The sequence below is a fragment of the Peptococcaceae bacterium genome, assembly GCA_024655825.1.
Taxonomy (GTDB): domain Bacteria; phylum Bacillota; class Peptococcia; order DRI-13; family PHAD01; genus JANLFJ01.
In genome coordinates, this window is sequence record JANLFJ010000018.1 from 1 (window position 1) to 56,303 (window position 56,303).

The following is a 56,303-nucleotide window of genomic DNA, read 5'->3' on the forward strand; positions in this document are numbered from 1 at the left end:
GATGCCAACACCATAGCGATATGTTTTGTTTGGGGTAACTGTTGTATCTACGGCCTTATGTGGCATATCATCTGCCAAATGCGAAGTAACGATATCATCAATCTGCTTCACCGTTTTGGTGTTTCCTGGGCCAGCCAGGTCCTCTACAAGCCCTTCTGCATAGAGTTGGGCAGCTGCCTGGGCGGCATCCGCTTTTGCCTGAGCTCCTTCAGGAGTTTCGAATACCAATGACTGCTCAATAGTAGCACTAACATTAGCTGCATTTCCTATAAGGGAAACAATATCAACCTGTTTTTCCAGAATCTCAGCCCCGCCGCCAGCTGGGATATATTCAGCCAGAGCACCGGCATTGCCATAACAATACAGAATTTCTCCCAAGTCCGGATCCGTAGCAAAAAGGCCAAGCTCCCGCCAATAAAAGCTGGTCGCCAGCCCCTGATTAGATAAAACCCCTCCAACTACGGCTTTGCCACCTGGTAAGGTTTTAAATTTATTTAGATTGATGCTTTTTACTTCATGAACCAGGGCAGTTAAGTCTGCAATTGCTTGCCCGCCAAGCTCCCCATCACCTACTCCTATGCGGGTAAAATTAAGCTGTATCCCTGTCTGGGCTTTAGCTTGTAATGCCCTGCCCCGATTAGTGAAAAATAAACCACCACCAAAACTCATCTTCTACACCACCTGTTCTATTATGAGATAATCGCCGATTTGAATAGCAAAGCCAGAATAAAACGGAAACTCTGCCGACATTAAAATTACTACCGCTTCCAACCGCGCTACACCTTGTTTTACTTTTTCCACAGCATTGGCGAATCGCTCGGCTTCCTCACCCATTACCGCAAGATTACTTGTTATTACTCTAAAATGTGGATATGTACTGCCATATTCGTACCATGCCTCCATGTAGCCATCTCCGAAATAATCCCGAACCACCTGGTTGACTGCGTATGGTGTACCTAAATACATATGGACCTTATCGCTGTTCTTTATTAGTGCCCGTTTTACCTCAACAGATGCCGATGCATCATACCAATCAATATGCAACTCATAGGCAAGTTCATCCAGTATTTCTTCCGACAGATTATCCACCCTGGCCAGCAGCACGCATTTATCAATCTCATTAGCTACTTGCTGTAATTGTGGGGTTAGAACTGCACATAAGGCCTGGGTAGTTTTATCATTCTGCATAGCCAAGGTTTGCAGTTTTAAAAGATCAATGTCTTTTAAATCCATTTTCATCACCTCATAGCAGTCCACCATAGATTACAGTCACAGTACCGGTAGTGGCAACCTTGTCCTTATCCACTGTAGTATAGACTGGAGATGTTATATCGATCCGACAAGCTTTTGCTGTCAATACCAAATTACGCAAATAGTCAGGATTAATCGCCCGGCCCATCTTCCCATTCTGCCAGGCTTTATACTGTTCTACCGCCCCACCCGTGCCTTCAATAGCATTTTTTATTTGTGTTTCAAGCGTCGAATCATCTTTACTAATGTAGTAGGTGAAAGCGATATCATAAGAGACTTGGGCTGGAGCTTCTACTGTGACATTGTCGGTCATAGGTCTAGTCTTTTCACCATTACAAACAGCTAAAACTTTGTCCAAGATAGCCTGGGACGGCAACTCTCCATCTTTCATTAACACCGATATTTTTACTTTTCCAGCCGGTATCTCGGTATAAAAAGGAGTAGGATCTACTGCCGGGTATGCTGCTTGGAATGCAGCTAGGTTAAATTCTTTAATCGTCTCGGGGAAGGTAACAGCCACATCCTGAATATTTGCATCGGCGCTTTTGGCCCTGGCTATATATCCATCCCTGGGACCGGCCGTAGAAAACTTACTCGGTGCTTCCCGTATTCTCTCACGGTATCCGGACCAAACATTCACGCCGTCATCGTCCGCTTCGATATCAGCTCCTCCGGATGATGTATCAATGTTTACCACACCAGCCACAAAAGGGATTTGATCAACAAGCTGATTTATCTGTCCTGGAACAAACCCATTATGAGCTGCCCCCGCCACAGTAGCTTCGGCTATCACATCTCCGGTTGTAGCTCCGGCAGGAATGACTAAGACCTGTTTGGTGGCAAAGTATAAATTGTTGTCGGGTGTAGCCCTGGTGCCAGCAGGAATAGTGATATGGCTTCCTTGGGCGCTGGACAGATTGAAACGTAGAGTAACCGTGGATTTTTGCGCTGGCAAACGAGGGATATCGGTACGCTCTCCCAGGGCATCTAATACTTTTCCTCGGGCATATCGTAGAAGGTTCTGCCTTCCGGTGTCGTTCAGGCTGTTATACAGAGATACTATCACTTGAGCTAGTTGCTGCAGGAATATTCTCCGTTCATCCCCAGGGTAAAAGGGCTCGCCCAGGGCTTTTTCAAAATCGTTGATTAGACTATTAAGTATCTCTTCAGCATTTCCATTAATAAAAGTGATATCACTCATATTTCAACCACCACCCTGGCTGTTATATTCCCTTCCTGATCAATCCCTACTAGCATTACATTTTTAACCTTAGCCCTTGGCTCAAAAGTGCTCACTACCCTATATACTTCTGCCGTATATAATACAAAAACCTCTTCAAGAGGCTTGTCTAAGATGTCAGGATTGATACCCATTAATCGATTATAGGCTACTTCGTACTGAAAAGTTTTGATTAGATTAGCAACATTCTGCAATATTCTGTTGTTACCCTTGGCATCCCAGGCTAAAGGTGCATTCGAATCAATAATATATTCCATGCCCCCTACCTCCTCATGTTGGTATTAGTTCTTTTGTTTGCTTCCTTTTCATCTGGGGACAACAGTATAGCAGATATCTCATCCTGAACATTAACCTTGCTTTTAATCCCCGGCGACTTTGAACCGCTGCTACCGCCAGCTTCCTTTTTACCAGGCCTGACGTATTCCTCAAACTCAAGAGCAAGGGTAAGGCCTTGGATATGCCCGGAGTTGTCTATTCTGACATTGGAAGGGGTTATGGTTTTAAGCAACCATTTATTTTCTCCTATCGGTTTACCGCCCAAAACAAAGATATCAGGTACGCCTTGAGCCAGAATCTGCTGCCAATTTTCCCATTCTTGCCGGGGATTTATCCCGTTTCTTTCTTCAAGAGATAGGGAAAAGGACATTGTATCCAGCCCCTGCCCTTTGATGTAAGTTGACGGTTTTTTTCCGTCAACCTCCTGGGCATCAGTCTGGAGTAAGGCAGAATGACTAAAATCATTGAAGGTGTAAATTTTAGAAACATCTACCTGGAATATCTTGTTTCTGAATATAGCTATCATATAACTCACCCACTCAATCTGGCCAATATAGCCCCTTCTGTTTTACTCCACATGCCGACAACAACGACATCCCCCACAGCCAGCAATTCGCTTATATGCTCGCTGATGGGTAGCAGCATAGTAACCAAGTTGTCATTATCCGGAATAGTAACCCGGGCTTTTCCTTCTTTTAGCTCTGAAACTATTCCTCGTAATATCATTAGTACCCCTCCAGTGGGCGTCTAAGTTTTAGTGTAGTTTTCTCTGCCATAAGATCATGCAGGATTTCCTCGCAGAAGTATTTGCCATCAGCCATACCCATGTCTTTTATTTCAACCATATTCCCAGCTGCAATTCCCGGTTCAAATTTAATCCTGCATCGGCCACCGGCATAGCTTTTATTTAGGTTTCTCAAGATACCGGCAGAGAATCGTTTTGCTTCCCCGATTGAATCAATATATAGTTCACCATTTATTTTTTTTACCGGACCAAATACAGGATCCTGAGTATCAGCCTTAATAGTTCCGTAACTTATCTGACAGGCAGAAAATACCCTGGTGGAATGATTCCAAAAGCAGTAATCATCATCAAAGTCCGAGCGATATAGTGTTTTGACAGGCGCTTCCTTTTCCATGGCACGTTCATCAAACACTACCAAGCTCTTATTAGTAACCTTAAGGGAATAACCTTCCAGTCTGCACCTTTCTGACAGAAACTCAATATCAGTTTGGTTTATCTGTTCTACACGCCTATATAAGTGGTTTTCAATTCCATAAGTCTTAATGGTTAGTCCATACCGTCCAGCCACTTCCTGGATAAGTTCCATTAAACATATACCCTCCCAGGACCGGGAATAAGTTGTCTTGGCCTGTTGAGGTACAGACAAGGCCTGCAGTATAAAATAGCCAGAAATAATCTCCCAAGAGTCAATGTACATTTCACCCGAGGAAAAACCCATCTTACTTAGTTCAATTCTCTGATTTTTCTCTGGCTTCCACTTACTCCACAGGCCCTGCGTATCGTTAAACCGTATAAATAGACTATCCGCCCGGCCACCGGCAGCATCGACAATAATTGCTTTATTTATTTCTACATCTTTGGTAATGTCTGTGCCTTCATAAAGTAACCGCATTGATTTCACCTCTTCCAAGGTGGTAAAGTATCAGGTGCTGCATCATCGACGATTGGTATTTTCAGTTCTATACCGGCCGGGAAAACGATAATGTCGGCATATTGCGGATTAGCCTGGATAAGCAGGGAGGCCTTCATCTCATCATTATAAGCATCCAAAGCCAGGATGTCCCAAGTGTCGCCGGCCATGGTTTTATAAACAAAATAATCAGTAGCCATAAGACACCCTCTCCTTCCCGGCAAAATATCTTTCCATGATGGCTATGATTCTTTCTTCCATCTCTTCTCCGGCTTGGGCTGCTGCTTGCTTAATTACTCCCGGATCTCCGCCTGGTGCATGGATGGTAATCGGCATATCTATCTTAATTTGAGGCCCCACGCCTACTCCTAACATCTGAGCAGTTTTGGACAACAACCCGATACTCCGCTGATCGCCAGGTTTAATAGGTATGGCCATTTCCGGGCCAGCTTCGCCGAAAATAGAAGGCTTTATTGCAAGGCCACCCTGGGCAAATCCTTCTAACGCAGGGGTATTTTGATTTCCGCCACTTATTAATCCTTTTACCTTCGAAGTAACTTTTCCTATACCATCCAAAACGGGGCCCAGGAACCCTACCAGCTTTTCGATGATGGGAACAACAATTTCGATTGCTTTACTCAGTACAGTACCGATAATATAAGCAACATCACCAATAATAGGTGCTACTTTTTGTATCAATGGAATAAGTGTTTGAACTAAACTTACAACAGGTTTTGCCTTCTCTATTATGATAGCTAAGGCATTGCTTACTTTTTCCCCTGCTTGTGAGCCATCTATCCGTGAAATTACATTGTTGACTAAAGACAGACCCTTAGCGACAACCGGAATAACTCCCTGCATTATCTGCGATGATAATTGTTTATAGTTCTCTCTCAATAGCTTTTGTTGGTTAGCAAAACTGTCTTGAGTCCGCTGGAAGTCGCCCTGGGCATCCTTAGTAACTTCCATCAAGTATGCATAGCGCAGCATAGTTTGCGACGCCTGGTCCATGGAATTATATGCTATGGTGATCCCTTTCGAAAGAGCAAAAGCTTCAAGGTTTGCCACGCTCATATTTATCCCAAGCTGCTTAAGTGGCTCTGTCTCGCCAGATATGCCGGATCTAATCTTTTCAAAAGCTTCTTCCGGATCCAGGTTATAAAATGAAGCCATGTCTCCGGCCAGGCCCACCATGTCGGTAGATAGTTTCAGGACGCTCTCATCTGCAAGTCCGGACGATTTCAACATAGCTCCCAGGGTACCAGTATATCTTTTTGCTTCGAGTTCAGACAAACCATAAGCCTTCAAGGCTTCCTTTGACCATTTATTAATCTGACCCGCATCCTTGCCGAAAGTAACATCTACCACGTTTTGGACTTCCTGGAGATCTGAGGCTAGTTGTAGAACTTGCTTTCCGGCATTAAATAAAGCCCCGGCTACTTTAGATACAACCTGGGCTCCTAATACACCTTTGAAAACCCCACCGGCAATGCTGCCGGTTTTTTTCATTGTGTCTTTCAATTTATTAGTCTGGCCAGTAGCTTTAAGGAGAGCGCTTTGAAGGGATGGATCGACCTTGCCAGCCAAGGTAATTAAAGCTTTTATTTCCTTTTGTGATGCCATACCTCTTCATCGCCTCCTTCTGCATTTTATCGGCCATATCAAGTAAGTCCAGATATAAGTCTATAAACTCATGAACAGTCATCCTCATGTAAAAATGGATTGGAGTCCGAGTAAATATACAGGCATCTAAAGCTGCTTTTCTGAATTGCTTGCCTCGCCAGCCGGCGAATCCTCGGCGTCCAATCCTAATAAAAAATTTTTTGCCAACTCTCGAGCTTTAAGTGCATCTCGGCCAGTTAACCTTAGATAGTCCGAAACATCAGTTCCTTTATTTGCTTTGGCGGCCGAATACGCAAAGAAATAGCTATGCCATGTCATATTGAGCTCCTCAGTTGTTATGGTGACACAGCCCTGTTCTGTCATGTATTTTTCAGCATTAACCATATCCTGTAAAGTCATGGCATCAAAGTCATAAGCAATAGCAGAGACTTCCTCTCCATTGATCATGATAGGCTTTTTTAGTTCTAACACTTTCTTAGCCATAGCTGAATGATTCCTCCCTATAGAGAGAAACGCAGCTCTATTACAGAGCTGCGTTTACTCTTCTCATGTAGTCCACACCGTCTACCCGGAATATGTTTGCCAATTTATCAATCAACAGAATCTCAACGCCATCCACGACCACACGATACCGCCAAATCTCATATGTCACGCTGCCTTCGATGGACCCGTTGTTTTCAATGGTTCCACCTTCGGATGATTTCATCACACCTGTGGCAAATACCTTAGACCCCTGAGGCAGCATCTGCCCGTTGGAATCCATATAGTCTTTTACAAAACGGATCTCGATATTTTGGTTACCTGGTTTTTGCAATCGAAGGACAGACCTGCTTACAGACTTATAAGATATAGACAGTTCAAGGGAACCAAACTGTCCCGTTGTCGGCATGGCAATAGTTCCCATGATACCAGCACCGTTCATTTCAACAGTTTGCTGTTCGATGTTCGGCAGCTGAATATTTATCACGTCATCAACTTCGATATCGTTAACTAATACGCGATGGTTAATAATATTGCCGGAACGCATCATGCCGCCTCACCACCTTCCAGTAAAACTGAAAGCCCGTCGGTAGTATAAGCTACCCAGGCCGTTATTGATTTGCCTTGTGGAGCAGTTGTGATCGGGATATCGAACCGGAAATTTCCTTCAATCATGTCATTGGTAGGATTAACAGCCGGGTCAAAGTGGATAGTTGCTCCCAATACCCTTCCTCTAGCCCGCAGCATATCAAGCCACTCCTGGAAGCTGTTTAAAATGGTATCAATCTTTTGCCTGTTCCATGTGGCGTCAACTTCCGGCCCGTAGGTTTTCTGAAAAGTATTTAGGATATGATACAGCATCCGCATCGAAGAATCAAAAATACTCCTGGGATCGTTATCTGCACCATACTTATACGCACCGGTATGCCCGCCCCATAGTTTCCATTGGCCGCCCCAGAAGATAGCTGTTTTTATCCCTTCAGCATTAAGCTGATTAGCCTGCTCCTGATCATAAGAAACAGGCACAATGCCGGAAGCCCCTTTTACAGCCAAACCGGTAATATCCACTCTTTTGTTACTGGGGGTTTCGGATGGAATATTGTCCTGCAGGTAGTCGGTTCTTTGGGCAGTTACAACGGCAAGGGTAGACAGATGGAATACTCTATCCCCGTTTACTGCCAAAGGCCAGCAAGGAGACTCACATTCGGCGTTGTATCCATTGGCGTTTTTCCAGGTGATAGCCTTGGCTCTGGTGTTGGTTTCGGCATCAGCCGGAATGTCTGTAAATACAAAGGCATACCAGTGACCGTTAATTTTTTGGCTGGCTGCCACTAATGCATCCCTTACCGCCTTTTTATCACTCCAACCGGGAGCAGCCAGAATAGTGGGGATCTGGTTAAGGTTTTGATACACAAGGCCAACTGCCTGGATCCCGGTTCTGGTCTCATCCGTGATACCGCCAATAACTTCAGTTGTGGTTACGCTTTCCGGAGTAACTCTGTCATAAGTAACAGATACACTGGCACCCAACCCGCCGGTGAGATCCCTGATTATAACCTTAGAGCCGTCGGGTGAATAGAAAGCAGTGTAATCGGTTCCAAAAACCTTTCCGGTTATCGTTATCGAGTCCAGGATAACTTTTTCATCTTTAATTACACCCTGAGAGTTAACAATTAAGACATTAACTGTAGTGGGTTCTCCACCTTTCATGGTTGCCGGGTCAAGAACATTGACCAAAACAATTGGCCCAATCGGCCCAATAGCAGATTTGAAATGAGCATATATGGCCTCGCAAAGCTCATAATCTGCCCAGTTGTCGGAGTAGCCTATCTTGCGCACGGCATCTTCAAAACTGGAGACCAGGATCGGCTGGTTGACTAACCCTGTATAGTCCCTAATTTGATGCACCGGGGCCCGGCCAAAATATACCGGTAGAGTTGCAACACCGGAAGGCGGCAGCTGCCCGGTTGTTTGGCCTAACTCCCCATAGGCACCGTGTTTGTAAGGCATACTTCTTCACCTCTCTTATAATAGGTCTGAATGCTTAGGATAAGCAGGAACCCGCACATCAAAAGTAATCCATCCGAAATAGTACGGGTCCAGATCCGGAGTCTGTTCTTCCGGATTATAAAATCCCTGCGTTAACGGCAAATCTACCGTAATACCGGTTATGCTTCTGTTCTTTAGCACCGCAGCCCTTGTTTTGTCCATAAAATTAAGCAGGTCTCTCCAGCCTTCATTGTCTGGAGTAAATTTTTCAACATCATGAACACCAGGGCTATAAACGCAGTGTATCAGTCTGATAGATAGAGAAAGATTTTCTCCATCATCTGTAGCCTCTTCAAATGTCACAACAACACCTGGAATGGCTGATTTTATTCCAAGCGGCAAAGCTTTTTTGAACGGCATATAGGCACTGTAGGCAGTAGGATTAACTAATTCGAAACTGATAATATTGTCATCAGATGGCACTTTAAGTTTAATATTCTGGCAAACATTCTCCTGCAGCCAATCTCTGAGTTTATCTAAAATCTCAACTGTGGTCACGATATCACCTGCCTTTGACCTTTCTGCCGATATTAAATATCTCCCTGGTGATCTCATGTTCCAGGCGTTCCCTTAAAACCTTGTTACCCGCCTCGAGGATCTGTTCTGCTATTTTTTCGTTGGTGATCATCTGCGGAACAGATAGTGTTCGTATAATCTGAATCGGCAGCCGGCTATTCCCTACCCGCTTAAAAACGTTGTGTCGCATTTTATCGGCCGACCTTGCACCTGTGGGTGCTATAAACGCTTTTGGGTCCGTTCTCACAGGTTTTTTCCCGCCAGTTTTTTTGATCTGAACTTTCACTTGTCGCTTACTTCTTTTTATGTTTTTGATAGGTACCGCAGGAGAATGCGGGAATCTCCCAAGGGAGAGCAGGTGGCCTTTAGAAGTGATACTTGCAGACAAGTCGGAATTTGAAGGGCGTTTGATGTTTGCGAAGGATTTTTTGACATCGCCGGATTTGATGCTGTAAACCTTTGACACCAACTGACCGGTCTTGGCAATTATATGATCTATAGCTCTATTTAAGGCGTTTTTAGTAGCAGTACCAACCTCTTTTTCAAAACCTTTCAGTTCAATTGTCAAACGGTCAATTTGTTTGGTATCAAGGTATATCTCCGACTTTGCCACCTCACTCACTCCTATTCTGCTGCAGGATTATCTCGTAGATCCCGCCGTCTTCCCGGCAGCTGAAAACATACATTAACCGGCCGTCAAAGACTTGGGGAGCGCCCTCTCGGGGACGCTCCCCGTAGTCTACTTTTTTAACGAAGTAAAGGATCTCCCCAATACTGATTACGTCAAACTCCTTTCTACTACGCTGCATGAGGCGGTCGTTGTCAATGATAATATTTAACGGCCGGCCGTCAATGATGTGTTGTTCAGCTAATTCATCAGTATTAAAGAACACGCCAAGATCTTTGTTTAAATCATCTTTGATGCCCATGATTTATTTCCTTCCTTTACGACCTAGTGGAGGGTTGCGTAAAGGAGTTTCAGTTTCCTGCTCAGGCTCCTGTTCTGCTTCCTTCTCAGGGTTCTGTTCTGGCTCCTGCTCAAACTCTTTTTCCAGACAATAATATTCAGCTACGCCGTTTTTTACCAACATTGCCTCTATATCACCCAGCGAAACAATAGCTCCGTCCGGAATCAGTCCGCCGAGATGGTTATAAGGTTTAAGCAACCTAATCATACTATCACCTACCCAATCTTAACCCGAGCAGTAGTCCCGGCAAGCGCTTTCGGTTCGGTTGCCCAGCCAGCTGGTACATTACCTGCTTGCACATTGGTGATGACCCGAGCATTAGGATCCCAATAAAGGGCATCGCCAACCGCAAAAGCAGTATTGTTAATGGCCGGTAACTCAAAAACGCCTGCTACATGGACTGATCCGGTTGCGCCTGCTGCAATTGCTTCGCCGGCCACCCCGATTCTGGTGGTTAAATTAACCACGTCACCATATGCAAGGGCAGCTCCACCGTTTAAGTAATCGATTGTATCACCTTTTTGAATATAAGGCATATTTTATTCCTCCTCGCATTTTAAAATAAAGGAGCCTAAAATTAGGTTCCTGCGTTCATATACAGTCCACGATAGTCAAGCACGGTTACGCCGTAGTCAATGTAAATACGCCACTTGATTCCCAGGAAATCAAACCCGACTTGACTTTCCAGTTTCGGCATGTCGTCACCATTTAAATAAGTAACCTCAATGGTATCGACATCGGCTGGGTCAGCAGCCAAGAACCATGGGAACGGATTGCCAGGAGCAACAAGTGCATCAAGTTCAGCGTCAGCCACTAGTTCAAGAGTTCCGACAAACGGATTGACGACGTTTTGTTGTGTTGGGATCAATGTCGCAGACAAAAACTGCTGCCCTTCAGTTTCCCAGGCTGCAGGCACAATCAGAAACTTCGGACCAATGTTCAGGATTTCATTGCCGCGCAGATTCCTTTGTGTACGCATAGCCGCACGTCCAGCGCCTACAGAGGCAACAGTAATATTTGCGCCCTGTGCGGCTAAGTTGTTATGCGCTGCAACAAACAGCTGAAGGCCGTCAAAGATAACCGGGTTGGTCCCGAGCATCCGGTACACCAGCCGGTTAATGCCCCGACGGGCAGCCCGCACATAGGCCTCCGGTACCCGAGTCAGAACGCCGATATCATCGTTGATGAGGGCCTGGCGGGTCATACCGAATTCACGGCCAAAGGTAGCAATCGCTTTGTTGACACCCAGGTCCTGCATTTCATCGAACTTGAACTCCCCGCTCTGGGTCATCTGCACAAGATCGCCAGCTTCAGAAATCTGATAATGAGTTACCGCCTTGAAGTCGGGGTTGCTGCCCCTGCTGGTCCATCTCTGATAAGTGGTCTGGGCGGTCCGGTAAGCAGTGGCCATAGTCTTATTTACGGCGTTAGACAAAATGCTGGCAAACTGACTGTCCGGTGCCAAGGCCTCCCGGAAAAGCGTATCATTGTCCAAACGATGGGCATTCGCCCGGCCAGTCCGAACCAAACATTCAATTGCAAGATCACGCAGTGTCATACCCCGAAGATCCCGGGCCCCATCAACAGGCTTTTCAATGGTTCTACCGGCCCGAATTAAGATGGCATCGGACGCAGCCTCCCTAAACTTATCTGCTTCATCTCTTTCAACCTGCACTCCGCCGCTTGCAGTTATCGGCTTCATTTTTTCTTTTGCTTTTCCAAGCAACGCAACACGAACCTGATCAACTGTGGAACCTTTTTCGATGTATTCCTTAGGATCCACATCGAAATCCCTGCACATAGCTGTTATTTCGCTGACGCGCTGCCTCTCAGCCTTAACAGCTTCTTCCCTTGCAGCCGACTCATTGACGGCCTCGGGAGTTTTTATTTCTTTCTTCTCGTTTTCATACATAGCCTTTTCCTCCTTCTCTGGAATAGTTTTATCAGCACGGCCGTCGACCGGAGCTGCCACTTCATCTGCATTTCTTCCCACACCTACCGATGGGTCTGCCGGTGTGGGTTCAATGCTAATTTCAATTGGTTCCCATTTGATTGCAATATACGCTGGGCCGGTGAATCTGCCATTTGCCGATTTTTTCCCGGCTGCAACCTCTTCCCAATTGCTGACGGAATATCCCACAGATACTCCTTTAATTATGCCTTTATTTACTTTCTGGAATATTCTGTCACTGTCCTCATCATCGTCAAAAGTTATTTGAGCTCTCCCTTTGCGCTCTTTGGTATCTACCCATGCCTTTTCAATTTTGGCTATTGGCATCTTCCCCAAATTCGGGTCCCGGCCATGAGCAAAAAGTACTGTGCCTACTTCAAGCAATCTTGAAAGGTCAACCGCCTCTTCATCATGAGACAATATTTCAGGACCAAACCATCTGTCATACGGCAATTCGGAAGAAAAAGAAAGCTCCACTGTTCTGGAGTTTTCGTTAATTGCTTTTATCTGAGCTTCAAATGTTCTATGTTCCCAAATTCCCGTTTTGGGTTTCTTGTGTTCCAGCATTTGTTTTGCCACCTCCTGATAAATTAATACCCAGTTCCTGGGCAAGTTTTATTTCTGCCGCTCTTTGTTTCAGGACATCTCTCCAGTCCTCGCCTCGCTCAGCGCAAATCCTTGAAAGCGTATCCTGACCAGTTTCAATAGCCTTGGCGTTTGCTGTTACTTCTTTAAGGGGATCTATCCAGCTCCAGCCCGGAGCAATCCATACATGTTTAAGGTATTTCCTGCGATTCTGCCAAAAATCTGGTATATTAAGCTGTCCAGAAAGATCAGCAGAAATCAAAAATTCGGTATATACCTCCCTGCAGAAATGTTCAATCAAAAATTGCTGCCACATCATGTATGTGCGCTGGTCCTCCAGCATTCCCTGACGAGCACTGCTATAATTCACCTGCGACATGTCCCTGGATACTGCTTCATAGGAAAGGCCCTGACCACTGCCAGCCAACCTTTGCTGCATGGATATAAAATCCTTTGCGCTGGTTGCCTGTCCTGATGGTGTAACCGCTGCTATGCTTTCACCAGGCTGGAGCTCCTGGATCATCCCAGGCGATATAGTCCGCTGCTGATAGCCACTTTGATTATCTGTTTTACCTCTGCTTATTCCTCTACCCAATGCTCCACTAGGAATTTGTTTTGTAATAAATACAGATAGGCATGCAAGGATCCTTTCTTTTACCGCAACTGCTTCAACAAATTCATTTACATCCCGGACCCGGGGCAAGGTTTTGGCCAAAGGAGGCATTTCCCGGATCTGTGTCGGCCTTGTTTTCTTCCACAGAAAAATTACTCGCTGCGCTTCTATCCTTTCAGACTTTCCTGTCCAGAATCCGTCCGGCGTATATTTCTTAAGCCAATACGCTACGGGTTTATTGTACTCATCCATTTCAATGCCGCCGATTACTCGATTGCGACCTAAGCCGGGTAAAAAATTTATTGATGTATCAAGATCGTCTACCTCTCTGGCCTGCAAACAAAACGGCACGGGACCGGTATTGGTATACACCTTTACAAAAATAATCCCACCGTCTACCTGCAATCGCCTTATTGCCATAGCCTGCATTTCCTGAAATGATTGCTGCCCGGTTATGTCACAATTACGCGGTCTGCACCATTCATCCCACAAGTCCTCAATCTTCTGATTGAGTTCTTCATCCTCAGTGCCGTCAGATTTCAACACCTTGGCCTGTACTCGTATGCCCGTTCCAACCACATTTCGTTCAAGCGGTCCGACTATAGCTTCTGCTATATCGCTGTTACGTTCAAGATCCCGGGCCCGGGCGCGGATAATATCTCTCTGTTGGCGATCTGTTTGTTCAGCTGTACCATTTACAGGCACCCATCCAGCATTTAACCGGTCGGTATTCCCTGCATCATAAAAGCCCCTTAGAGCCTGGCGCCATGCTACACGCCTATAGGCCCATGAGGGGCTAAAAAAACCAATAGTTTTGTCAAGCCAATTCAAATAAATCACCTCCGGTCAAATACTGCTACAGAAATACTGCTACCGCTTTCTTCATACAATTGCCGCTGTAGCAGACGCCGTTCTTGGTATAGGATGTAAAGGTCCGGGCGTCTCAATCGTTTGCTGCCTATTTGATATTCTTGGGCCCCATTTTCAATAGCCTTAATAGCTGCATTTATTTGCTCCAGTTGTTCTTGTACCGTCATCTGATCCACCCGCCTTTCTGTTTAATCCAGGATTCCCCGGCCTTGATAAAGTTATCTTGAACAGGTTTTGGTTCCGGTCTTGGTCCCTCTCTAGAAGCCTCCTCTGGTCGCAAATACCGAACATGCAATAAATCAGCAGCCAAAGCACAATAAACCTCTGCATCAAGATAGTGGTTAGCCGCATGGCTGCTCTTGGGTTTCCAAGTCTCAACTTCTCGGCCAGCTCTTTTCTCGATAATCTTTTCCTCGGCGCAAATCTGCTCAGCGTATTCCCGGTCACAACCTTTGTATACCATCCATGAACCAGGTCCGTTTGGCCGGTTCAACCTGCCAGCAATCATGTCTTTGTACTGGTTGCCATCAACCAGATACAGCCTCATTCCATAGGCTTTACTATCGGTTTTATCTATAGTGCTGATCTTGTACCTGCTGAGTAACGGGATTGAACTCCCTTTAACCGGTACAGCCCATTCCTGATTAGTCACAATGAAGTCATAAACCTCATCAGTCCTGTCTCCGGAGTCTATGGCAGCCAGATTAACTAAAAACTCCTGACCACTACGGTTCTTCCATGACAGATTCATAATGTACTCGATCTCATCCCAGGTATCAGCTACGCCGTGAGCAATATTCCAGGAGGTCATTGAAGTGCCCCAAGCGCGAATTGTGTAGTAAAAATGGTCCTTCTGAACGTCCACACCTGCTGTAATCAACAAGGTACCGTCAGGGACCACTCCTTCTTCGTATTCACTTTGTCGCTCAAGAACAATATCTGAATTCATCTTAACCTCAGTATTTTCCCATGGCTCAGCCAGCCATGAATTAACGAAGTTCATAAGCAACTCCGGAAAGTCTTTTGACCTAATAAATTCATAGGCTACATCTCCAAATCTAACCCAGGGTGAATATATCGCATTAAGATAAAAAGCTGTTTTCCTAGATCCTCTTTTTATTTCTGACTCCCATCGGCCTGCTCGGAGCATTCCCGGCTTATGGCCATCAGTGATAATTCCGTGGCACGTTTCGCATTCATAATATGCTGTTGCTTGGACTTCCTCCGGAGTCTTAGCTGTTTTGGGCCATTTTATCTGCTTGAATCTAAAGGTCTGGTATTGGCCACAATGAGGACAAGGAACATAAAACTTTCTTTGATCGTCAGCCGCTTCCCATTCCTGCCAGATTGGTCCTGACTTTCTAGTTGGAGTTGAAGTCTGAAATACCTTCTTGTTATGTGCAAAGGTCTTAGTCCGCTCTTTGGCCAGACTCCGGGGATCTGCCTCTTTACCTGCACTCGGAGGGTACTTGTCTACTTCGTCCATAAGCAGATATCTTATCGGCCTTGAGGCAAGAGAAGCAGGAGAATTAGCACCTGACAAAACCACATACATTCCATCAAACTGAAGCTCTAGTATCTTGCTTTCTCGTTCCTGATATCTCTCACGCAGAACAGGAGATAAATTAATCATCGGCTGCACTCTGTTCTTGCTAGTAAACTCTGCTAGCTCTAGCGTTGGGTACACTATCAGAGAGGGGCTAGGATCCTGGGCGATGATATAGCCAACTATGTTGTTTAAGCATTCTGTTCCACCAACCTGGGTAGGCTTGACAAAGATAATCTCTTCGATGTCCGGATCTGTAAAGGCGTCCATGATCCCTTGGAGATATGGAGTGCGATCCGTTCTCCACGGACCAGGTTCAGCCGAAGTTTTGGCATCAAGAACCCGGTATTTATTAGCCCACTCAGATACGGTTAAACGCTCTGGCGGCTTAAATATTTTTAAAGCTTTAAACAGCCACTCTGGCCACTCATGCCTTGGCTTTCTTTTTTGGTGTGTAGACTCCATCAATACTGATTTGTTCGAGAGCATCTATTGTCAGCTCCGTTATCATTTTCTCAATCCTCCTAGCCGTTAATGAATCGACGAAAGGGGATAACTCAGTGGCAATCCGCCGGCTATAACCCAGCATCGATCTTTTTAAAACAACAAAAAATTGCTGAAGTACAGCAGTGATTTCTTCTTTGCGTACGTATTCACCCTGAATAATGGCGTTCTTAAACTCGGCCTCGTTTGCCTTTTGTTCTTTGAGTCTAGCTTCATGCTCCATGATTATTTGATTTAGAGATTTTTCTTTTGCTTCAGCTTCGGTCTTAACTCCCCCGGGAGTGAGTACCCCTTTCCATATCAGAACGTCACGAACGCACCACCAGCCCCTGGCCTCTTTAGGGCATCCCTGGGACTCCCAAAGCGAAAATGCCTGTTGTGTTATTCCCAGTACTTCTGTAAGGGCGGCCGTGGTTAAACAGAGTTTCCCGTTCAGATATTTTGCAAATTGCTTTTTGGGCGACATAAAATCACATCCTCACAATAAAACAAGCAAAAATTTTAATTTATACTGAGATGATTTCCGGGCCTCGCTAGACCCGCATCTCCCCCACCCCTCAAGAAGGACCCATGAAATTACGTAATTTACATAATTTCTATTGACATTACGTAAATTACGTAATATAATTAAATCAGAAAGGAGGTACATAAACCGATGAAAAGACGGGACTTGATAAGAAAACTCAAAGCTAACGGTTACAAAATAGCAAGAGAAGGCCACGACCACACAATATTCACAGCTCCAAACAGACGTCCAGTACAAGTCCCAAGGCACAATGAAATTAACGAAAACACAGCAAGAAAAATCCTCAAGGACGCGGGGTTGCAATAGACCCCGCAAACCGGAGGAATAAAAATATAAAAGTAGAGTTTAGAAGGAGGTAAAATCTATGGATTATATTTATCCAGCTATCTTTGAACATAATGATGACGGCAGCTATACAATTACATTTCCGGACTTACCAGGTTGTATCAGTGAAGGTAAATCTTTAAGCAATGCAATGGATATGGCCCAAAAGGCACTAACCCAGTGGATAGAGTATTTGCTTGATGAAAAAGAACCAATACCAGAGCCCAGTGATATTAAAAATATAATTCCTGCCGATAATCAATTCGTTAATCTTGTTCAAGCCCAGATACGTGATAACCGCGCAGTACGCCGCACCGTCAGTATACCTGGATGGTTAGATGCCAAGGCTACTGAGGCAGGATTAAGTTTATCAAAAATACTTCAAGACGCATTAAAAGAACGTCTTGGCATTCAATGACTAGCAGCCCCAACCGGGCTGCTTTTCTATTTTCACCTCGCCGCCCCCACCCCGCGCTGTATGAGGTGTACCTTTCCCGCCTTGCGGCCACCCATGAAAAAAGGCACCTGCTCTTGCAAGTGCCTTAATCTTCACAATACCATAATAATACATTTAACTAGGACATTTTAGGACATCTTTTTTAGTGCCCATCCATGCATCCTGGTAACATGCCGATAAGTATAATTCATGGCTACTGCAATCTCTTCCCAACTCATGCCCTCAACATACCGATACCGTATAATTAATCTTTCGTCAGACTGCAACGATTCTATACTTTTTTCAATCTGAGTCCTGACGGCTATGTAATCATTGATTACTTCCTGCAGCTTTTTCTCCAAATCAACAATTTTTGCAATTGTATTAGCAGTGCGATCAACCGCATAATTACTTTTTGGCAGACCGTCGGGCTTTGGCGGCGCTAAGAGGCTTGCCCTCAACTTCTCGATTTCCTCCTCTAAAAGGATGATTTCTTTTTTCAAATACCGGTATTGTCTTAATTGTTCTTTTGTCACCCGTCATTCCCTCCTCTATCCCCGTCATCCTGGCCCGCTCTTTTTTCCGGTCTGCCCACCAGCTGGATTTCCTGACATCTTCCAGGTCTAACACCGCCCCGCAACGCTCGCACTTAGCGATCTTATCTGTTACAGCGTCCATGTAATACCGGCACACTGGACATTCTATGGCAATCATGATTGTCGGCATGCTTGTCCTCCTCTCTGTTACGCTTAATCGTTGTATTACGCAGTAATTATCTTTTTCTTTTTCTGATCGACTATGGCTGGCCTTGCCCACTCCCGTTGAAACCTTGCCCATTCTTTATTGACTTTCCCAGTCTGATCCCGGTAAAGCATAGCCATTGGCATAAAACCAGCTTTTATTGTGTCAGTTAGCCGTTTCTCGGCTTTCTCAAATGTATCTTTCGGGTATCCAATAAGGACGTATGCTCTGAGCGGATGCCTTATTTTTAACCCTGCTTCCATAAGCATCTTCCCTGCCCTTATTAGAGGTTCATAATCGTCAGGAGTGTCATAAGCAAAAAATATTGATTCCGGATTGATGTCTACCAGTAAATCAACGTGCCAATCTTTAAGCCTTGCCGCCTCCAGCCCTCCAGTAAACATCGGCCTGCCATACTTCTGCCGTTTCAACATTGCGAACACGTCTCTGATATGCTTTTCTGAACAGGCAAGAAGGTTATCATCCAGGATATTATTGCCTTCCTCAATCTCCAACTCCCGGATCGTCCCTCCTTCCCGGATGGGAACCCGACAAAACCAACACCGATTTGGGCAACCCCTGGAAGTTATCACATAACCTTTTTTGAGATACATGCCGGGGATAAACTTTCCGCCCGGCTCATCTAAGGCAGGCCCACCAATCTTTACCGGGGCAACATGCCGCCATTGTTCCGCCAATCTTTCTGCTTTCGGCAGGTCATAGGTAAAAGCGACTGATATATGTACTTCATCTATGGGAGGCAGGAACATACCGGGCGCATCGTAGAAAGCGTATTCATCACGCCGCGTGGCGTTTGTTATTCTTGGGAAAACCCTAGCGATTTTCAATCTCTCACCCCCGTATTACGCATTTTTAACATAATGTTCACTTCTCCATCTCACATAAGAAGGATATATTACACGCCAGGTGCCATAAATGCGGCAACCCACTTTCTTCGTCTTTTCCCTCCGGGTCGTCCAAGTAAGCCAGGAAGTGCCTGAAAGCCGCATCTCGGTATCTTTCTTTTTCTACCTTACGCCAGTTTTCCGGGTCGCCGTATTTGGCGGTACCGTATTCCCGGATAGCGGCAATGTCCCGGATTATCTGTCGTGGTACCAAAGTCAGCCGCAGTTTGCCTTCATCAGCTTTGGCCGTTTTCATTATCTAACCCCTCCCTCTTTGTGTTTTTCAATTCTCACCCGCAAAGCGTTCATCAACTTGTCCTGCGTACTGCCCTTGTCAGCCAGGGCCGCTATAACATCTTCATCCACACCTCCGGACACAACCAGGTGATGAATAATAACCTTTTCGACCTGGCCTTGCCGGTGAAGGCGTTTATTCGCCTGCTGGTACAATTCCAAGGACCAGTTCAGCCCGAACCAGATAACATGATTACCACCCTTCTGAAGATTCAGGCCGTAGGCGCTGCTGGCCGGATGCGCCAGCAGAATGTCAATCTTCCTGTTATTCCAATCATCCTCATCCTGGGGCCCTTTTAGCTCTCGTATTCTCAGCCCGGATCCAGCCAGGGCTTTTTTAATTCTGACCAGGTCATGCTGGAAATTATAGAACACCAGCGCCGGCTGCCCGTTCAATCCCTCGATAAGCTCCATAAAGGCCTCAATCTTGCACTTATGGATTTCCACCATTTGTCTGTTCTCGTCGTACACCGCGCCATTGCACAACTGCAGGAGTTTGTTCGTCAGGACTGCCGCGCTGCCAGCATCTATGGTGGACTCGTCCACTTCCAAAAGCATTTCTCTTTCCAACTTGTCATAAGCGACCTGGGCTTTTTGGTCCAACATTACCGGCACATCTACCGTGATACAATCCGGCAGCTCCAGATAGTCCTCCGCTTTCATACTCACGCAGATATCGCTGATTTTCTGCTGTATTACTTCAGCTGCCCCTGGCTTAGGCATGTAACTGAAAACATGATCCCGGTCTCTCTTGTCCGGTTCAAAATACCGTTCCCGGTAGTGGGTTATTTTTTTCCCTAGTCTCTGCCCTTCATCCAGCAGGTACACTTGTGCCCACAGGTCAATTAATCCATTCGGTGCCGGCGTACCGGTTAGTATCACAAACTGGTTGATAAACTTCCGGACCCATGTCAAGGCTTTAAACCGTTTAGCCTGGTGATTTTTAAAGCTGCTGGACTCATCGACCACTACCATGTCAAACGGCCAGGCGTTGCGGTAATATTCTACCAACCACGGAATATTCTCCCTATTAATCACGTAAATGTCTGCCGGCGTATTTAGGGCTTTGATGCGTTTTGTTTGCGGACCAAGGACGGCAACAACTCTTAACAAATGCAAGTGATCCCATTTCTTGCTTTCGCGGCTCCAGGTGGCCTCAGCCACTTTTTTCGGGGCTATTACCAGGACTTTGCTCACAACAAACCGGTTATATTTCAAGTCATTGATTGCCGTTAGAGTAATTACTGTTTTGCCTAAACCCATATCTAAGAATAGACCTAAAGCCTCATCGGTCAGCAATCTGTTGATGCAGTATCGTTGATACGCATGGGGAATAAACTTCATTGCACCACTTTTCCTCCGTATTGTCTGATAAATTCATCCACGCCTTGCTTGCTGTCAATCACCAGAACCGGGAAACCAAGCGCCCAGATTTTCTGTGCCTGCGCCTGCTGCAGCATCGTAGGTTTTTTACCTGATGCTTTTAGCTCAACGAATACTGCCCGTCCACCCGGAAACAACACTAGCCTGTCAGGCACCCCTGCATTGCCGGGGGAGATGAATTTATACGCCTTGCCACCCATTGCTTTAACTTGTTCCCGGAGATACTGCTCAATTTGTTTTTCAGACATCTCTTTTCTCCTCACGGTAATGACATTTCATGCATAAAAACAAGTCAAAACCCCTGCTTTTATAAAAAACCCCTTTAACAGTTCCGCAGTATGCGCACCTTATCGCACGATCACATATCTTTTCACAGTAATGGCATTCTGTGAATTGGTCGTCTTTGTATATCAAACCTGAACATCCGTTTATAAGTTTCATCTCGCGTTTCTCCTTTTCAAATTTCGACTTTCTACATTCTCCTTATACACGTATATGAGATATTTTAATTAGGCGTATTAGGCTTTATATATACCCTCTATTTTCTTTATTTTTATTATTTATATAATAAGAATGTAGTAATGTAGTTATAATACTATAAACCCTTTAGCCGTACGGTTTTAGGTCAACTACATTTGATGTAGATTGATGTAGGCTATTGTAGTTTTCAAAACTACATTTTTCAGCTTTAACTACTTTTAAATCTACATCTGTAGTTGAGAATTGTAGTCGTGAATAACCCCTTTGACAGCCATACGGTGCGCCAAATTTCCTTCCGGTTTTATCTTTTACCCATCCAGGAATACTGCTTATTATACTGTTAATCTCCGCGGCGTCTGATTTACGCATCAAACTTATATCTTTGTTAAAACATTCGCACCATATCTCTGCCGCGCATATTTTGGTCCGCGGCCGGGCGTCCTCCGGCGGCTTACCGAAATTACCGGACCAGTACAGACGTCTTTCAGAGAGACTGCGATTGTCCCAATTGGCTGGTACCGGTCTTTCGATAAATTCTTGAATGATGCCCTCTTTGGCATTACTTTCCATGTGGGCTTTTTGTTCTTGCTCTGAAATTTCTTCTGCTTTTCCAGTCAAATACAGTGGCTCTCCTAATTGCCATCTTACATATGCCTCGGCCCATATCTGATCAAGTTCTTCTATTAAATCGGTAAATACATTTTTTATTGGCTTCTGCAACCACACCTCAACAGGCCAAAATCGACGATTACCTGTGCGGTCTCTTAGAAATTCACTGTCATTAGTCGTACCAAAGAATACACATTGCCTGGGGTACCTATTTGTTCTGCGTCCATAGGCTTCTCGGAATATATCTTCTGTCCGGCTCAAAAATTGTTTAATCGTATTGATTTCAGACCGGCTAAATCCGCTGAGTTCGCCCAGTTCGTTAATCCAAGTGCCTTGCAGCATTTCTGCGGCCTCTTTACCTTCGAATGTTTGGAGGCTGTCAGAAAACCAATTCTTTCCTAATATCTGTAAAAAAGTACTTTTTCCTATTTTTTGCGGGCCCACCAGGATAGGCATATAATCGTACTTGACTCCTGGTGTCATAACCCTGGCCACAGCGGCCGCCAAGCTCTTGCGCATAACCGCCCGGGTGTACGCATTATCCTCGGCGCCTAAGTAATCTATGAGCAGAGTATCCAGCCGAGGAACACCATCCCAACTTAATGAAGTAAGATATTGCTTGACGTCGTTAAATCTCTGTTTGTGCGCCTGAAGGTTTAAAGCTGATTGAAGTCTGTTGGCGGCTATCTGGATACCGTATGTACGCTCCAGGTAATGCAGAACACCGTCATCGTCCACATCCGTCCAGACCCTGCGGCCCTCGCGGTCGTCCCACGGTAGTGCGCCCAGGGCCATACTCCTATTAGCGAACTCGTCAAAAGCCAGTTTACCTTTAAGGAGAGGGTCATTGTCCAGGATAATCAAAACATTATCGATGGTCTTCAACGGCGCTCCTGTGGTTGCGCTTATAGCCAGCTTCTGCATCCAATTGGTGTCATCTGAAGATGATACGGAAAACTCCTGTGTAGCTTTCTCATATCGCTCCTGGTTGAGTAATGCAGTAACATAGGCATCAGAGACAGCGAATTCACACATCGCCATGTAGGAAGGCAGTTTATTGGTAGGGGTATCCGGTTTGGCATCGTCATCACGGTCTCCAAACTTATGAAGCCGGACTAGGTCGAAAGCATTACATAATTTTCCGCCGGCTGGGTCAGTGGCATGGTGAGAGTATAGGAAATTGCCGTTATCGTAGATGATTGCGCCGCCAACCGTGCTACCCCCGGTATAGGTGTACCTGCCCGGCATATTGCCGCAGGGTTCATACACTCCCGGCAGAAAGGTCTCCATGGCCCGGTAGATGTCATATACCCTACAGAAGGCGCCGACTATACCAGGCTTGGTTGTAGGATCTCCCTGCTTGGCGGCAAGCTTAAGATGGTTCTGATTGACTCCAGGAACCTGCGGCCATTCTTCTACGTTTCGCCAATCCTTGTAAGTAGCCAGGAGACCGTCCACATCCAGGAAAGGTTTATCCCCGTATGTATAAACGTATTGGCTGTCTGAGCAGCAGGATGGCCAATACATGAGCCGGTGGACTTGGAAGGTTGTCGGGTCACAGAGCTCTATGCCGATGATGGCGGCGAGCTTCCGGGCCAGGGGCTCATATTCGTCCACTGTAGCTGTCCGGTTGGTAGGCACCAGCACGCGCAAGCGAGGTTTTACTTCCTCATGTTTACGGGTAGAGTACATGGCATAGCCGCAGCCGAGGGCCTCTATACGGTGCAGAACGTCCTGGGTGCCACCTGCCGGGATGGCGTCGAGGTCCAGGGTGATGACATCCCGTCCGGTAACACAGTTTGCCTTGCGGCGTTCTCCGACCAGAGTACCGGCTACAAAGCCACCTACATCTTTTAAGTCGTCCTGACGACTCTTTGGAAGGCGTAGATATTCCGCTAATGTCTCCGTGCCCCTGGCCGGGGTCCGCAGCTTCTCCACCAGCTCCGACCAGTAGAGTGTCTGCGCTACCCATTTAGTAGCTCGGCGGCTGCTGGCGGATGAGATTGTTATTTTTCTGTCATATATAAGCATGGAGTTTTATTCACTCCTTATTGGACAAGATATTTTTGATACTGTTCTTTCCGACGTCCACTGGTCAATTGGGCATATACTTGGGTTGTCCCTGGATTGCTATGTCCGAGTAAAGATTGTACCGCCACAATATCAGCGCCGTTGTTCAACGTAAGCGTAGCCATGGTATGTCTCATGATGTGCGGATGCAGGTTTTTGCTTATCCCGGCTCGGGCAGCTATGATATCAAACTCTCTTTGGATTGCCCTTTTGCTCATCCGCCTGTAAGGCTTTCTTTGAGTGACAAACAAGGCCGGCACGATATCGTTCCTGGACTTAAGATATTTTTTCAGATGATAAATGGCTTTAAACGAGAAATACACTTCACGTTCTTTATTACCCTTGCCGACCACTTTCGCGCTGCATTGCTGCCAGTCAATATCTTGGCGGTTAAGCTGCTGGATTTCTGATAGCCGGCAGCCGGTGGCGTAAAATACTTCTACCAGGGCTCTTTCCCTCGGAGTCTGACAGCTTTCCCTGATGAGCTCTAGCTCTTCGATTGTCAGAGCTTTGGGCAAGTGCTTTTCTTTCTTCGGCGGTTTTATCTTTCTGGTCGGATCTCGGGGTATAATCTCCTCTTCTGTAAGCCAACCAAAGAATGATTTTAATATTGATAGCTTCCTGGAGATTGAACTGAGTTTTAGATTTTCAAACCTGCCCAAAAACTGCCTGATATCATTAGTGGTCATGTCTTTAACTGGTTTTTGCACGTAGTTTGTGAACAGACGTAACTCTATCTCATACCCTTCCAGCGTCAATGGACTGAGCTCTTCCAGCTTCTTGGCCGCAAGATACAATTTGACTTTTTCCGCAACATCCGGATGCCCAGCGGTAATTTTACCTGGCCGGATATCATACATTACGAGTATCCCGGCAATTCTGGACCTAAGCTGCAGCTGATCAATCTCGGGAGACAACTCTGATATGCTATACACCAACTCTTTAAGCAGTTGTTCCATTTACCCAACCTCCTGTCATTGGCTTGTCCTGAAAAAATGCCGGGCAGGTCCCAGGAAAGACTTTTCGCTTAGGGTGATCAGCCCGAAGCTATCCCGGCAAAGTTATTACTCAATATCTTTGGAATACGTATTAAGGTTGTAGGGCCTGTCCGCAAGCATCACAGTAATTCCCGACATGGCACTTATCCCAATATATTTTTCCGCATACGGGGCAATAGCCATATCTATGTTTATCCGGTGTTGTTACAACTGCCTTTTGTATTTGCTTATCCAGCACACTTATAGCTAAATCTATGGCTTCTAACAAGGGAGTTGATTGCCTTGAGATAAACTCATTCCCTTGTTTAATCAGTCCTATGGATAATTCAATATCAGCCTTTTTGGTAGATAAGTGATTAATTGCATCTTGATAATTCATTACTCTCACTCCTTCACATAATTAACAAACTATGCACTATTTGCTGAGCCAAAAATTCGGCTCAGTTATTCCGTCTGCTCGTCGAAAATCTTATCAATTAACCCCTTGATTGGTTCAAATATGCTCTTATAATTCGAATGCAGCGGCGGCGCTATAATTCCAACCAGGCTTTCACCATTGCGTACAACATTTTGAACCTTTGAAAAATAGCTGTTGGCCTTTTTGATACTAATAGACATGCTCTATTTCTCCTTTCTCAATCTTTTCTATAGTAAAAAGTTTTAAATCCGTCAGTCTTCAGAGGTAATCCTGGCGCCCAGGGTATCGGCTGCCCCATCAACTGACATATCTTCTCCACGTCCGCCTGGTCTTCTGGAACGTCGAGGACAACCTCATCATGGACGTGCATCGCAATCTTATATCCAGCGTTGGCTAGCCGTTTTAAACTTTCGGCCAGGCAGTCCCGGGCGATAGCCTGAGTCACGTTCTCCGCCAGCTTTCCGCCATATGTTGAAATGGCTTCCCACTTCCCGGTTTTCTGGTTCAATCCGTAGTAGTGGAGCGCTTCCCGGTTCCGGTCGTTTATCATAAGAAAAGGCTTAACGTAAAACAGCTTTCGACCACTCGGCAGGGTAATGGTAAGGAAATCCTGCTGGTTGTTATAGTCGCCTTCACGGGCAAATATCAGACTCTTAACCCCTACCGGCTGCCCTGTGTGCATAACCTTCAACGCAGCGTTCTCCAGGCTATACCACAAGTCAACGATTCTTTTGTTTGCACCTCTCCAGCGGTGAACTATCTCGGGCAGCTCCGCCTCAGTCAGGCCCATATTGAGAGCACCCATATTTATTAAGGCGCCAGTACTGCCTTGATAACCCAAAGCTAAAGTTGCTACTTTGCCCTTTTGCCGAAGTTCGTACTCCGGATTGCCTTTGACTATGAGTTCTATTGGAACCCCGAACATCTGAGACGCCGCAGCTTCGTAAATTTTGCCGTGGGTGTTGAATACGTCAAGCACCCACTGTTCCCCGGCCAGCCAAGCTACTATTCGGGCTTCGATGGCCGAGAAATCCGCTACGAGAAGCACATGCCCCGGGGAAGGGATGAAGGCTGTCCGAATTAGCTGGGAAAGCGTATCAGGGACGTTACCGAAGATTACCTTAAGAAGGTCTATCCTCTTGACCTTGACCGTATCCCGGGCAAACGTGAGAGCTTCCAGGTGGTTTTGCGGCAAATTTTGAGGCTGCACAATTCTCCCTGCCCATCTGCCGGTTCGGTTGGCACCGTAAAATTGCATTAGACCTCTAATCCGTCCGTCAGAACAAACAGCTTCCTTCATGGCCGCATACTTTTTGATTGATGTCTTGGAGAGTTCCTGGCGGATTTCCAACATACGCCTGGCCGCGTCATTGTCCGCGTTTTTGATGAGTTCCTTCACGGTGCTCTTTCGGAGGTCGTTGATTTCCTCATCCATTTCTTGGTTGAGCCATTCGGTCAACTGCTTAACGCTTTTTGGGTTTTGTAAGCCGGAGATTCGGACAGCCTCGTCCGTCAACTCTTTAGTGACTATTTCGTCACAGTAAAGGGCTCCATCAATAAGCTCCTGGTCAACAGCTACCCCGAAAACATTGATCACCTGATCCAGCTCCCAAAGTTTCTGCTCCTGCTCTGGCACCGGGAAGGCCGAAAGTCGTCGCTCAACTTCCATTTCCGTAATGACATCCTGGCAGCAATATTGTTTGAAAAGTTGCCATTTCTCTGGTTCATGATGTGGTAGCGTTCTGGTTCGATAGCCGTTTTTGGCAGTCGGGGTGCAGGGTACGCAGAATGTTCTTATAAGGGCTGAGCCTATACTCATTTTCTTTTTGTCTTGCGGGAGCCCCAGGGCTTTTCCTATTTTGTCCAATCCGGCCGGGTACCCGCAGTACAGACCATGAAGCATCGTGCAGCGCCATTGTGACAGCCAGGACTCCGGCTGATGGATACCAAGATGTTTGGACAGGCAATACCACTCAAAAGAGGCGTTGTAAGCGTGTTTGATTATGAGAGGATTTAACAGAGCGTTAATGAGGTCCTGAGGGAGTTGTTCGCCCTGGGCCAGGTCGACGATCTGCACCGGCCCGTAGTCAAAAGAATAAGCAAATAAGAGTATTTGGAAATCTGGGGACTGTACATATTTATACAGTCCCGCTTTCTGGATATCTACACTACTGAAAGTTTCAATGTCGATGCTGAGGTGTCTCATAAGCCCATTATCCCGCCAGTAATCGGCTTACCGGTGATTGGGTCAATCTGCGACGGAGCAGCCTGAGGGTAGCCCTGAGGATATACAGGTGCTTGAATCGGGCGGGGCTGCTGATATACCGGTTGCTGATATGCGGAGGATGCATACTGCGGAGCTGCAGGCTGCTGGTAAACCTGCTGTGGTTGAGGAGGCTGCGGCTGCAAGGGAGGACTATCGCCAAAAGCCGCTTCTGCTGTTATTTGACCGCCAAGGGGCTCACCGTCTGCCAGCTTTTGAACTGGGCCCAGTCCGCAGCCTATACCCCGATTGCCATTTGTATTAAATGGGAAAAAGTTGATATTTACCCGGGCATAGATTCCGGAATACACTTCCGATTGATTAAGAATTGGCTGAATACTTGTGTCTACAACAGCCGGCTGCTGCTTGGATGATGCCGTAAATACCCAATGCCCTTTACACTCAGGACCAAAAGGTTCACCATTTTGACGCACACCATCGCCATCCCAAATAGGCGTTTTGATATGAGGAGGACGAACACCATTCCATTTAGAATTGATGCCTTGCTGGATAGCGGATTGTATAGCAGCATCAATACGTTGCTTTGTCGCTATGTCGGATTTAGGTAGCAGGATGGTTACGCTGTATTTAGGCTCCTGACCGGGTTGATTTGCGTAGGGTTTAAACAAATGTACATAGCTCAATCTCACTTGTCCGGTTGTCACATTTGTCGGATTAGGTTGTTGATTACTCACTTTCATCTCTCTCCTTTTCGGTTAAAGTTTTTTACTTATATGCGCATCAACATTCACTTCGATATGTGATCCTTCCGGGCCGTCAGGCACAATTGATAAAGACGACCCGTCAGTAAACTTTAAAAATAGATAGTACCGTTGTTCATAGCTAACTTCGGATACCTTTTTCCCTTCAAAAGTTTTAAGAATAGCGTTGTCTTCCATATTTACCTCCTAATTGTCGGTCTCGTTTTTAAATACTTCCTGTGGATCTACTTGCAGGATAATCGCTTCGCGCTTGTCGCTTGCGGGTGCGAGTGTCGGTTTGCCGGGTTCCGTTTTGACGAGTCCGGGTTCTTCGAGTAGTTTTCGATATTCCACTTTTCCGAGTACCTTTTCAACCTGTGCGACGCTTAACGGCTCACGTTTGTACAATATCGCTTCATTAATTCCTGCGGCTATCAAGGCTGCAAATGCCGCATCCTGATCAACGTATATTCGGGAAGTACGTCCTTCAACTGCTTTCCAACCAGGTATCTCATTGCCTTTCAAACATTCAGCCAAAGCATACTTTTCCAATTCTTCGGCCCATTTAGCAAGGTCCTGGGCTCTTTTAAGTATTTGTCCCACTTCTTCGTTAGAGATAAGCGGCGGTTTCATTTTGTGGTATTCTTCTAAAGTCAAATATTTTTCAGCCCGGGCACGGCATTGTAATTTTGCGCGGCAAAACCGGCAATGCTCTCCTGGTACATAATCCCCTTCACCAGCAAAAGCTTTTTGGGCTATTGGTTTGATACTTTCACCCCATGCCAGCAAGTCGCCAATAGGCATTTCGTATTCGGATAGCTCATTTTCACGTCGCGGTTGCACGATGGCCATTTTTATAGTTTCAATTGGATAGAGAATGCAGTAAGCCATGTATGCGCCCAGGGCGTACAGCATCATTTGCGGATTACGTTCAGCGCTTACCGGGACTCCTTTACCGTATTTAAAATCGATTACGTGCATCACGTTTCCGCCAATTATGATACAGTCGCCGGTGCCGAATCCTTCCGGAGCATACGCGCTGTAATCCAATCTTTTCTCAATCGCAATATAGGGTGGTGCGCTAAAGCTGTGTACGATTTTTGACAGGTAATCCAGGTATGTATCGGTATGCTTTAGCATTTCTTCCTGGTACAGCGGGTTTTCTTGCAGTACTTTAAGTCTTTTAGCAAACGTTTTCGGGCCCATCGGTTCAGTGAAGTGCTTTTTAGCTTTCAATTCTGCTATCGCGTGCGCCAGTTTTCCCTCGTCTGCGTATTCGCTTTTCGTTTCGGGAAGCGTCTCTTCGAGCCTGGCTGATGGAGTACATATTAGCCATTTATGAGAGCTGCTAGCGGATAGCAGGGCGTGTTGTTCGGGGCTGCTCATATTTTTGCCCCCAGTGCTCTAAGCTGAGTAGCGAAAGCACCGTATTGCTCTTTAGGCAGCATCATGAGAGCATCTACCCCAAAGGACTTTAACAATGCAATTATTCTGTCTCGTTGTCCTGCATCTATCAGTTGGGTAGCGGCTACGGCTAGTTGCTCCACGGTGTAGGTCTGAGTGGCAGTAGGTACGGTTGCAGCAGGGGCGGCTGGCGGAGGTGCCACGGGAGCAGCTGTCGGTATAGTGGTGGGAGTCGGTACTACCGCAGGCGCAGGTACTTGTGCAGCAGGTGCTTGTGCAGCAGGTGCTTGCATAGTAGGTACGGAATCCTCAGACAATATCGGCTTATTAATAGCTTGGGCGGCTGCTTCAATATGTTTTTCGGCTACTTTGGTAGCTTCAAATAACGCTTGTAAGGTTCCTGTTTTAGCTGCATGTACCACTTCATCGGGTGTAAATTCGATTAAGATTTTCAATTTTTATTCCTCCTTATCTATTTGGTTTATAGACATTTAGACCGATTTTGATATCGTCCTTGCCAACTGGCTGATTCCCCTCGGTGCTGGCTATGACGATAGATTTTCCACTAGATGATGGCCCATACTGTTTAGATAGGTCCACTTCTATTAACAATTTATCTCCGTTGACGGTAAACTTAACATTTTTCAATTTACTTATCTCCCTTCTGTTTCTTTCGTTCACCTATTTTATTTAAAATGTCTGCAATAACCACGCCTGTTTTGGTTAGCTCAACGTCGTTTTGAATTAACTTTTTTTGGTTCATCCGGACAAGCTGCTTCCGTGATACGAGGATGAGATTATCCGGACTAAGATTGAGTTTATTGCCATCCCCAAATATTATTGCGTGTCCTCTAGGAATGGGGCCGTGTACCTGTTCCCATATAATTTGGTGTTTTAATCGCCATTTGTTTGGATCAGCAATTTTTATTTCGACATATCCGTCAACGTTGACCCGTTCAGATCCCACTGGCCGATAATTAGCCGGCATATGCCCTTTTTTGAACTGGGTGGGCGGCCATCCGCCAACGCCCTTTTTGCCTTTGTTCCAGGGCACAAGACCTTTTTGAAACCGTGTTTTTAAACCGAGAAGAGACCCATCCGGCAATATTTTTGTATCTCTTCCATTATGCAAACCGTGTCTATCTGCAAGAGAAACCATTGCAGACCTACTTATTGAGAATCCAAATTGTTTATTAAATTTTTCAGCCAGCTCTTGGAACGGACATCCAGAGATATTGGCGGCTAACCATGCAATATGTTCTGCAGTATACTTACGATTCATGACCTTCCCTCCGGCTTAATTTCGGCCATAATCAGCTTTTAGATTATCCGGAATTTTTTTAGGGTGTTTTCCGTCAGCCCCCGGGACAGGTGAGGCAGGAACCATGCCGGTAAAAATATCCGGCAAAGCTTTAGTGTCGGCGAAATACTCTTCTTTGAGCCTCATGGTATTAAGCGCCAGATTCCCATTGTTGACAATCTGCTGCGCGATATTGGTGATGGCCTTTGCCCGGTTAATTTCCTCGACGAGCTTGTCGCCAGTAAGCTCCTCGTCACCCAACCTCTCCAACTGGGCAAAAAGGTGATTGTTCAGGTCGCTAAGCGTGTTTTTAATCATCGTTACCCTCCAGCCACATAACTTTTTTTCGTTGCTTCCCGTATTTCACAGCCTCATCAAAATTCGGTACATACAAATCAATATGCTTCCCTTTTACCAATTCCCCAGTATCCTCCGCCCGGGCAAATCCGTATCCCTCCACCCAGAGTTTTGTCCCGAGGGGTATCACCTTCGGATCCACGGCTGCCGTTCCTGGCCTGGGGATGGTGCCTGTCCGTGTCCGGGGAGAGTAACTCCTGGAAGCCAGTTTTGGCCTCCAAGAGTTCAAACCGTTCCGGTCATCGTGCGGGGAATAGGCTGTTGTTTTAAATTCATCTATTCCCAGTCGGTCAAGGAACTGTCGGATTTCTTCTCTAAATGCCTTGGATTCGTCTAGTTGTCTTTTCATATCCTGTATGTCCATTCGGGTATCATTTATGATATTGGTGAGGTAAAATATACACGTAGCCATGATTAAAAGCATCGCTATTACCAGAAGAACCAAGAAAACAAAGAATATTTGCTTCATGATGAACAGTCCTTTGTAATGGTTGCCTCGCATTTCTCACATATCCAATCATTAGGGTCCGCGCTGTACCAATCAGCCCCACAACCTGGGCAGGTCCTTTTCTCAGCCATAACTAAACCTCTTTTCCATGTTAGTTTTCATTTGGCTCCTGATCAGCCGGCATGCTGACGGGAGCTTTTCTTATTTCTTCACTGGTACACATCATCATCGAATACGGAACTACTTTTAGGACTATACTTGTCCTTTGACACTCGCCATCATAGTTATATATGCATTTTGAATTGTCGCAGTAGATATCAGTCACTGTCCTTCACCTCTTTCAAAGGTCACGTCTTTCCCATCGTTTACAATTACCGCAATGCCTTTTTCGTGTAGTGAAATCGCCTGATCCAGCGTTATTTGATTGCTTGAATTTTTGTAAACTGGCATTCTTTTGTCCCTCCCTTCCGAATATTCCGTTTTGTGTTACCATGCCGGTGTACTACCTCCATAAAATCAGGCGTATCTTTTGTCACAAACCAGTTGTCAGGATTAAGCCGGCGGGACTTCATGAGTAACTTTTGTCTCATGGTTGGTCTCTTGCCGTTTTTCATCCATGCGCCCTCCTTAAATTTGGTTCACCATCAGCGGGCACCAGCGCGGGCATTCTTGCCCGGTCCAGTTTTCATCGTCTTTTATCTTTTGCCAGTGCCGGGCGGTGCAATAGTGGGCATATGGCCGTAGCTTCTTCTGGCCGGATATAATATCTCCGTTGGGCAGACGCAGTTCGCCTGGTTTGTGGATGTATCCATGATATCTACATTGGCTGCAGGTGATTTTGCTCATGTCGCTTCGCTCCTTTTTCTTTCCAAAATGATTTGCCATGCCCAGGCTATCATTATTAGCTTAAATTCATAGTCTTTCCTTTCTTTTGGCTTTTAAAGTGGCGACCCCGCACCATTTGTCCCCAGGCCGAATACCCCAAATTTCACAGGCCTTGCGTTTAGCATGTTGGCTATTTTGGGCTACCAGGTGTAGTATGCGTTCGGATGGCGATGTGACCTCATAGAGATAGAGCATTGGTGCTGTCTCCTTTTAGGTAGGATTTTCCTCTCTTCTGTTGAAATTGGTAGTTGTCCAGACTATCCAAATTCTACTGAGTTTGTTCGTCCATTTTCTCACCCCGCTTTCTTTTCGACGTGCCCGCAATGTTCACAAAATACATGAGTTGCGGTTTCAGTTAATAATCCGCTTCCGCATTGTTCACACCGTTCCATATCGCTTCACCTCGCTTTCATGCCCGGCCAATGTCTGGGACCCATCCCGGAGTAATAACCTCATAAACTACGGCCGGTTTTTTATATAACTGGTTTTTAGGTCTTCCCCTCCGTCTGGGGGCTTCTATAACTATTGCTGGCTGAGGTTTGTTTTTCTTTGCCTCTATCCAGGCATCCAGTTGTTGAGCGTCTACCTTCCATCTCCCGCAGATGAAGTATGCAGGAAATGTGGGATCGGTTGCTATTAGCTTCCTGATGCAGGTATCGCCCATATCAAGCTTCTCACGAGCTTTTTTGAGAGATATCATCCGGCGTTCGATGGTGGACACCTCCTTCTGACCCTCTTACACCGCTTTCTTACTCGTCGCTTTGCCTTCGTCCGGGAAAAACAGCGTCCAGTCAAAACCAAGCACAGCAGCTATTTTTTTAGCTACCTCTACGGAGGGAGAAGAATCTCCACTTTCTATTTTAGATATTAAGGTTCTATCCTTGTTGATTAGACTTGCTAATTGTTGTTGTGTGAGACCCTTCTTCTTCCTTTCACGTTTTAAATCCATTTTTATCACCACCTTTGTGAAGTTTCTTCTCCTATGCTTGATTATATGTGAATAATTTTCGCATGTCAATATATTTTGTGGAGATTTTTCACATATATTGTTATGTGAATTATTTTCACATATAATTAAATAAAACTCTGAAACATTGGGGTGAAAAAAGTGAAATTAAGTGAAAAATTGAAGGAACTTCGGACATCAAAGAAACTAAACCAAAGCGATGTTGCCGATATATTAAAAATTGATAGAAGCACTTACGGAAAATATGAAACCGGTGATAGCTCGCCAGATTATGAGAAACTGATTAAACTAGCCGATCTCTTTGACTGCTCTGTTGATTACCTCCTGGGCCGCACAGACATAAAAACCCCTATCGAAACCATCGCCGCCCACCATGACGGAGATGACTGGACAGAGGAAGAACTGGAGGATATTGAAAAGTTTAAGGAGTTTGTCCGGTCTAAAAGAGATAAGAGGAAATTATTTTAAGACGAATCAGATAAGACAATAAGTAATCAATGAGGTTACAATGTACGAAACGCTCCTTGAAGAAGCTGCCAAAGAGCAGATCGAAATCGCATATCTCCCGTTAAAAGACAGGCTGAAAGGCTTATACGGTGATAACGTCATTGCCATTAACAGCAACATAAACACTACTGCCGAAAAGGCCTGCATCCTGGCCGAAGAGCTTGGCCACTATCACACAACGGTTGGTGATATCCTGGATCAAACCAAGCTTAATAATAAGAAACAAGAAAAGCGTGCCCATGTGTGGGCATACAAAAGACTTGTGCCGCTGGATAAATTAATATCAGCGTATGAAGCAAGAGTTATGAACAGATTTGAATTGGCTGAATACCTAGGCGTAACTGAAGATTTTTTAAATAAAGCGATTGACTACTATAAAGAAAAATACGGCCTCTACTACCGTATCAGAGATTACTTTATTTGCTTTGAACCATTAATGATTATCGAAGCGTTTAATGACAAAAAATTTTTACCCTAATAACCGAATATATGTTCGTTATAAGGAGGCTTTTATGCAAAAGTATACAACCAGAATAGATAAAATAGCGGAAAAACACTACCGTATTGTCATTAATTTGGGCCGGGATAAGAACGGTAAGTATCCCAAAAAACGCCGTGATGTTCACGGTACACGCCCGGAGGCCGAAGAGGTCCTCCGGCAAATGCTAGATGAACTGGAAAACCCGCCTAAGAGGTTTTCCGAACAATTAACCGGCGAGTTTCTCCTTCTATGGGTGAATACCATCGCAAAGCCCGATTTGGAGCAAAACACTTATGAAAGCTATAAATGGGAAATCGAAAGGCATATTAATCCTTGTATAGGACATATTCCCCTTTGTGAGCTTACACCTATGCACATCCAAACATTTTACAGCTATTTGGCAGAAGCCGGCAAGCTTCGTGGCAAGGGCGGGTTATCCAACCGGTCTGTGATCTATAAAGGGGCTATACTAAACCAGGCTCTTGCCAAGGCCGTCGATCTTGAGCTAATAGAAAAAAATCCCTGTGACAGCGTAAAGCCGCCCAGAGATAAAAAGAAAAAGCAAAAAAAGGATGAAATGATTGTCTTAACAAAAGAGGAGCTAAAAACTTTTCTGGCCGATACAAGAGACCATCCAGATTGGGCGCTCATACACACGGCAGCTTATACCGGCATGAGGCAATCAGAGCTTTTAGGTTTACGCCGCGAGGATATTCTATGGAAACAAAAGAAAATTCGTGTCAAGATGACTCTGCACCGGCTTCAAAATGGAGAATACGAACACCGGTCACGAACAAAAAACACTACAAGCACAAGACTTATTCCGGTAACACGACGGGTTTTGGCAGTCCTCAGATGGCACTTATGGAAGCAGTCAAAATCAATTAAAAGCACACCGAAAAACCAAAAATTTAATTCCCTTGTTTTTCTCGACCAGGAAGGCATACCGCTTGACAGAAGAAACTTGTCTCATCGTTTTTCTAATCTTGCGGCTAAAATGGGCTATCCCGGGATGAGATTTCATGATTTACGTCATACCCACGCAACAATTCTTTTGGCTGCTGGTGAAATGATCAATGCCGTAAGTGAAAGGTTAGGCCATGCTGACGTTCAAACTACCCTCAATACCTATGGACATGTACTTCCCAAAAAGGCTGACGATACTGCGGAAAAATTTGATAAGCTACTCCAGTGATATTTTTTTAGCCCATAATTAGCCCATTTTTAGCCTTTAGCCTATTGTTTTATGCCTAAAAAGCAAAATAAAAAAGGCCCGAACGCCTTGTGTCTGTAGTGGTGCGGCTGAAGGGACTTGAACCCCCACGTCCTTGCGAACACTAGAACCTGAATCTAGCGCGTCTGCCAATTCCGCCACAGCCGCATGTGCATGATACATATTATATTTTAGACTTCCCACTAAAAAAAGCAAGTGAAAAATTGTTATCCTCTTGGCTGGGGCGGCAGGAGTCGAACCTACGCATGACGGAGTCAAAGTCCGTTGCCTTACCAACTTGGCTACGCCCCAGTAAATGGTGGAGGGGGTAGGATTCGAACCTACGAAGGCAGTGCCAGCAGATTTACAGTCTGCCCCCTTTGGCCAGCTCGGGAACCCCTCCATTTATCATGTTTGTTGTCCTGGATTCTAGGAATGGAGCCGACGATGGGACTCGAACCCGCAACCTGCTGATTACAAGTCAGCTGCTCTGCCAATTGAGCTACGTCGGCACATTCGCTGGCGGTCAATAGCCGGCACTAGTTGAACTGTCGACCATTCCACCAGTAATGAGTTTATAGATGGCGGAGCTGACGAGAGTCGAACTCGCGATCTCCTGCGTGACAGGCAGGCATGTTAGGCCACTACACCACAGCTCCGGCCCGGGATATGTGAGGCGAGAGGTTAGAAGCAAGATTGTCCTGTTCCCAACTTCCCACTTTTCACTTGTTTTATGGTGACCCGGACGGGAATCGAACCCGTGTTACAGCCTTGAAAGGGCCGTGTCTTAACCGCTTGACCACCGGGCCATATGACAATTATTCATGGTCGGGGCAGAGGGATTTGAACCCCCGACCCCCTGGTCCCAAACCAGGTGCGCTTCCAAGCTGCGCTATGCCCCGTTTTGACGTGGCGAATTATATATTAACAAATTATCACCCTGAGGTCAAGAGTAATTGCCATCCATTTGTAATTGCCATCCATTTTTATAGTACGCGCTGTTGATAATTCCTGTCATAAATGTCTCGCTTGTAAATAATTATTATTAGATAAGTTCCTGGCCACGAGGTGATATATATGTTTCCCATCAACCGTTTAATGGAAAAAAAAATATTAAGCAACATCAACCGTATTGTGCATATCCTTATTGAATTAAGCCACCAGGAAGAGTCGAAAAAGAAGCCTTTTCTTGACGAAGCCGTTTTCTTGCTCAAGGAAATACACCCCCTCCTTTTGCGCCTGGTAGACGGTAAAGAAGCGCTGATGGAATCGTTAATCAGGCAGCTTGTTTCCCAAAAACTCCCTCATCCTTCTGTTTTAAAAAGTTTCGGTACCCTGCAAAAGGATTTAACCATCATCATCGGGCGGGTCCTGAGCGAAGACCAAACCGCACCTATTATTAAAGAAGACACCTTGCCCGCTGGCGAAGCCTGTTCCCATGATATGGAAGGTGCGCCACCGGAACCGGTCCTGGATGAGAACCCCATAAATGATATAGTTGATACATGTACCGCAGCACCTGTGGAAGATGCGGCCGAGACACCTGTAGCCCAGGATTTGGTCGAACCTGCCAGCGACGAACCTCCCCCGCCGGCAGAAACTGATTCCGGCGCCTTGCCCGCCGCGGAGCAAGCTGATTTGACCTCTTCGCAACCGGACCAAGAGGTTCAAGAAAAAAAATCCGCAGGTAATCTACACTGCCTCATTAAAAGCATGTATACAAATGAAACAGTCATCAAAGGTTTCATTTTTTATAACCTGTCATTTGACTACTATTTGCCGGAAAGAAAAACCGCAATCATGGTCAAGAAATATAAGCGAACAAAAAACGGAATACATGATTATCTCTTGAAGAAAAACGGTATAATCCTTGTGGAAATTGAACCGGAAGAAAGCAATAATCTCCATGCTCTTTCCCAGAAATTACCCCGCTTTTCTTGATCTCTCTGTAAAGCTGTAAAACCTATTCTATTTCCATGTTATGGTTATTTTATCCTCTTGCTGCAGCTCGTAAGTGTATTCCTTTTCTTCGCCGTTTACCAAAAGAACAAGTCTTGTTTTGCCTGGAGGCGGCTGGGGTGAAAAATCTATCTCTTTGAACACATCAATCAGGATTGGCCTAAATTCATGCGGGCTCAAGTCATATTGTATTCTATCTCCCGCTTTCACTGGTGTCTGCAGTTCCGCCGCCTCGTCATTTACCCTGATCTGGCTGTTTTTTAGGACAACTTTTTTATTATTGACATATACCACAAATTTATTTCCTGTTTCATGCGGCAGGACATCCGCCACTTTTAGTTCAGGCAATTTATAGAGGATTTTGTCTCCGGGGCCAACCGTCTCCCCTGGCTTTGCCGGCCGGCCGTTCTTTTTTATCACCGCCAGGTCAAGGAGGCTTACTTCCTTCTGGTTGATTTTGATTTTTTGTTTTTTATCCGCCAATCCCATGCTTTCAAGAACTTCACCAATTGTCCATTTCATGTTGACTTGAACTTTGCAGCCGTCCCTGATCTCATCATCAATGGAGATAACGGATTCGCCTTCACGAATGACCGGCATCAATTCAAAGCTTTTTTCATTGACGGTACAGCACCCGGCAGCATCTTTCAGAATATCACGGAACGTACCTCGTCCGTTTTCACCGGTTGTTCCCGGTTCAAACATGATGCGGTCCCCGTTTTTTACCTTGTCGTTAAACAGGGCGATCTTTTCGTTTAAAAGTACGCGTCCTGGCTTGCCTGGTTTGCCTGGAATTGTGTATAAACGACCGTTTATTTCGCAGCTCAGGGCCATCCCCGGCCTGCCGTATATATCCTTAAGGTTATAGCCGCCAGCGATAACTGCCTCGGCCACATTATTCTGGGAAAGGTTGAGAAGCGTAACCGGCGCGCCGTTCACATTTACAGTTATAAATCCCATGGTGGAGCAAGTTAAAGCAGTATAGGCAATCCCCAACACGGTAATGAACGATGGGCCGCTGTATTCGCCGGGAAGATTGCGGACCATTGACAGCTTCTCGACCTGCTGGACTACTACCCTATTTTCCGGTATTTCTAAAGCCCTTGCAAGGCTGGCTGGAAGTCCCGGCGTCAGGCTTCCACCGCCGACAAGGAGCACAGCCTGCGGTGGTTTGCCATTCAGGGCCAGTATTTCCCTGGCTAGTGCCCCAGCTAGGTTGTTGACGGCAGGTTCCAGAAACGCTTTGGCTTCAAGGCTGGAAATAGCCTGCTCTATTCCCAACACATCGGTGGTTATAATCTCGTCTTTAGTGTTAAGCTGAATTTTAACCTCTTCCGCCTTGTTAAAATCCAGCAGGTATTTGTCGCTCAAAGCTTCTGTTATTTCATCTCCGGCCATTGGAACCATGCCAAAAGCCGATATGCTGTTTTCTCCGCAGACCGCAATATCCGCTGTTCCGGCACCGATGTCAACCAGCACAAGATTGAGACGGCGCATCGCCGGGGTCAAGATCAGGTTGGCGACAGCTATTGGCTCCAGAGTAATGCTGTAAAGCTCAAGGCCAGCAAGATTAACGGCAGCCTGCAAGGAGTCGACCACTATCCTGGGCAAAAACGTGGCCAGTACATCCACCTCGGCTTCCTGTCCTCTTTGTCCTGCAAGCGAGCCGATTTTTATACCGTCTAGTCTTTCTTCAACGATGCTGTAACCCACACAATAATACTGCTGGGAAAGAGGCGTCTGCTCGAAGCGCGTAATGGGAAGGGAAAGCTGCGCGTGCTGGACGGCCTGCAGTTCGAGGGAAACAAGGTCTTCCCTGGAAATGACCGTGCTCATGGGATACTTCTGTTTAGCTTTCCCTTTAACTGTGATCAGGGAACGACCTGCAGCCGCAACCGCCACCTTTTTCAGTTCCTGCCCGGATATTTCTTTCATTTCCAGAACAAGTTCTTCAATCGCCCTGCTGACCTGGTCGACATGATGGATTTGCCCGTCCAGCATAGCCCTTGACTTGTGTTCTTTATAACGAAGATGTGAAACAACCAGGTTTTCTTTTTCCATCCTGGCTAAAAGGGCCATAACTGTTCGCGTCCCGATATCCAGCACGAAAATGTCGCCCTGCACGGACTTCACCCCATTTATGAATTGATAATATTTATACTTTTTTGTAGAAAAAAATGGCTACAGGCTGAAAACCAATCTCCCTGGCCTGAATAATTTGCTCGGTGCTTCCGGTAAACAGTATTCCTCCCCGCCGGAGGGCTGAATGAAGCTTGTTATAAAGCAGTGTTTTTGACTCCTCTGTAAAATAAATCACGACATTCCGGCAAACGATCAAATCGAGCTGTTTCGGAAAACTGTCCCTCAGCAGATTGTGGCATTTGAATGTCACCATTCTTTTAAGGGTGTCCACAACCAGGTACCCGTTATCCTGCACCCTGAAATACTTCTTCAGGTACGCAGCAGGAAGGCCAGTCACTGCCTTGGCCGGATAAAAGCCTTCTATCGCTTTATTTAACGCCCTTTGATCGAAGTCTGTGGCCAGGATCGTGTGCTGGCCTGCCGGAGCCGCCTCCGAAAGGAGCATCGCCAGGGTATAGGGCTCTTCGCCTGTTGAGCAGCCCGCACTCCATACTCTCAAATTAGGAGATTGGATCAAAAGAGAAGGAAGAATCTGCTTTTCCAGCACTTGCCATTGCGAAATATTGCGAAAAAACTCCGAAACATTTATCGTCAGATGGTCAACAAACCTTTCCAGCACTTCTTTTTCGTTTTTCATTCGTTTGATAAACGAAACATAATCCTCAATGTTCAAGGCCCTCATCAACGAGTTGATTCTTCTTTCCATTTGCGGCCTTTTATAGCCTGTCAAATCGATGTCCAGGTTCTTCTTCAAATCGACCAGGAATCTTTCGTATTCGTCCATCAGCTTACCACGCCCCGGTTGGATTCTTCAAACATTTCTTGCTTTGCTTAATTATTCCCTAGTATTCCCTGTTATAAATAAATTGACCAATCTTTCTTAAGGTAGCGGTTGTACTGTTATCAGGGAGTTCTTCCAGCTGCCGGAGAGCTTTTTCTACAAACTTGTTGGCTATGCCGAGAGAGTAGTCGACCGCTTTCGTTCCCGCAACAATCCTAATCACTTCCAAGACGTCTTCCCGGGAAAGAGATTCCTGTTCAAGCGCCTTTTTTATTTCCTGTTTTACGGAGGTCTCACCGTATCGAAAAATATAAATCAGCGGTAAAGTCATAACACCCTGAAGAAGATCGGCGCCAACCGGTTTTCCCAGCGTTTTTTCGTCAGCAACAAAGTCTAAAACGTCATCTGTTATTTGAAAGGCCATACCGATGTTATGGCCATATCTTCCTAGCGCCTTTACCACCTGGGGTTCGGCCCCCGCAGCCAGCGCTCCTGCCTGGCAGCTTAGTGTAATCAAAAGCGAAGTCTTTCTCTTTATCCTGTATAAATAATTCCGCATATTCTGCTGCCACTGGTAGGACGAAGCTATCTCCTCAATTTCTCCCCGGCACATTTCCATACTGGCAACAGCCAGCAAGTTGTTGATCTCATGATTCTTATACCCGTCAATAATGCTCAAGGCCGTGGCAAACAAGAAATCGCCAAGATAGAGAGAATACTCGTTTCCGAAAAGGCGGCGTATTGTCGGTTCTCCTCTTCTCGTATCGGATGAATCAATAACATCATCGTGAATCAAAGATGCCATGTGTACCATTTCTAAGGCTGCGGCTAGCGGTATTATTTTCTCGCTGTCCCCATTCCCGTAGCGTGAGGCCAAAATGGTAAAAGCCGGCCTCATTCTCTTGCCCCCTGCTTTCAGCAGGTGCATAAAACCGCATCTCAGGCGTTCGTGCGTATCCTCAAAAGACTTGACCAGGTAATCATCAACTTTTTGCAGTTCCGGTTCTATTATGTTGAACAGCTGTCTGATTTTCATTATCTTACATCCTCGTCAAAAAACTACATGCACCCCTTCAACAGGGAAGGCTGCTGCAATCCCCATTTTTCGCCGAGATAAAGCAGCATGCCGCTAAAAATGTCCCTCTCCGGGCTTGCCGGCAGCAGCTGGAGATGATCCCAGCACTGCTGCCAGTTGGTAAGGTATTCAGTCACCGGTTCGCCTGTTTCCGAAACCCCTCTCAATATTCCCAGGTGATAGCCAATTTCTCTCAGCTTTTCAGTTATATACGTACTGCCGGCTGCCGCATGCGCCCCCAGGAAACAAGCGCTTCCGCTGATAAGGGCATAAATTCTGATTTCATGCCTGCGTACGGGAAGGTGTTGCTGCTTGGAGTAGTCCATCAGGACCATTTCTTCATGGATCGACTTTATCAAGGAAGTAAGAGGAGAAAGGTACTGCTTAAGCCCATAGCGGCAAATATCATAATAAACCTGGCTGTACAGCAGGTCGCCTGCCAGGATGGTCAACTTGGTTTTCTGCTTCTCCCCACTTGCCCCATCACTACCAGGGAGCATCCAGTGGAGCCTTGAGGCATAGTTTAAAAGATGGAGTATTCCGGCGAGTTGAACCACCTTGATATTTGTATCCCTAACGAGTTTGGCCGACAGCAAACAACACGCCGGCAGCCAGAGCCTGTTTTCCCTGTCAAGCGGGTAATTCTCCTCAATGAATGCAAATCCTGCGTTTTTGGTAAGGATACGGCGTGTTTTCGATTCAATGGCTGTCAATTCAGGTAAAAAAGCAAGGACGGCTTGTTTGAGCATAAATAATACCCCCTATTCGTGTATTATACCAAAATATATGCCTCTTGATGTGTATTCTTTTTTATTTAAACCAGCCCTCCTTAAAAAGCCTTATAAAAACGATAAACGCCAATCTCTCATCGTCGCGCGAGAGCTGGCGTTTTACCGTTTTTTCGTACTTCGAGGTAAAATAAATATCCCTCCTAAAGATTTACCGCTTCTTTTTGGTTCTCACATATCCCTCGTTTTACTTCAGTAGCGGTCATGTGTCCGGCCTTGAATTTTTCCACCAGGTAGTTGCAGGCATCCCATGGGTTTACGGTATTCCCGCAGGTGAAGACATCTACGGCTGCGTATCCCAGTTCGGGCCAGGTGTGAATTGCCAGATGCGATTCGGAAATTACTACCACTCCGCTCACGCCCTGCGGGCTAAACTTGTGAAAGACGAATTCTCTCACTTCGGCCCCGGCCTCAAGAGCTGCATTGACCATGTACTCTTCAACCTTTTTGACATCGTTCAAGACCTCAAATTGACAATCGTAAATTTCGGCCAGCACATGACGGCCCAGTGCTTTCATTTACCATGCCCCCTTTAAAGTCTATTCTTTACCACCAGTAATTATGGTCCAAAACCAATCAAAATAAATTTTAGCACAAACTGAATTGATGTCAACCATAAATATTTTTTCTGTTAACCAGATTTATTTACAGGTTTTCCCTCTTCTTTATTATATTATGCAGGCCATCAATTTCAGCAACCAATGAAGTCAACCGGATTGACTCCCCCGGCTGTCCACAAGCCAAATACTTGGCGCTCATAAAATAGCCGGTAAAATAGAAAAACGCCAAAGCTCAGATCGCTTTGGGCCTGATTTTCCGCCTCTTTGTTCGATAAATCTTCGATAATTAAATGGTCGGAGCGACTGGACTCGAACCAGCGGCCTCCACCACCCCAAGATGGCGCTCTAGCCAAACTGAGCTACGCCCCGACAACCACAGTTGATATTATATAACCCATCTTTACCTGTGTCAAGGCTGCTGAGCAACTATCCGAATTCATATAACGTGCCTTCAGAAGCGATATCGAGTATATATGTCTCAGCTTGTATACCCATTTTCCCCCAGGCTGATTTCATCTCTTCGCCTATTTGTTGACACCGGCTGTCGCAAAACGCCAGTATGGAAGGCCCGGCACCGCTCAGGCAGCTTCCCAGAGCCCCGGAGGCCAGAGCCGAACTTATTACTTCTTTTAACCCCGGAATCAGACCCTGGCGATACCGCTGGTGAAGCAGGTCCTCCATGGCAAACGCCAGGTGGGTGTAATCACCTGTCAGTATTGAAGCAATAAAAAAGCCAAAACGCCCCGTGTTTTTTACAGCATCCCGGTGTGAGATTTCTCGCGGCAGCACTTGGCGTGAATCTGCCGTTTTTACTTCAAAGTCCGGCACCGCTACAACTACCTGCAGTGGTTTTGAAGGCATTAATTTAAAGTACTTGAATCCTTCAGGATGGGCCATGCAAATCACCAGGCCTCCCAGCAATGCCGGCGCGGCATTGTCGGGATGCCCTTCCAGCACGGCGGCCATGTTCAGGAGTTCCTCATTATCAAGGCCTGCTTCCAGCAGGACGTTTCCGGCTACCAGTCCAGCTAAAGAAAGAGTCGCGCTGCTCCCCAACCCTTTGGCCCGGGGCACCCGCGCTCGCAGGGCAATTTCCAGCGGCGGCATCTCCTTTTTGACCCTGGCTTCAACATAACGGACAGCCCGGTGAACCAGGCTGTCCTCCGGCAAGACCTTGCACCCTTCCGGTTTTTCTTCCTCTTTCCCACTGTAATAAATAAAAAACTCGTTATACATATCCAGGGCTATGCCTGCAAGGTCAAAACCAGGACCCAGGTTGGCCGAAGTGGCGGGCACTTTTATCCTCAACATAGCAGTTTTCAGTTCTCCTCAACCCTGATCAGGTTATCAATTTCTCTAGTAATGGACATTTCCCTGATTATCCTGAGAGCATCCTGTATATCGCTCTCTTTTACGGCGTGCGTGATCACTACCAGTTCGGCAACTCCTTCGTTCCTACCGTTTTTTTGGATTACGGAGGCCAGGCTGACTCCATGATTGCCAAAAACTCCGGCGATGCTGGCCAGTACACCCGGCCTGTCCAGTACATGCAGGCGCAGGTAATACTTTGTGGTAATCTCCCCGATCGGTTTAATCTCCTTGTGCTCATAACAGGTGCAGCTGAAGCGGCCTGTACTCTTCTGTCTTAAGTTGTTAACAACATCGATTATGTCCCCAACAACCGAACTGGCGGTCGGCATCTGTCCGGCCCCGCGCCCGTAGAACATTGCGTCCCCGACTGCGTCTCCCCTTACAAACACAGCATTATACGAATCATGCACATTGGAAAGCGGATGGAAAACCGGGATCAGGACAGGATGGACCCTGACTTCAACTTTTTTGTTCTCTTCACGAGCGATGCCCAGCAGTTTGATGACATAACCCAAATCCCTGGCATGCTGGAGATCCCTGGGGGTTATCGAGGTGATGCCCTCCACGTACACATCCTGGAATTTTACCCTGGTGTGGAAGGCCAGGGATGCCAGAATCGCAATCTTGCGGGCAGCGTCAAACCCGCCGATATCCGCTGCCGGGTCGGCCTCGGCGTATCCCAGGTCCTGCGCTTCCTTCAGCGCAGTCGCAAAATCGAGTCCTTTTTCCGACATTCTTGTGAGTATATAATTGGTTGTCCCATTAACTATCCCCATCACCTGGTTAATGTTATTCGCCGCCAAGCACTGTTTAAGCGGAGTTATAATGGGAATGCCGCCGGCAACGCTTCCCTCGAAATACAAGTCAACCCCGGCGTTTTTGCTGGCCTCAAAGAGCTCCTCCCCATACTCAGCCAGCAAATCCTTGTTGGCTGTTACCACATTCTTACCGTGTTTGAAGGCCTCCAAGATGTAACTGCGTGCCGGTTCGATGCCGCCCATTAATTCTACTATTATTTTTATCTCAGGATCGGAAATTATTTCCTCCCAGTTACCCGTTATAACTCCTGCGGGAAGCTCCACCTCTCTTTTTTTGCGGGTATCTCTCACCAGAACTTTTTTAATGTTGAGGACCGCGCCGCACCTTTCGCGCCAGTACCCGTCATTTTTACGAATAACCTTTACGACCCCCTGTCCAACTGTACCGAGACCCAAAACAGCAATATCCACTCTGTCCAACTTGTGTCACCTCCTAGCTATGCGCAACAATTTCTACCCTTTTAACCCCGTCAATCTCCTGCAGCTTTTCAATTAATTCTTCCATATCTCCGGTAACTTCCAACGTATCTATGCTCAAGGTCACAACTGCCAGCCCTTGCAAGGGAAGTCCCTGGTTAATGGTCAGGACGTTCCCTTTCATCCCTGCCACTGTGTTCAAAACGTTGGAAAGGACTCCCGTGCGGTGTTCAAGGATCAGCGAAAATGTGACTATTTTTTCCTTAGCCGCCTGGTAAAAAGGAAATATACCGTCCCTGTACTTGTAAAACGCGCTGCGGCTTATTCCTACCATTTCCACAGCCTCGTTAACGGTGAGCGCCTCGCCCCGCGTCAAAATCTCTTTTACCACGGCAGTTTTAAGAATGGCTTCAGGCAAAATATCCTTGCTTACCATGTAAAACTGCTTGCTGCGCTTGCTGTTCAATACTTCTTCACTCCGCTTCTTCGTGTCCTTTCCATGTGGATTTGACTCTTTGCATGGTAGACATTATATCATCTAACTCCACACGTATCAATAAAAAATTATTTAAAGCGTTTCACGGCGGCAAACAAAGAAAAAATCGGTCTCATCGACCGACTCTGTTAAATGATTATACAGATGATACCCCCGCTCCCTTCGTTTACAATCCTGTTGAGCGTTTCTTTCAATTTAGCCTGGGCGTTTTCAGGCATGGTCTGCAGCTTGTTTTGAATACTCTCCTTAACCAGTTCATGCAGGGACTTGCCGAAAATATCATACGACCATATCTGGGAAGGATTCTCCTGAAACTTTTCAGTTATATAACGGGCCAGATCGGCGCATTGTTTTTCCGTGCCCATCAGTGGAGTGATTTCCGCCGATATGTCAGTGCGAATAATATGCAGCGCTGGAGCGCTGGCCCTCAATTTAACACCGAAAAGCCCTCCCTGCTTGATGAGTTCGGGTTCTTCCAGCTTTATTTCCGAAATAATGGGGTTAACCATCCCATACCCGGATTCCCTTACTTGTATCAGCGCTTCCGCTACTTTATCGTACTCAGCTTTGGCCGAACCCAGTTCCTTCATGATCCGCAGCAGGTCATGGTCACCTTCAATTTGAAAACCGGTCTTTTCATTGAGAACCTTATAAAAGAGCCCTTCTGCCGCCGTCATTTCTATTGATGCGGTTCCTGTACCCATGTTCATATTATCCAGGACAACCTCATGCACAAAATCAAGCTTGGATAGCACTTCAATAGCTTGATCAATATCTCTGAGCCTCCTCACGTCGCTGATCGTTTCATGGACGGCATTCTCAAAATTCTTCCTCAACCAGTGGTCCTCTTCCAGCTCTTCAATCCATTTGGGCAGGCTGACATTTACCTCAGTTACCGGGAATTCAAAAAGTGCCTCCTCCAGCACCTGAAGAATGGCGCTCTGGGAAAGCTGGGCCGCATCAACTGGTATTACAGGCACCTCATAAAGTTCCTCCAATTCCTGGGAAAGCTCAACAGTGGCGACATCGTTCGGCTGCACTGAGTTCAAAAGAATTACAAAAGGCTTGCCCAGTTCTTTTAGTTCTTCCACAACTCTTGCTTCCGCCTCCAGGTAGTTCTCACGCGGTATTTCCGTTATGCTCCCATCAGTTGTTACCACGATCCCTATCGTGGAATGATCGGCGATCACTTTGCGCGTTCCCACTTCTGCCGCCTCCTGGAAGGGCATGGCCTCATCAGACCAGGGAGTCTTAACCATCCTTGGCCCCGTTTCATCTTCATAGCCTTTGGCGCCCGGCACCGTGTAGCCGACACAGTCCACCATCCGCACGCGGACGCTCAGCCCTTCCTTGACCTGGATCTCCACCGCTTCCCTGGGGATGAATTTTGGTTCCGCCGTCATAATCGTCCTGCCCGCTCCGCTTTGCGGCAGTTCATCCGTAGCCCGCTCTCTGTCAAATGGATCAATGATATTGGGAATCACCAGCAGGTCCATGAATCTTTTGATAAAAGTGGACTTCCCTGTTCGAACCGGGCCGACCACCCCTAGATAAACATCACCCCCTGTCCTTTCGGCAATATCCTGGAAAATGCTTTCCACACTATCCCCTCCTTCTAGCTTTCTAACACTAATTTAACAATACATATATACTTACAATTGGACTTATTTATTACAGCAGAAAAGAAATAACCAGGCCTAAGACAAGACGTTTTTTCGCCAAGTAAAGCCCGGTTACTCTCCAGTTAATCGCTCTTTCTTTAATAATTATTCTTCTTTTCTTACCTCACTCTGTTTCCTGCAGCGCCACCTCTTCCACTTCATGCTTTTTATGGCGCATCATTAAATCGATAACCGCCTCCCGCGGGTTCTTTCCGGAAAAAAGTATGTGATAAGTCTCACGACAAATGGGCATGGAAACGCCATATTTCTCGCTCAGGGCACAGGCAGCTTCCGTAGCCTTAATTCCCTCTACCACCATGCCGATCTCTGCTACAGCCCGGTCAACCGGCATTCCTCTGCCTATAAGTATGCCTGCCCGCCGGTTGCGGCTGTGCATGCTGGTGCATGTTACAATCAGGTCCCCGATACCCGTGAGACCGGCAAAAGTCAGAGGATTAGCCCCGGCCGCCACGCCAAGACGCGCGATTTCCGCAGCGCCCCTAGTAATCAATGCTGCCTTGGAATTGTCGCCATAGCCCAGGCCTTCAGCGATCCCTGTACCCAGCGCAATCACGTTTTTCAAGGCCGCGCCGAGCTCAATGCCGATCAAGTCCGGGTTGGTGTAGACCCTGAATTTAGGAGACATAAAAAGGTCCTGAATCTCTTCAGCCGTGCCCCTTCGCTCCGCACCGGCCACTACCGCCGTAGGTATATCCCTGGCCACTTCCTCGGCGTGGCTCGGGCCGGATAGAACGGCGACGCAGGCGCCCAGCCCGGTCAGCTCCTCACTGATAACTTCGCTCAATCGTTTTAACGTTCCAGTTTCAATTCCTTTGGCTGCATTGATTACAACAGAGCCGGTTTTTAGATACGGCCTCAATCTTTGACACATCTCGCGGATACTGTGGGAAGGAACCGATAAAACCAGGTATTTTGCTCCCATAACAGCGCTTTCCAGGTCGCTGGTAACGCTAACCCCATAAGGCAAAACCACGCCCGGCAGATAAAAAATGTTCTCCCTGCTGCGTTTGATCGACTCAATTTTTTCTCTTTCCCGGCCCCAGAGGTTAACTTTCATTCCCTTCTTGGCCAGCAGCATAGCCAGCGCCGTTCCCCAGCTTCCAGCTCCTATAACTGCAGCGTCAGCCAAACAGACTCCCCCCTTCCTTTAATGTCACCAGCGCAGTTTATTCTCCTGGCCTTTGTACAAGCGCACAATATTGGACCTGTGGCGATAAATAACAAATGACGCGGCGCAAATACTGAAAACAAGTATGGACAGCGGTTTGTCCAGCAAGAACACAGAAACCGGCACGCTGGCTGCTCCCAGGATTGAGCCCAAAGAGACATAGCGGGTAAACATGATGGTCAAAACAAAGATTACCAGGGCAATAACAGTTGCATCCGGTACCAGCGCGAGTATAACGCCGAAACCGGTAGCCGCACCTTTTCCTCCCCGGAAACCGAAATAAAGCGGGTAAGTATGGCCGGCTATGGCTGCAGCTCCTCCCAGCACAGCGCAGGATATATCTCCAATGTAAAAACCTGCAGCCACGCTGGCTGCGCCCTTCAGAACATCACCGGCCAGGACGACGGCAGCCGGTTTTTTGCCCAGCACTCTCAGGACATTGGTTCCTCCAGTATTGCCGCTCCCGTAATTCCTGATGTCTATTCCTCTTAAGACCTTCCCGGCAATTATCCCAAAAGAAATGGAGCCGATAAGATAACCGCTGATTATCGAAAACAGCAAAGCCCACATGGCAATCAACCCCTATCCCCTTCTCGTCTTTTTACAGTAAAACGAATCGGTGACCCCTCAAAGCCGAAGTTTTTCCTAAGGACGTTTTCCAGGTAACGCTGGTAGGAAAAATGGAGCAGTTCCGGTTCATTAACGAATAGGACAAAATGCGGCGGTTTAATACCGGCCTGCGTGCAATAAAATATTTTCAACTTCTTGCCCTTATCCGACGGCGGCGGCGATAACTGCACCGCATCGCTGACAACCTCGTTCAAAACGCTGGTACTGACGCGTTGGGCCTGCTGCTCCGCAACGAAATCGACCAGATCGATTATTTTGATAACCCTCTGGCGGGTCAGCGCCGAAACAAATATGGCCGGCGCATACTGCATAAAAGCCAGTTCTGCGCGTAATTCCCGCTCGTATTTATGTAAGGTCTTCTCATCTTTTTCTACCAGGTCCCACTTGTTAACCGCCAGGACAACCCCCTTGCCGGATTCGTGCACGTAACCAGCTATTTTCTTATCCTGCTCTGTAACCCCTGCTGTCCCGTCAATCACCAATACAACCACATCGCACCTGTCTATGGCCTTCAAGGCCCTGATCACACTGTAACGTTCGGTATTGTCATCAATTTGACCTTTCTTTCTCATCCCCGCAGTATCTATCAAGATATAGCGCTGGCCTCCCCAAGCAAAAGGCGTATCAACAGCATCCCTGGTAGTACCCGGAACATCGCTGATGATTACCCGTTCCTGGCCCAAAATAACATTCACCAATGACGACTTGCCCACATTCGGGCGGCCGGCGACGGTTATTTTAATCACGTCAGGTTCCGGTTCTTCAAAATCCCGCGAAGGGAAATTGCCTACTACGCAGTCCAACAGGTCCCCCACGTTCAAACCGTGAGCAGCCGAAACCGGCATGGGATCTCCCAGCCCAAGCCGGTAAAACTCATAAAATTCTTCTACTTTTTTAAAGTTTTCAATCTTATTAACAACCAGTATGACGGGTTTCTTTGTCTTTCTAAGCAGCCCGGCCAGATTTTCGTCATCTGCGCTCAGGCCGTTTCTCCCATCAACAATAAACAGGATGACATCCGCTTCGCGGATGGCAAGTTCCGCCTGCTTTTTCACCTGCAGCGCAATCGAATCCGACCTGCCACTAAAATCTATGCCGCCCGTATCAACAAGCGTAAAGGCCCTCCCCAGCCATTCAGCATCCCGGTATATTCTGTCCCTGGTCACACCCGGCGTATCTTCAACAATAGCCGTTCTTCCACCCACCAGCCTGTTAAATAAGGTGGATTTTCCCACATTTGGACGCCCTACTATGGCGACGATTGGCTTGCTCATCATTTCACCTGCCCATTTTCATAAAAAGCATATCCACCAAACCTTTCGCCTTTGCAGGCACGGTAATAACATTAACCTTAAGCTTTTCTACCAGCTCACTGACAGTCAGGTCATCGAGAAATTCCCCTTCATGCGCCCTCAACATAACGTCCGGGATGACAACGCGGCTCCCAGGATCAATCCCGGCCAGCCCATCCAGCAGACAGCTCCCGGTAAGAAGTCCCGTCACCGTGACTGTCGGCCCGAAGAAACGGTTGGGGAGCGTTTTAAGATCAACAGTCAGTCCTTCAATGCGGTTTAATCTTTCGACTACTGGTCTGAGGGCATATTCCCCTGACACTCCCGTTACCAGGGTAAACCGCGCAGGTGGGTTGAGCTTTCCTGGCAGTTTCAGGCCGCCAAACTCTTCCCAGAAAAGCCTGACCATCCCTATCCCGTTTTCAAGTTGAGGATAGTCTTCGTAGTATCCAGCGTCCGGTAAAGCGCGACCGGCTGTCAGGAAGAACTCGTCCGAAGGCCAAACGAAAGCCGTCCCCAACCTTTTCTTGCACTCAACCTGTTTGGCCTCAGCCCAATCAATCAGTCGGCCGGAGCTTTCCTGATCATACCCCTTGATTTCGGGGAGCCCTTCTCTGTACCTGGTTAACCCGACCGGGACAAGCGCCATTGATTTAACGCCTTCGATTGAAGACAAATCCCGGTACGTTTGTTCCAAGGACTGCCCATCATTCAGTCCGGGGCAAAGCACAACCTGGGTATGAAACTCTATCCCTTCACGGGAAAGACTGCGCAGTGTTTCGATAATCATGCCGGCTTGCGGGTTTCCCAGCATTTTGTTTCTCAGGTCAGGGACGGTGGTGTGTACGGAAACATAAAGCGGCGAAAGGTGTTCCCTGACAATCCTTGCCAGGTCATTATCATCAAGGTTTGTCATGGTGATATAGCTTCCCTGTAAAAACGAGAGGCGGTAATCGTCGTCTTTGACATAAAGCCCTGGCCGCATTCCTGCCGGCATTTGATCGACAAAACAAAAGAGACACCTGTTGCGGCACTGTTTCAGGCCGTCAAAGACAGCCTGTTGGAAAATGGCACCCAGCTGTTCGTCATAGTCTTTTTCTATTTCATAATACTCAATATCGCCGTTTTTCTTTTCAATTTCCAGAAGTACGTTCTCTCCGGCCCATTCGAACTGGAACTCAATCAGGTCATTAAAAGGTCCCCCGTTTATCCTGATTATCCTGTCACCCGCCTGCAGTCCCAGTTGTTCAGCAATTGAGCCGGATTCAACAGCGGCAACAACCGCCCCATCCATCCACAGATCACCACAACGCCGCAGCCGGTGTACAATTTTATCACCGGCGCCTGTTATTATTATTCAAGGAAAGAGTTCATCCCTAATTATCCTTGATCATGCTGTGAGCGTCAAGTGGCTCCCAATTCATCTTCAAATCCATTTTCGCAGCAAGCCCCGGCATCAGGCGGACCAGAGCCAGTGCTGCCAGGTAAACGGCCGCTTTTTCCAGAGGCCAAAACAGCTTCAACAGCGCGACCACCTTGAAAAACAAGGATCGTTCCTGGGAAACATCGACCAGAACAATTATATCCTTGTTCTCCAGTATTTTTATCAAATCACGCGCAGATAAAATAATTAACCGCGCCTGACCGCCCGCGCCAAGTGTATATAACTCGTTTCCTTTTGGGTCTTGCCCTATGTAATAAAACCTGCCCACCTTTAAATCCCGGTGAGCGGCAAAAAAGGGTAAACACGCCACCTCCGCGGCTTTCGCATTTCGATAAATCTTCCCGGCAAGGTAGGAAGCAGCCGCCACGGATACATAACAACCAAGCTGGTCAAGAAATATTATTTTCACATAACCTTCCTGCCTCTTTTAACAAACGCTGTTTCACCCGGCCAACCAGAATAATAAACCTGTAATAGGCACGACGTGTTCCGTAAAGAACAATTTTTCTGCCTACCTTATTTAAACCGCATTGGCGGGATAAAAAACCCCCGATTACCATCCAGGCATTGACATAAGGCATAGTATCGATAAAAATAACTTCTTGGTCGTTTATTCCCGCTATGCGCAAAAAAGAACGCATAATCATCTCATAGCCTGTCCCTAAATTGCGCTTGCCGGCCACATATATTTCGTTTCCGAACTCATCAATTCCCACAAAGCGGAGCCTGCCGTGATCAGGGGCAACCTGAGCATCAAAATACGGCAAGCTGAGCAGTTCGCTGTCCCTGGGCGTCTTATCCCCCGGTAAGATTCGTAAATGGATTGCGGCCGCCGTTACCGAAGAATGCGAACCTCCAAAGCAGTTATAAATAATTTTCAAAGACGCACCTGTTTATTCCTTATCGTTTTTTCTTTTAATTCTTTGAGGCCCCAGGTAATTGGAGAATTCCCTGCCCAGTCCGGATAGTTTTTCCAGCGATCCCTTAATGCTGCCTGTGCTGATCAGTAAGAATGCCCCGCCGCCAATTATAACAAAGACAGCTAGCCAGAGCAGCGCTCGTCCAGCCCCGGTTCTGACAGGGCCGGCCGCCGGACCCTGCACGCCGGGCCCCACAGCACCCAGCACCTGAGGCAGCCCATCGGCGAAAAGAGCGGCCCCATTCTCTGCGTCATTCTTGCTGTTGGTATGGGTTCCCACCTCAATCAAAATAGCCCGCGGTCCCAGGTCCTGGTTATAATTTCCTTTAGCAATGAAAATGCCTTTAATCAAGCCGGGGTACTTTTTATCAAAATATGCCTTGAGCTGTTTTGCAAATTCAAGGTTAGCCGACATATGAGGATTCTGCCGCCCGACCACAAGCCTCACTTTGGCAGCCTGTTCCCCTTTAACAACAGTCTTGTAATGATTGGGGTCCGGAACGCCGTCCCGGTGCACATCAATTAGAGCAAGCGGATTCGTCTTTAAAAGCTGGACAGCTGTCCGACGTGAACGGTGGTAAGCGTTGGCGTCATGAGGTTCATGCCTGTTGTAACTGATCTGGGCATCGATTCCATTTTCTTTTAGTTTTCTGGCCAGGGTACTCCCTACATCCATGATCCCGCCCCGGCCGGGTTTGCTTTCCGACCCTTCGGAAGGCACATATGATTCGTCGGAATGGGTCATGTAAATGCCGACCTTTTTCGTCGAAAGCGCCACTTCCATAACAGCGGGCTGGTCCCATTCCTCGCGCCAGTTGATGCTTTCCCTGCCAACCAGTTCGCAGGAAGCCCTGTTGTTTTTATTGTCTACGCTCACTACCTTATAGCGGTTGTTGTTTTCAAGAATAACCTCATCGCCGATAAAAACCTCATGAACTGTCTGGTCTATTTCCCGGCCGTTTTCATCCTCAAAAACGAAATATTTGCCGTCGGCCATTTCGCCTTCCCATTTCCCCAGGCTGTCAAGGAGGCCCACGTCCAATCCAGCCCTGGCCAGGGTATTGTAAACCTGCGGATTGCTCTCATAGAAATACAGTGCGGCACCAACTACAACGAAAAAAAGACCAAGAAAGAGGACAATCCTGTTTATCCGGTCTCTCATTTGTCCTCACCTTCCAATCTATTATCTGTTATGCTTTTTCCTGTTTCATCCTGCGTCTTCATAACCTCTTCACCTTTGCTGTCTATGCTCTTTAAATTGCCGACCAGGCGAGGGTCGCGTCCCTTTTCAACCGGGCCCCCCTGCAAACGTTCCCGTGTTTCTCCGATCAATTCGGCCAGCAAAACAGCCACCAGCCCGGCCACAACAACAGAATCGAAAGCTCCAGCCCCACCGATATTGACATTACCAGGCGTCCCGGTCATGCCCAACCAGACCCAGTGAACAATGTCCAGTCCCAGGACCCCAAGAGTCGCGGCAACAAAAGCCGACCGGCGGGAACGTCCCACCAGGTATGCCGTTGCTCCTCCCACCAGAGGGTAAAGATAGAGAGGATCGATGAAGATATTCCTGCCGCCCGGATCTCCGCTTACCAAACCGCCTATGAAGAAAATAACAGCGGTTGTAGCTATGGTGGCTGCAAGCGCCCTCACCCATTCTTTAGTTGTCCCTGCCGACCTGAGAAGGTATACGGCAAGCCCTATAGGAACCAGCGCTCCGCCTGCATTGATGGAAACCGTGGTTTTACCTCGCATGATTGGAATATCAATGAAACTGCCTATAATCAACGCGGCAATAACCGCTAAAGCGGCCTTGTCCGACAAACGCATCCTGTCCAAAAGCCGCTGGGCCAACCCGAAATAAATCAGGATCGAGACCACCACAAGGATTATCAACCCTAAAGGCGCCCTATTCAAATAATCATCCTCCCTTAATTACCGTATTCCTCTACCGACTGTTAATATTCTGTTTAAATCGCGCGAATCCGGCACAAGACTTCTTTGTAGCGTAGATTTCCCTGATGTAAGGGTATTTATACATCCTTCCCTTACACATGAAATCTTCCCCGGCGAGGAAGGCTTCACAGGTGAATACACTTCAATAATTTTATGTAATATAATGCTAATGGAGTTTAAAACTTTATACGTCATTCACTATGTAAATAATAATGAAACGGAGTGATTAAACTGATAGAAAGGCCAGCTCTCGACTCACAATATACCTGGGATTTAACTGCCTTATACCCGTCTGACGAGGAATGGGAAAAGTCCCTCCAGGAAATAGAGGAAGTCACCGCCAGAATTATCGAAAGAAAAGACCGCATCACAGCCTCCGCCGGCGATCTTTTTGAAACCCTGACCTTTATGGACCAGTTGGGTATAAAGCTGGAATGGGCTTGGGGCTATGCAAAAATGTCGTTTGACGTTGATATGGGAAACCCCCGCGCCAAGCTCAATTATGAAAGAATCGACAACCTCTGTGCAAGAATAAGCGACAGCCTGGCTTTTTACGAACCGGAACTGTTAAAACTTGAACCACCTGCTTTTGCGGAATACAAAAACCAGGTCCCCGCCCTTGACAATTACTCCTTTATGTTTGAAAAACTTTTTAAACAAAAAGAACACATCCTGGACACGTCAAAAGAAGAAATTCTCGCCAGAATGAGTTCCCTGGGTTCTTCATTCCACAAAATCTACAACGACCTCACAGTAAACGACCTTGTATTTCCAGAAATTGAAGACGAACACGGCGAAAAAACAGTCGCCAACGAAGTGAATTACCGCAAAATGTTGACTTCATACAACCGGAGTATTCGTGAAAAATTTTTCAAAGGCCTGCTGGGAACTTACGGCTCGCATATCAACTCGCTAACTTCGGTCATTTACGGGAACATTAAATATCGCCGTTATATGGCCAAAACCAG

Annotated in this window: 68 protein-coding genes and 8 tRNA genes (1 of these 76 running past the window's edge); 7 read left to right on the top strand and 69 right to left on the bottom strand. The window is 46.6% G+C overall.

The features are described from left to right. From NUV48_08265 to NUV48_08370, 22 genes are all read right to left on the bottom strand, one after another. Positions 1–669, bottom strand: a 669-nt coding sequence (locus NUV48_08265) for a phage tail protein (protein MCR4442134.1), incomplete at its 3' end; no start/stop codon positions are given. A gap of 3 nt (positions 670–672) precedes the next feature. Beyond that, a complete protein-coding gene (locus NUV48_08270; GenBank protein ID MCR4442135.1) occupies positions 673–1,233 on the bottom strand; it encodes a phage tail protein in 561 nt (186 codons plus the stop codon). A 10-nt stretch (positions 1,234–1,243) separates the two neighbouring features. Continuing rightward, positions 1,244–2,452: a baseplate J/gp47 family protein gene (locus NUV48_08275; GenBank protein ID MCR4442136.1), complete on the bottom strand. Its 1,209-nt coding sequence runs from the start codon at positions 2,450–2,452 to the stop codon at positions 1,244–1,246. Beyond that, the gene (locus NUV48_08280) at positions 2,449–2,748 is read right to left on the bottom strand and encodes a hypothetical protein (GenBank protein MCR4442137.1); all 300 of its coding nucleotides are present in this window, start codon (positions 2,746–2,748) and stop codon (positions 2,449–2,451) included. Before NUV48_08280 ends, NUV48_08275 begins: the two co-directional genes overlap by 4 nt. A 5-nt stretch (positions 2,749–2,753) precedes the next feature. Next, on the bottom strand, positions 2,754–3,293 hold the full coding sequence (locus tag NUV48_08285) for a phage tail protein (protein ID MCR4442138.1): 540 nt from the start codon (positions 3,291–3,293) through the stop codon (positions 2,754–2,756). A 5-nt stretch (positions 3,294–3,298) separates the two neighbouring features. Then, the gene (locus tag NUV48_08290) at positions 3,299–3,493 is read right to left on the bottom strand and encodes a hypothetical protein (protein MCR4442139.1); all 195 of its coding nucleotides are present in this window, start codon (positions 3,491–3,493) and stop codon (positions 3,299–3,301) included. Continuing rightward, positions 3,493–4,404, bottom strand: coding sequence for a hypothetical protein (locus tag NUV48_08295; protein MCR4442140.1), 912 nt, complete (start codon positions 4,402–4,404; stop codon positions 3,493–3,495). Before NUV48_08295 ends, NUV48_08290 begins: the two co-directional genes overlap by 1 nt. A gap of 5 nt (positions 4,405–4,409) precedes the next feature. Next, positions 4,410–4,622: a tail protein X gene (locus tag NUV48_08300; GenBank protein MCR4442141.1), complete on the bottom strand. Its 213-nt coding sequence runs from the start codon at positions 4,620–4,622 to the stop codon at positions 4,410–4,412. Beyond that, the gene (locus NUV48_08305) at positions 4,612–6,045 is read right to left on the bottom strand and encodes a hypothetical protein (protein MCR4442142.1); all 1,434 of its coding nucleotides are present in this window, start codon (positions 6,043–6,045) and stop codon (positions 4,612–4,614) included. Before NUV48_08305 ends, NUV48_08300 begins: the two co-directional genes overlap by 11 nt. A 126-nt stretch (positions 6,046–6,171) precedes the next feature. Continuing rightward, entirely contained in the window at positions 6,172–6,528 is a 357-nt protein-coding gene (locus NUV48_08310; GenBank protein ID MCR4442143.1) for a hypothetical protein, read from the bottom strand. A 40-nt stretch (positions 6,529–6,568) separates the two neighbouring features. Next, complete coding sequence (locus NUV48_08315) at positions 6,569–7,075, bottom strand: phage major tail tube protein (protein ID MCR4442144.1); 507 nt, start codon at positions 7,073–7,075, stop codon at positions 6,569–6,571. After that, positions 7,072–8,535 carry a phage tail sheath protein gene (locus NUV48_08320; protein MCR4442145.1) on the bottom strand — a complete coding sequence of 488 codons (1,464 nt, stop codon included), beginning with the start codon at positions 8,533–8,535 and terminating at the stop codon, positions 7,072–7,074. The genes NUV48_08315 and NUV48_08320 overlap by 4 nt, the downstream gene beginning before the upstream one ends. 15 nt (positions 8,536–8,550) lie before the next feature. Beyond that, the gene (locus tag NUV48_08325) at positions 8,551–9,072 is read right to left on the bottom strand and encodes a hypothetical protein (GenBank protein ID MCR4442146.1); all 522 of its coding nucleotides are present in this window, start codon (positions 9,070–9,072) and stop codon (positions 8,551–8,553) included. Positions 9,073–9,076: 4 nt separating this feature from the next. Next, on the bottom strand, positions 9,077–9,703 hold the full coding sequence (locus NUV48_08330) for a phage tail protein (protein ID MCR4442147.1): 627 nt from the start codon (positions 9,701–9,703) through the stop codon (positions 9,077–9,079). A 1-nt stretch (position 9,704) separates the two neighbouring features. Beyond that, positions 9,705–10,019, bottom strand: coding sequence for a hypothetical protein (locus NUV48_08335; protein ID MCR4442148.1), 315 nt, complete (start codon positions 10,017–10,019; stop codon positions 9,705–9,707). Positions 10,020–10,022: 3 nt separating this feature from the next. Then, positions 10,023–10,265 carry a hypothetical protein gene (locus NUV48_08340; protein ID MCR4442149.1) on the bottom strand — a complete coding sequence of 81 codons (243 nt, stop codon included), beginning with the start codon at positions 10,263–10,265 and terminating at the stop codon, positions 10,023–10,025. A gap of 8 nt (positions 10,266–10,273) precedes the next feature. Continuing rightward, positions 10,274–10,594: a DUF2190 family protein gene (locus NUV48_08345; GenBank protein ID MCR4442150.1), complete on the bottom strand. Its 321-nt coding sequence runs from the start codon at positions 10,592–10,594 to the stop codon at positions 10,274–10,276. Positions 10,595–10,635: 41 nt separating this feature from the next. Further along, positions 10,636–12,576 (bottom strand): Mu-like prophage major head subunit gpT family protein, encoded by a 1,941-nt coding sequence (locus tag NUV48_08350; protein MCR4442151.1) that lies wholly within the window; start codon positions 12,574–12,576, stop codon positions 10,636–10,638. Then, entirely contained in the window at positions 12,533–14,038 is a 1,506-nt protein-coding gene (locus tag NUV48_08355; GenBank protein MCR4442152.1) for a phage portal protein, read from the bottom strand. Before NUV48_08355 ends, NUV48_08350 begins: the two co-directional genes overlap by 44 nt. A 5-nt stretch (positions 14,039–14,043) precedes the next feature. Then, positions 14,044–14,244: a peptidylprolyl isomerase gene (locus NUV48_08360; protein ID MCR4442153.1), complete on the bottom strand. Its 201-nt coding sequence runs from the start codon at positions 14,242–14,244 to the stop codon at positions 14,044–14,046. Beyond that, positions 14,241–16,112, bottom strand: a complete 1,872-nt coding sequence (locus tag NUV48_08365; protein MCR4442154.1) for a phage terminase large subunit family protein — start codon at positions 16,110–16,112, stop codon at positions 14,241–14,243. Before NUV48_08365 ends, NUV48_08360 begins: the two co-directional genes overlap by 4 nt. Beyond that, entirely contained in the window at positions 16,051–16,593 is a 543-nt protein-coding gene (locus NUV48_08370; GenBank protein ID MCR4442155.1) for a terminase small subunit, read from the bottom strand. The genes NUV48_08365 and NUV48_08370 overlap by 62 nt, the downstream gene beginning before the upstream one ends. 189 nt (positions 16,594–16,782) lie before the next feature. Between NUV48_08370 and NUV48_08375 the strand changes: the two genes are divergently transcribed. Both NUV48_08375 and NUV48_08380 read left to right on the top strand, forming a co-directional pair. Next, a complete protein-coding gene (locus NUV48_08375) occupies positions 16,783–16,959 on the top strand; it encodes a type II toxin-antitoxin system HicA family toxin (GenBank protein ID MCR4442156.1) in 177 nt (58 codons plus the stop codon). 58 nt (positions 16,960–17,017) lie between these two features. Further along, on the top strand, positions 17,018–17,395 hold the full coding sequence (locus NUV48_08380) for a type II toxin-antitoxin system HicB family antitoxin (protein MCR4442157.1): 378 nt from the start codon (positions 17,018–17,020) through the stop codon (positions 17,393–17,395). A 167-nt stretch (positions 17,396–17,562) separates the two neighbouring features. Here the strand turns inward: NUV48_08380 and NUV48_08385 are convergent, their stop codons facing one another. The 22 genes from NUV48_08385 to NUV48_08490 form a co-directional block, all read right to left on the bottom strand. After that, complete coding sequence (locus NUV48_08385) at positions 17,563–17,949, bottom strand: hypothetical protein (protein MCR4442158.1); 387 nt, start codon at positions 17,947–17,949, stop codon at positions 17,563–17,565. A gap of 225 nt (positions 17,950–18,174) precedes the next feature. Further along, positions 18,175–18,669, bottom strand: coding sequence for a hypothetical protein (locus tag NUV48_08390; protein ID MCR4442159.1), 495 nt, complete (start codon positions 18,667–18,669; stop codon positions 18,175–18,177). 370 nt (positions 18,670–19,039) lie between these two features. Beyond that, positions 19,040–19,315, bottom strand: coding sequence for a DUF5664 domain-containing protein (locus NUV48_08395; protein ID MCR4442160.1), 276 nt, complete (start codon positions 19,313–19,315; stop codon positions 19,040–19,042). After that, complete coding sequence (locus NUV48_08400) at positions 19,315–20,697, bottom strand: DEAD/DEAH box helicase (protein MCR4442161.1); 1,383 nt, start codon at positions 20,695–20,697, stop codon at positions 19,315–19,317. Before NUV48_08400 ends, NUV48_08395 begins: the two co-directional genes overlap by 1 nt. Beyond that, positions 20,694–20,984, bottom strand: coding sequence for a VRR-NUC domain-containing protein (locus NUV48_08405; GenBank protein ID MCR4442162.1), 291 nt, complete (start codon positions 20,982–20,984; stop codon positions 20,694–20,696). Before NUV48_08405 ends, NUV48_08400 begins: the two co-directional genes overlap by 4 nt. A gap of 358 nt (positions 20,985–21,342) precedes the next feature. Then, positions 21,343–23,856, bottom strand: coding sequence for a virulence-associated E family protein (locus tag NUV48_08410; GenBank protein MCR4442163.1), 2,514 nt, complete (start codon positions 23,854–23,856; stop codon positions 21,343–21,345). Between the two features lie 17 nt (positions 23,857–23,873). Next, the gene (locus tag NUV48_08415; GenBank protein ID MCR4442164.1) at positions 23,874–24,854 is read right to left on the bottom strand and encodes a tyrosine-type recombinase/integrase; all 981 of its coding nucleotides are present in this window, start codon (positions 24,852–24,854) and stop codon (positions 23,874–23,876) included. 130 nt (positions 24,855–24,984) lie between these two features. Then, positions 24,985–25,272, bottom strand: a complete 288-nt coding sequence (locus tag NUV48_08420; GenBank protein MCR4442165.1) for a hypothetical protein — start codon at positions 25,270–25,272, stop codon at positions 24,985–24,987. Positions 25,273–25,337: 65 nt separating this feature from the next. Continuing rightward, a complete protein-coding gene (locus NUV48_08425) occupies positions 25,338–25,511 on the bottom strand; it encodes a hypothetical protein (protein ID MCR4442166.1) in 174 nt (57 codons plus the stop codon). A gap of 17 nt (positions 25,512–25,528) precedes the next feature. Continuing rightward, positions 25,529–27,517 (bottom strand): DNA polymerase, encoded by a 1,989-nt coding sequence (locus NUV48_08430; protein MCR4442167.1) that lies wholly within the window; start codon positions 27,515–27,517, stop codon positions 25,529–25,531. Continuing rightward, positions 27,514–28,269 (bottom strand): DUF2815 family protein, encoded by a 756-nt coding sequence (locus tag NUV48_08435; protein MCR4442168.1) that lies wholly within the window; start codon positions 28,267–28,269, stop codon positions 27,514–27,516. The genes NUV48_08430 and NUV48_08435 overlap by 4 nt, the downstream gene beginning before the upstream one ends. Positions 28,270–28,290: 21 nt before the next feature. Beyond that, on the bottom strand, positions 28,291–28,473 hold the full coding sequence (locus NUV48_08440) for a hypothetical protein (protein ID MCR4442169.1): 183 nt from the start codon (positions 28,471–28,473) through the stop codon (positions 28,291–28,293). Positions 28,474–28,482: 9 nt separating this feature from the next. Continuing rightward, positions 28,483–29,661 (bottom strand): DUF2800 domain-containing protein, encoded by a 1,179-nt coding sequence (locus NUV48_08445; protein MCR4442170.1) that lies wholly within the window; start codon positions 29,659–29,661, stop codon positions 28,483–28,485. Beyond that, positions 29,658–30,134: a hypothetical protein gene (locus NUV48_08450; protein MCR4442171.1), complete on the bottom strand. Its 477-nt coding sequence runs from the start codon at positions 30,132–30,134 to the stop codon at positions 29,658–29,660. Before NUV48_08450 ends, NUV48_08445 begins: the two co-directional genes overlap by 4 nt. A gap of 194 nt (positions 30,135–30,328) precedes the next feature. Further along, complete coding sequence (locus NUV48_08455; protein ID MCR4442172.1) at positions 30,329–30,961, bottom strand: HNH endonuclease; 633 nt, start codon at positions 30,959–30,961, stop codon at positions 30,329–30,331. A gap of 15 nt (positions 30,962–30,976) precedes the next feature. Further along, positions 30,977–31,294, bottom strand: coding sequence for a hypothetical protein (locus NUV48_08460; protein MCR4442173.1), 318 nt, complete (start codon positions 31,292–31,294; stop codon positions 30,977–30,979). Next, positions 31,290–31,805, bottom strand: a complete 516-nt coding sequence (locus NUV48_08465; protein ID MCR4442174.1) for a 3D domain-containing protein — start codon at positions 31,803–31,805, stop codon at positions 31,290–31,292. The genes NUV48_08460 and NUV48_08465 overlap by 5 nt, the downstream gene beginning before the upstream one ends. A gap of 300 nt (positions 31,806–32,105) precedes the next feature. Continuing rightward, positions 32,106–32,234 carry a hypothetical protein gene (locus NUV48_08470; protein MCR4442175.1) on the bottom strand — a complete coding sequence of 43 codons (129 nt, stop codon included), beginning with the start codon at positions 32,232–32,234 and terminating at the stop codon, positions 32,106–32,108. Further along, complete coding sequence (locus tag NUV48_08475; protein MCR4442176.1) at positions 32,201–32,398, bottom strand: hypothetical protein; 198 nt, start codon at positions 32,396–32,398, stop codon at positions 32,201–32,203. Before NUV48_08475 ends, NUV48_08470 begins: the two co-directional genes overlap by 34 nt. Before the next feature lie 13 nt (positions 32,399–32,411). Beyond that, on the bottom strand, positions 32,412–32,630 hold the full coding sequence (locus tag NUV48_08480; protein MCR4442177.1) for a hypothetical protein: 219 nt from the start codon (positions 32,628–32,630) through the stop codon (positions 32,412–32,414). Between the two features lie 448 nt (positions 32,631–33,078). Then, positions 33,079–33,390 (bottom strand): helix-turn-helix domain-containing protein, encoded by a 312-nt coding sequence (locus tag NUV48_08485; protein ID MCR4442178.1) that lies wholly within the window; start codon positions 33,388–33,390, stop codon positions 33,079–33,081. A gap of 15 nt (positions 33,391–33,405) precedes the next feature. Continuing rightward, positions 33,406–33,618: a helix-turn-helix transcriptional regulator gene (locus NUV48_08490; protein ID MCR4442179.1), complete on the bottom strand. Its 213-nt coding sequence runs from the start codon at positions 33,616–33,618 to the stop codon at positions 33,406–33,408. 159 nt (positions 33,619–33,777) lie between these two features. On the opposite strand from NUV48_08490, the gene NUV48_08495 reads away from it, so the two are divergent. From NUV48_08495 to NUV48_08505, 3 genes are read left to right on the top strand one after another with little or no spacing between them, the layout of a single operon-like run. Continuing rightward, complete coding sequence (locus tag NUV48_08495; GenBank protein ID MCR4442180.1) at positions 33,778–34,104, top strand: helix-turn-helix domain-containing protein; 327 nt, start codon at positions 33,778–33,780, stop codon at positions 34,102–34,104. A gap of 40 nt (positions 34,105–34,144) precedes the next feature. Further along, positions 34,145–34,621, top strand: a complete 477-nt coding sequence (locus NUV48_08500) for an ImmA/IrrE family metallo-endopeptidase (protein ID MCR4442181.1) — start codon at positions 34,145–34,147, stop codon at positions 34,619–34,621. 34 nt (positions 34,622–34,655) lie between these two features. After that, a complete protein-coding gene (locus NUV48_08505) occupies positions 34,656–35,819 on the top strand; it encodes a site-specific integrase (protein MCR4442182.1) in 1,164 nt (387 codons plus the stop codon). A 99-nt stretch (positions 35,820–35,918) separates the two neighbouring features. Here NUV48_08505 and NUV48_08510 read toward each other — a convergent pair. The 7 genes from NUV48_08510 to NUV48_08540 all read right to left on the bottom strand — a co-directional run bounded on the left by NUV48_08510 (position 35,919) and on the right by NUV48_08540 (position 36,739). Continuing rightward, positions 35,919–36,005, bottom strand: a tRNA-Leu gene (locus NUV48_08510). Positions 36,006–36,073: 68 nt separating this feature from the next. Next, positions 36,074–36,149: transfer RNA gene (locus tag NUV48_08515), tRNA-Gln, on the bottom strand. A 5-nt stretch (positions 36,150–36,154) separates the two neighbouring features. After that, positions 36,155–36,240, bottom strand: a tRNA-Tyr gene (locus NUV48_08520). A 33-nt stretch (positions 36,241–36,273) separates the two neighbouring features. Next, positions 36,274–36,349, bottom strand: a tRNA-Thr gene (locus NUV48_08525). 70 nt (positions 36,350–36,419) lie between these two features. Next, positions 36,420–36,496 (bottom strand) — tRNA-Asp (locus NUV48_08530). Positions 36,497–36,571: 75 nt separating this feature from the next. After that, a tRNA-Glu gene (locus NUV48_08535) sits at positions 36,572–36,646 on the bottom strand. A 16-nt stretch (positions 36,647–36,662) separates the two neighbouring features. Next, a tRNA-Pro gene (locus NUV48_08540) sits at positions 36,663–36,739 on the bottom strand. A 175-nt stretch (positions 36,740–36,914) separates the two neighbouring features. Here NUV48_08540 and NUV48_08545 point away from each other — a divergent pair. After that, on the top strand, positions 36,915–37,778 hold the full coding sequence (locus NUV48_08545) for a hypothetical protein (GenBank protein ID MCR4442183.1): 864 nt from the start codon (positions 36,915–36,917) through the stop codon (positions 37,776–37,778). Between the two features lie 27 nt (positions 37,779–37,805). On the opposite strand, the gene NUV48_08550 is transcribed toward NUV48_08545, so the two are convergent. From NUV48_08550 to NUV48_08635, 18 genes are all read right to left on the bottom strand, one after another. Next, on the bottom strand, positions 37,806–39,920 hold the full coding sequence (locus NUV48_08550; GenBank protein ID MCR4442184.1) for a rod shape-determining protein: 2,115 nt from the start codon (positions 39,918–39,920) through the stop codon (positions 37,806–37,808). A 31-nt stretch (positions 39,921–39,951) separates the two neighbouring features. Further along, positions 39,952–40,722, bottom strand: a complete 771-nt coding sequence (locus NUV48_08555) for a protein-glutamate O-methyltransferase CheR (GenBank protein ID MCR4442185.1) — start codon at positions 40,720–40,722, stop codon at positions 39,952–39,954. 58 nt (positions 40,723–40,780) lie between these two features. After that, on the bottom strand, positions 40,781–41,755 hold the full coding sequence (locus NUV48_08560; protein ID MCR4442186.1) for a polyprenyl synthetase family protein: 975 nt from the start codon (positions 41,753–41,755) through the stop codon (positions 40,781–40,783). Positions 41,756–41,778: 23 nt separating this feature from the next. After that, complete coding sequence (locus NUV48_08565) at positions 41,779–42,543, bottom strand: hypothetical protein (GenBank protein ID MCR4442187.1); 765 nt, start codon at positions 42,541–42,543, stop codon at positions 41,779–41,781. Between the two features lie 182 nt (positions 42,544–42,725). Further along, on the bottom strand, positions 42,726–43,100 hold the full coding sequence (gene speD / locus NUV48_08570) for an adenosylmethionine decarboxylase (protein MCR4442188.1): 375 nt from the start codon (positions 43,098–43,100) through the stop codon (positions 42,726–42,728). Positions 43,101–43,433: 333 nt separating this feature from the next. Further along, a tRNA-Pro gene (locus tag NUV48_08575) sits at positions 43,434–43,511 on the bottom strand. Positions 43,512–43,568: 57 nt separating this feature from the next. Continuing rightward, a complete protein-coding gene (thrB, locus tag NUV48_08580; GenBank protein MCR4442189.1) occupies positions 43,569–44,453 on the bottom strand; it encodes a homoserine kinase in 885 nt (294 codons plus the stop codon). A gap of 8 nt (positions 44,454–44,461) precedes the next feature. Beyond that, positions 44,462–45,751: a homoserine dehydrogenase gene (locus NUV48_08585; protein ID MCR4442190.1), complete on the bottom strand. Its 1,290-nt coding sequence runs from the start codon at positions 45,749–45,751 to the stop codon at positions 44,462–44,464. A 13-nt stretch (positions 45,752–45,764) separates the two neighbouring features. Then, positions 45,765–46,214 (bottom strand): ACT domain-containing protein, encoded by a 450-nt coding sequence (locus NUV48_08590; protein MCR4442191.1) that lies wholly within the window; start codon positions 46,212–46,214, stop codon positions 45,765–45,767. 158 nt (positions 46,215–46,372) lie between these two features. Then, complete coding sequence (spoIVA, locus tag NUV48_08595; protein ID MCR4442192.1) at positions 46,373–47,845, bottom strand: stage IV sporulation protein A; 1,473 nt, start codon at positions 47,843–47,845, stop codon at positions 46,373–46,375. A gap of 184 nt (positions 47,846–48,029) precedes the next feature. Then, positions 48,030–49,055 carry an NAD(P)H-dependent glycerol-3-phosphate dehydrogenase gene (locus NUV48_08600; GenBank protein ID MCR4442193.1) on the bottom strand — a complete coding sequence of 342 codons (1,026 nt, stop codon included), beginning with the start codon at positions 49,053–49,055 and terminating at the stop codon, positions 48,030–48,032. A 24-nt stretch (positions 49,056–49,079) separates the two neighbouring features. After that, the gene (plsY, locus tag NUV48_08605) at positions 49,080–49,664 is read right to left on the bottom strand and encodes a glycerol-3-phosphate 1-O-acyltransferase PlsY (GenBank protein ID MCR4442194.1); all 585 of its coding nucleotides are present in this window, start codon (positions 49,662–49,664) and stop codon (positions 49,080–49,082) included. A 5-nt stretch (positions 49,665–49,669) separates the two neighbouring features. Next, complete coding sequence (gene der / locus NUV48_08610; GenBank protein MCR4442195.1) at positions 49,670–50,998, bottom strand: ribosome biogenesis GTPase Der; 1,329 nt, start codon at positions 50,996–50,998, stop codon at positions 49,670–49,672. A 4-nt stretch (positions 50,999–51,002) separates the two neighbouring features. Continuing rightward, a complete protein-coding gene (locus tag NUV48_08615; GenBank protein MCR4442196.1) occupies positions 51,003–52,310 on the bottom strand; it encodes a DUF512 domain-containing protein in 1,308 nt (435 codons plus the stop codon). An 82-nt stretch (positions 52,311–52,392) separates the two neighbouring features. Beyond that, the gene (locus NUV48_08620) at positions 52,393–52,869 is read right to left on the bottom strand and encodes a DUF3189 family protein (GenBank protein MCR4442197.1); all 477 of its coding nucleotides are present in this window, start codon (positions 52,867–52,869) and stop codon (positions 52,393–52,395) included. Continuing rightward, positions 52,850–53,341: a DUF3189 family protein gene (locus NUV48_08625; GenBank protein MCR4442198.1), complete on the bottom strand. Its 492-nt coding sequence runs from the start codon at positions 53,339–53,341 to the stop codon at positions 52,850–52,852. Before NUV48_08625 ends, NUV48_08620 begins: the two co-directional genes overlap by 20 nt. 12 nt (positions 53,342–53,353) lie before the next feature. After that, the gene (locus NUV48_08630) at positions 53,354–54,541 is read right to left on the bottom strand and encodes a stage II sporulation protein P (protein ID MCR4442199.1); all 1,188 of its coding nucleotides are present in this window, start codon (positions 54,539–54,541) and stop codon (positions 53,354–53,356) included. Beyond that, on the bottom strand, positions 54,538–55,296 hold the full coding sequence (locus NUV48_08635; GenBank protein ID MCR4442200.1) for a DUF1614 domain-containing protein: 759 nt from the start codon (positions 55,294–55,296) through the stop codon (positions 54,538–54,540). Before NUV48_08635 ends, NUV48_08630 begins: the two co-directional genes overlap by 4 nt. Positions 55,297–55,557: 261 nt before the next feature. Between NUV48_08635 and pepF the strand changes: the two genes are divergently transcribed. Continuing rightward, positions 55,558–56,303 carry the start of an oligoendopeptidase F gene (gene pepF / locus NUV48_08640; GenBank protein MCR4442201.1) on the top strand. It continues 1,051 nt past the right edge of the window, so 746 of the gene's 1,797 nt are visible here — the first part of the coding sequence; its start codon is at positions 55,558–55,560; its stop codon lies off the right edge, out of view.

Coding starts and splice junctions, on each gene's coding strand:
- NUV48_08400 (MCR4442161.1), bottom strand. CDS start 20,697: ATGAAGTTTATTCCCCATGCGTATCAACGATACTGCATCAACAGATTG.
- NUV48_08430 (MCR4442167.1), bottom strand. CDS start 27,517: ATGAGACACCTCAGCATCGACATTGAAACTTTCAGTAGTGTAGATATC.
- NUV48_08500 (MCR4442181.1), top strand. CDS start 34,145: ATGTACGAAACGCTCCTTGAAGAAGCTGCCAAAGAGCAGATCGAAATC.
- NUV48_08360 (MCR4442153.1), bottom strand. CDS start 14,244: ATGACGGTACAAGAACAACTGGAGCAAATAAATGCAGCTATTAAGGCT.
- NUV48_08270 (MCR4442135.1), bottom strand. CDS start 1,233: ATGGATTTAAAAGACATTGATCTTTTAAAACTGCAAACCTTGGCTATG.
- NUV48_08475 (MCR4442176.1), bottom strand. CDS start 32,398: ATGAAAAACGGCAAGAGACCAACCATGAGACAAAAGTTACTCATGAAG.
- NUV48_08280 (MCR4442137.1), bottom strand. CDS start 2,748: ATGGAATATATTATTGATTCGAATGCACCTTTAGCCTGGGATGCCAAG.
- NUV48_08320 (MCR4442145.1), bottom strand. CDS start 8,535: ATGCCTTACAAACACGGTGCCTATGGGGAGTTAGGCCAAACAACCGGG.
- NUV48_08445 (MCR4442170.1), bottom strand. CDS start 29,661: ATGAGCAGCCCCGAACAACACGCCCTGCTATCCGCTAGCAGCTCTCAT.
- NUV48_08425 (MCR4442166.1), bottom strand. CDS start 25,511: ATGTCTATTAGTATCAAAAAGGCCAACAGCTATTTTTCAAAGGTTCAA.
- NUV48_08565 (MCR4442187.1), bottom strand. CDS start 42,543: ATGCTCAAACAAGCCGTCCTTGCTTTTTTACCTGAATTGACAGCCATT.
- NUV48_08465 (MCR4442174.1), bottom strand. CDS start 31,805: ATGAAGCAAATATTCTTTGTTTTCTTGGTTCTTCTGGTAATAGCGATG.
- NUV48_08295 (MCR4442140.1), bottom strand. CDS start 4,404: ATGCGGTTACTTTATGAAGGCACAGACATTACCAAAGATGTAGAAATA.
- NUV48_08370 (MCR4442155.1), bottom strand. CDS start 16,593: ATGTCGCCCAAAAAGCAATTTGCAAAATATCTGAACGGGAAACTCTGT.
- der (MCR4442195.1), bottom strand. CDS start 50,998: ATGAGCAAGCCAATCGTCGCCATAGTAGGGCGTCCAAATGTGGGAAAA.
- NUV48_08345 (MCR4442150.1), bottom strand. CDS start 10,594: ATGCCTTATATTCAAAAAGGTGATACAATCGATTACTTAAACGGTGGA.
- NUV48_08365 (MCR4442154.1), bottom strand. CDS start 16,112: ATGCTCTCGAACAAATCAGTATTGATGGAGTCTACACACCAAAAAAGA.
- thrB (MCR4442189.1), bottom strand. CDS start 44,453: ATGTTGAGGATAAAAGTGCCCGCCACTTCGGCCAACCTGGGTCCTGGT.
- NUV48_08480 (MCR4442177.1), bottom strand. CDS start 32,630: ATGAGCAAAATCACCTGCAGCCAATGTAGATATCATGGATACATCCAC.
- NUV48_08285 (MCR4442138.1), bottom strand. CDS start 3,293: ATGATAGCTATATTCAGAAACAAGATATTCCAGGTAGATGTTTCTAAA.
- NUV48_08350 (MCR4442151.1), bottom strand. CDS start 12,576: ATGCTGGAACACAAGAAACCCAAAACGGGAATTTGGGAACATAGAACA.
- NUV48_08275 (MCR4442136.1), bottom strand. CDS start 2,452: ATGAGTGATATCACTTTTATTAATGGAAATGCTGAAGAGATACTTAAT.
- NUV48_08440 (MCR4442169.1), bottom strand. CDS start 28,473: ATGGAAGACAACGCTATTCTTAAAACTTTTGAAGGGAAAAAGGTATCC.
- NUV48_08380 (MCR4442157.1), top strand. CDS start 17,018: ATGGATTATATTTATCCAGCTATCTTTGAACATAATGATGACGGCAGC.
- NUV48_08300 (MCR4442141.1), bottom strand. CDS start 4,622: ATGGCTACTGATTATTTTGTTTATAAAACCATGGCCGGCGACACTTGG.
- NUV48_08630 (MCR4442199.1), bottom strand. CDS start 54,541: ATGAGAGACCGGATAAACAGGATTGTCCTCTTTCTTGGTCTTTTTTTC.
- NUV48_08455 (MCR4442172.1), bottom strand. CDS start 30,961: ATGAATCGTAAGTATACTGCAGAACATATTGCATGGTTAGCCGCCAAT.
- NUV48_08505 (MCR4442182.1), top strand. CDS start 34,656: ATGCAAAAGTATACAACCAGAATAGATAAAATAGCGGAAAAACACTAC.
- NUV48_08335 (MCR4442148.1), bottom strand. CDS start 10,019: ATGGGCATCAAAGATGATTTAAACAAAGATCTTGGCGTGTTCTTTAAT.
- plsY (MCR4442194.1), bottom strand. CDS start 49,664: ATGTGGGCTTTGCTGTTTTCGATAATCAGCGGTTATCTTATCGGCTCC.
- NUV48_08555 (MCR4442185.1), bottom strand. CDS start 40,722: ATGGACGAATACGAAAGATTCCTGGTCGATTTGAAGAAGAACCTGGAC.
- NUV48_08420 (MCR4442165.1), bottom strand. CDS start 25,272: ATGAATTATCAAGATGCAATTAATCACTTATCTACCAAAAAGGCTGAT.
- NUV48_08490 (MCR4442179.1), bottom strand. CDS start 33,618: ATGGATTTAAAACGTGAAAGGAAGAAGAAGGGTCTCACACAACAACAA.
- NUV48_08545 (MCR4442183.1), top strand. CDS start 36,915: ATGTTTCCCATCAACCGTTTAATGGAAAAAAAAATATTAAGCAACATC.
- NUV48_08470 (MCR4442175.1), bottom strand. CDS start 32,234: ATGCCAGTTTACAAAAATTCAAGCAATCAAATAACGCTGGATCAGGCG.
- NUV48_08340 (MCR4442149.1), bottom strand. CDS start 10,265: ATGATTAGGTTGCTTAAACCTTATAACCATCTCGGCGGACTGATTCCG.
- NUV48_08310 (MCR4442143.1), bottom strand. CDS start 6,528: ATGGCTAAGAAAGTGTTAGAACTAAAAAAGCCTATCATGATCAATGGA.
- NUV48_08395 (MCR4442160.1), bottom strand. CDS start 19,315: ATGAAAACGGCCAAAGCTGATGAAGGCAAACTGCGGCTGACTTTGGTA.
- NUV48_08305 (MCR4442142.1), bottom strand. CDS start 6,045: ATGGCATCACAAAAGGAAATAAAAGCTTTAATTACCTTGGCTGGCAAG.
- NUV48_08410 (MCR4442163.1), bottom strand. CDS start 23,856: ATGCTTATATATGACAGAAAAATAACAATCTCATCCGCCAGCAGCCGC.
- NUV48_08405 (MCR4442162.1), bottom strand. CDS start 20,984: ATGTCTGAAAAACAAATTGAGCAGTATCTCCGGGAACAAGTTAAAGCA.
- NUV48_08560 (MCR4442186.1), bottom strand. CDS start 41,755: ATGAAAATCAGACAGCTGTTCAACATAATAGAACCGGAACTGCAAAAA.
- NUV48_08615 (MCR4442196.1), bottom strand. CDS start 52,310: ATGGATGGGGCGGTTGTTGCCGCTGTTGAATCCGGCTCAATTGCTGAA.
- speD (MCR4442188.1), bottom strand. CDS start 43,100: ATGAAAGCACTGGGCCGTCATGTGCTGGCCGAAATTTACGATTGTCAA.
- NUV48_08375 (MCR4442156.1), top strand. CDS start 16,783: ATGAAAAGACGGGACTTGATAAGAAAACTCAAAGCTAACGGTTACAAA.
- NUV48_08415 (MCR4442164.1), bottom strand. CDS start 24,854: ATGGAACAACTGCTTAAAGAGTTGGTGTATAGCATATCAGAGTTGTCT.
- NUV48_08290 (MCR4442139.1), bottom strand. CDS start 3,493: ATGATATTACGAGGAATAGTTTCAGAGCTAAAAGAAGGAAAAGCCCGG.
- NUV48_08315 (MCR4442144.1), bottom strand. CDS start 7,075: ATGATGCGTTCCGGCAATATTATTAACCATCGCGTATTAGTTAACGAT.